The 54,253-nt window shown below is 70.8% G+C and carries 59 protein-coding genes and 2 pseudogenes (2 of these 61 only partly in view); 33 read left to right on the top strand and 28 right to left on the bottom strand.

The window, feature by feature from the left end; all coding sequences use genetic code 11:
- The 7 genes in view from leuC to J1M46_RS07120 are tightly spaced (at most 41 nt apart) and all read left to right on the top strand, a layout consistent with a single transcriptional unit that may run on beyond the window.
- A protein-coding gene (gene leuC / locus J1M46_RS07150; protein ID WP_206447185.1) for a 3-isopropylmalate dehydratase large subunit crosses the window boundary here: on the top strand, positions 1-562 show its final stretch. 863 nt of this gene lie to the left of the window's left edge; only the last 562 of its 1,425 coding nucleotides appear in the window; the start codon falls outside the window, past its left edge; the stop codon is at positions 560-562.
- A 1-nt stretch (position 563) separates the two neighbouring features.
- On the top strand, positions 564-1,172 hold the full coding sequence (gene leuD / locus J1M46_RS07145; protein WP_206447184.1) for a 3-isopropylmalate dehydratase small subunit: 609 nt from the start codon (positions 564-566) through the stop codon (positions 1,170-1,172).
- A 41-nt stretch (positions 1,173-1,213) separates the two neighbouring features.
- On the top strand, positions 1,214-2,530 hold the full coding sequence (gene murA / locus J1M46_RS07140; RefSeq protein ID WP_206448626.1) for a UDP-N-acetylglucosamine 1-carboxyvinyltransferase: 1,317 nt from the start codon (positions 1,214-1,216) through the stop codon (positions 2,528-2,530).
- Positions 2,530-3,285 carry a lysophospholipid acyltransferase family protein gene (locus J1M46_RS07135; protein ID WP_206447183.1) on the top strand — a complete coding sequence of 252 codons (756 nt, stop codon included), beginning with the start codon at positions 2,530-2,532 and terminating at the stop codon, positions 3,283-3,285. Before murA ends, J1M46_RS07135 begins: the two co-directional genes overlap by 1 nt.
- Entirely contained in the window at positions 3,278-4,276 is a 999-nt protein-coding gene (locus J1M46_RS07130) for an NAD(P)H-dependent glycerol-3-phosphate dehydrogenase (protein WP_241249048.1), read from the top strand. The genes J1M46_RS07135 and J1M46_RS07130 overlap by 8 nt, the downstream gene beginning before the upstream one ends.
- A gap of 2 nt (positions 4,277-4,278) precedes the next feature.
- Positions 4,279-5,400 carry a D-alanine--D-alanine ligase family protein gene (locus J1M46_RS07125; RefSeq protein WP_342384308.1) on the top strand — a complete coding sequence of 374 codons (1,122 nt, stop codon included), beginning with the start codon at positions 4,279-4,281 and terminating at the stop codon, positions 5,398-5,400.
- Positions 5,382-5,945 (top strand): DUF488 domain-containing protein, encoded by a 564-nt coding sequence (locus tag J1M46_RS07120; protein WP_342384411.1) that lies wholly within the window; start codon positions 5,382-5,384, stop codon positions 5,943-5,945. The genes J1M46_RS07125 and J1M46_RS07120 overlap by 19 nt, the downstream gene beginning before the upstream one ends.
- A gap of 19 nt (positions 5,946-5,964) precedes the next feature.
- Here the strand turns inward: J1M46_RS07120 and J1M46_RS07115 are convergent, their stop codons facing one another.
- The 8 genes from J1M46_RS07115 to J1M46_RS07080 form a co-directional block, all read right to left on the bottom strand.
- Complete coding sequence (locus J1M46_RS07115; RefSeq protein ID WP_206447181.1) at positions 5,965-6,741, bottom strand: alpha/beta fold hydrolase; 777 nt, start codon at positions 6,739-6,741, stop codon at positions 5,965-5,967.
- Positions 6,738-7,259, bottom strand: coding sequence for a PadR family transcriptional regulator (locus J1M46_RS07110; RefSeq protein WP_206447180.1), 522 nt, complete (start codon positions 7,257-7,259; stop codon positions 6,738-6,740). The genes J1M46_RS07115 and J1M46_RS07110 overlap by 4 nt, the downstream gene beginning before the upstream one ends.
- A 147-nt stretch (positions 7,260-7,406) precedes the next feature.
- Entirely contained in the window at positions 7,407-7,628 is a 222-nt protein-coding gene (locus J1M46_RS07105; RefSeq protein WP_206447179.1) for a hypothetical protein, read from the bottom strand.
- Positions 7,629-7,759: 131 nt separating this feature from the next.
- Positions 7,760-8,824 (bottom strand): Glu/Leu/Phe/Val dehydrogenase dimerization domain-containing protein, encoded by a 1,065-nt coding sequence (locus tag J1M46_RS07100; RefSeq protein ID WP_206447178.1) that lies wholly within the window; start codon positions 8,822-8,824, stop codon positions 7,760-7,762.
- A gap of 189 nt (positions 8,825-9,013) precedes the next feature.
- Entirely contained in the window at positions 9,014-9,601 is a 588-nt protein-coding gene (locus J1M46_RS07095; RefSeq protein WP_206447177.1) for a DUF2382 domain-containing protein, read from the bottom strand.
- A 42-nt stretch (positions 9,602-9,643) separates the two neighbouring features.
- Entirely contained in the window at positions 9,644-9,922 is a 279-nt protein-coding gene (locus J1M46_RS07090; RefSeq protein ID WP_206447176.1) for an acylphosphatase, read from the bottom strand.
- Positions 9,923-9,929: 7 nt separating this feature from the next.
- Entirely contained in the window at positions 9,930-10,280 is a 351-nt protein-coding gene (locus J1M46_RS07085; protein ID WP_206447175.1) for a hypothetical protein, read from the bottom strand.
- Between the two features lie 112 nt (positions 10,281-10,392).
- Positions 10,393-10,779: a hypothetical protein gene (locus J1M46_RS07080; protein WP_206447174.1), complete on the bottom strand. Its 387-nt coding sequence runs from the start codon at positions 10,777-10,779 to the stop codon at positions 10,393-10,395.
- Positions 10,780-10,907: 128 nt separating this feature from the next.
- On the opposite strand from J1M46_RS07080, the gene ychF reads away from it, so the two are divergent.
- From ychF to J1M46_RS07045, 7 genes are all read left to right on the top strand, one after another.
- Positions 10,908-11,981 (top strand): redox-regulated ATPase YchF, encoded by a 1,074-nt coding sequence (gene ychF, locus J1M46_RS07075; protein ID WP_206447173.1) that lies wholly within the window; start codon positions 10,908-10,910, stop codon positions 11,979-11,981.
- 33 nt (positions 11,982-12,014) lie between these two features.
- Complete coding sequence (locus J1M46_RS07070) at positions 12,015-12,296, top strand: type II toxin-antitoxin system RelE/ParE family toxin (protein ID WP_044496366.1); 282 nt, start codon at positions 12,015-12,017, stop codon at positions 12,294-12,296.
- On the top strand, positions 12,283-12,585 hold the full coding sequence (locus tag J1M46_RS07065) for a HigA family addiction module antitoxin (protein WP_095796343.1): 303 nt from the start codon (positions 12,283-12,285) through the stop codon (positions 12,583-12,585). Before J1M46_RS07070 ends, J1M46_RS07065 begins: the two co-directional genes overlap by 14 nt.
- On the top strand, positions 12,582-13,406 hold the full coding sequence (locus J1M46_RS07060) for an alpha/beta fold hydrolase (RefSeq protein ID WP_206447172.1): 825 nt from the start codon (positions 12,582-12,584) through the stop codon (positions 13,404-13,406). Before J1M46_RS07065 ends, J1M46_RS07060 begins: the two co-directional genes overlap by 4 nt.
- A gap of 178 nt (positions 13,407-13,584) precedes the next feature.
- Positions 13,585-14,931 (top strand): IS256 family transposase, encoded by a 1,347-nt coding sequence (locus J1M46_RS07055; RefSeq protein ID WP_206447171.1) that lies wholly within the window; start codon positions 13,585-13,587, stop codon positions 14,929-14,931.
- 33 nt (positions 14,932-14,964) lie between these two features.
- Positions 14,965-15,249 carry a hypothetical protein gene (locus J1M46_RS07050; RefSeq protein ID WP_206447170.1) on the top strand — a complete coding sequence of 95 codons (285 nt, stop codon included), beginning with the start codon at positions 14,965-14,967 and terminating at the stop codon, positions 15,247-15,249.
- A 42-nt stretch (positions 15,250-15,291) separates the two neighbouring features.
- Entirely contained in the window at positions 15,292-17,880 is a 2,589-nt protein-coding gene (locus J1M46_RS07045) for an excinuclease ABC subunit UvrA (RefSeq protein ID WP_206447169.1), read from the top strand.
- Here J1M46_RS07045 and J1M46_RS07040 read toward each other — a convergent pair.
- Positions 17,877-19,073: a N(5)-(carboxyethyl)ornithine synthase gene (locus J1M46_RS07040; protein ID WP_206447168.1), complete on the bottom strand. Its 1,197-nt coding sequence runs from the start codon at positions 19,071-19,073 to the stop codon at positions 17,877-17,879. The two genes, J1M46_RS07045 and J1M46_RS07040, sit on opposite strands and share 4 nt — an antisense overlap.
- A 341-nt stretch (positions 19,074-19,414) precedes the next feature.
- Between J1M46_RS07040 and J1M46_RS07035 the strand changes: the two genes are divergently transcribed.
- On the top strand, positions 19,415-19,795 hold the full coding sequence (locus J1M46_RS07035; RefSeq protein ID WP_342384307.1) for a DUF1801 domain-containing protein: 381 nt from the start codon (positions 19,415-19,417) through the stop codon (positions 19,793-19,795).
- Positions 19,796-19,821: 26 nt separating this feature from the next.
- Here J1M46_RS07035 and arfB read toward each other — a convergent pair whose 3' ends face one another.
- Positions 19,822-20,262, bottom strand: coding sequence for an alternative ribosome rescue aminoacyl-tRNA hydrolase ArfB (gene arfB / locus J1M46_RS07030; protein ID WP_206447166.1), 441 nt, complete (start codon positions 20,260-20,262; stop codon positions 19,822-19,824).
- 140 nt (positions 20,263-20,402) lie between these two features.
- Between arfB and J1M46_RS07025 the strand changes: the two are divergent.
- A pseudogene (locus tag J1M46_RS07025) lies at positions 20,403-21,133 on the top strand (AraC family transcriptional regulator).
- A gap of 19 nt (positions 21,134-21,152) precedes the next feature.
- Here the strand turns inward: J1M46_RS07025 and J1M46_RS07020 are convergent.
- From J1M46_RS07020 to J1M46_RS07010, 3 genes are all read right to left on the bottom strand, one after another.
- Positions 21,153-21,500, bottom strand: a complete 348-nt coding sequence (locus tag J1M46_RS07020) for a TraR/DksA family transcriptional regulator (protein WP_206447165.1) — start codon at positions 21,498-21,500, stop codon at positions 21,153-21,155.
- A gap of 591 nt (positions 21,501-22,091) precedes the next feature.
- Entirely contained in the window at positions 22,092-22,481 is a 390-nt protein-coding gene (locus J1M46_RS07015; protein WP_206447164.1) for a hypothetical protein, read from the bottom strand.
- Positions 22,478-23,086, bottom strand: coding sequence for a hypothetical protein (locus tag J1M46_RS07010; RefSeq protein ID WP_206447163.1), 609 nt, complete (start codon positions 23,084-23,086; stop codon positions 22,478-22,480). The genes J1M46_RS07015 and J1M46_RS07010 overlap by 4 nt, the downstream gene beginning before the upstream one ends.
- A gap of 59 nt (positions 23,087-23,145) precedes the next feature.
- Between J1M46_RS07010 and J1M46_RS07005 the strand changes: the two genes are divergently transcribed.
- Positions 23,146-23,415 carry a hypothetical protein gene (locus tag J1M46_RS07005; RefSeq protein WP_206447162.1) on the top strand — a complete coding sequence of 90 codons (270 nt, stop codon included), beginning with the start codon at positions 23,146-23,148 and terminating at the stop codon, positions 23,413-23,415.
- 11 nt (positions 23,416-23,426) lie between these two features.
- On the opposite strand, the gene J1M46_RS07000 is transcribed toward J1M46_RS07005, so the two are convergent.
- The 3 genes from J1M46_RS07000 to J1M46_RS06990 all read right to left on the bottom strand — a co-directional run bounded on the left by J1M46_RS07000 (position 23,427) and on the right by J1M46_RS06990 (position 26,730).
- Positions 23,427-23,990, bottom strand: coding sequence for an SMI1/KNR4 family protein (locus J1M46_RS07000; protein WP_206447161.1), 564 nt, complete (start codon positions 23,988-23,990; stop codon positions 23,427-23,429).
- Positions 23,991-24,191: 201 nt separating this feature from the next.
- Positions 24,192-25,748, bottom strand: coding sequence for an IS1182 family transposase (locus J1M46_RS06995; RefSeq protein ID WP_206447160.1), 1,557 nt, complete (start codon positions 25,746-25,748; stop codon positions 24,192-24,194).
- A gap of 166 nt (positions 25,749-25,914) precedes the next feature.
- Positions 25,915-26,730: a suppressor of fused domain protein gene (locus J1M46_RS06990; protein ID WP_206447159.1), complete on the bottom strand. Its 816-nt coding sequence runs from the start codon at positions 26,728-26,730 to the stop codon at positions 25,915-25,917.
- Positions 26,731-26,813: 83 nt separating this feature from the next.
- On the opposite strand from J1M46_RS06990, the gene J1M46_RS06985 reads away from it, so the two are divergent.
- From J1M46_RS06985 to J1M46_RS06975, 3 genes are all read left to right on the top strand, one after another.
- On the top strand, positions 26,814-30,305 hold the full coding sequence (locus J1M46_RS06985; protein WP_206447158.1) for a DUF6357 family protein: 3,492 nt from the start codon (positions 26,814-26,816) through the stop codon (positions 30,303-30,305).
- 82 nt (positions 30,306-30,387) lie between these two features.
- Entirely contained in the window at positions 30,388-31,113 is a 726-nt protein-coding gene (locus tag J1M46_RS06980; protein ID WP_206447157.1) for a competence/damage-inducible protein A, read from the top strand.
- A gap of 450 nt (positions 31,114-31,563) precedes the next feature.
- Entirely contained in the window at positions 31,564-32,733 is a 1,170-nt protein-coding gene (locus tag J1M46_RS06975; RefSeq protein ID WP_206447156.1) for a hypothetical protein, read from the top strand.
- Positions 32,734-32,767: 34 nt separating this feature from the next.
- Here J1M46_RS06975 and J1M46_RS06970 read toward each other — a convergent pair whose 3' ends face one another.
- Entirely contained in the window at positions 32,768-33,964 is a 1,197-nt protein-coding gene (locus tag J1M46_RS06970; RefSeq protein ID WP_206447155.1) for a N(5)-(carboxyethyl)ornithine synthase, read from the bottom strand.
- A gap of 165 nt (positions 33,965-34,129) precedes the next feature.
- On the opposite strand from J1M46_RS06970, the gene J1M46_RS06965 reads away from it, so the two are divergent.
- From J1M46_RS06965 to J1M46_RS06950, 4 genes are all read left to right on the top strand, one after another.
- Positions 34,130-35,782 (top strand): ABC-F family ATP-binding cassette domain-containing protein, encoded by a 1,653-nt coding sequence (locus J1M46_RS06965; RefSeq protein ID WP_206447154.1) that lies wholly within the window; start codon positions 34,130-34,132, stop codon positions 35,780-35,782.
- A 146-nt stretch (positions 35,783-35,928) separates the two neighbouring features.
- Complete coding sequence (locus J1M46_RS06960) at positions 35,929-36,708, top strand: helix-turn-helix domain-containing protein (protein WP_206447153.1); 780 nt, start codon at positions 35,929-35,931, stop codon at positions 36,706-36,708.
- Positions 36,709-36,842: 134 nt separating this feature from the next.
- Positions 36,843-37,079: a heavy-metal-associated domain-containing protein gene (locus J1M46_RS06955; protein WP_206447152.1), complete on the top strand. Its 237-nt coding sequence runs from the start codon at positions 36,843-36,845 to the stop codon at positions 37,077-37,079.
- A 115-nt stretch (positions 37,080-37,194) separates the two neighbouring features.
- Positions 37,195-39,123 carry a heavy metal translocating P-type ATPase gene (locus J1M46_RS06950; protein WP_206447151.1) on the top strand — a complete coding sequence of 643 codons (1,929 nt, stop codon included), beginning with the start codon at positions 37,195-37,197 and terminating at the stop codon, positions 39,121-39,123.
- 141 nt (positions 39,124-39,264) lie between these two features.
- Here the strand turns inward: J1M46_RS06950 and J1M46_RS06945 are convergent, their stop codons facing one another.
- Together J1M46_RS06945 and thpR are read right to left on the bottom strand one after the other, a co-directional pair.
- Entirely contained in the window at positions 39,265-40,047 is a 783-nt protein-coding gene (locus tag J1M46_RS06945; protein ID WP_241249047.1) for a YwaF family protein, read from the bottom strand.
- 49 nt (positions 40,048-40,096) lie between these two features.
- Positions 40,097-40,648 carry an RNA 2',3'-cyclic phosphodiesterase gene (gene thpR / locus J1M46_RS06940; RefSeq protein ID WP_206447150.1) on the bottom strand — a complete coding sequence of 184 codons (552 nt, stop codon included), beginning with the start codon at positions 40,646-40,648 and terminating at the stop codon, positions 40,097-40,099.
- Positions 40,649-40,732: 84 nt separating this feature from the next.
- On the opposite strand from thpR, the gene J1M46_RS06935 reads away from it, so the two are divergent.
- Entirely contained in the window at positions 40,733-41,188 is a 456-nt protein-coding gene (locus tag J1M46_RS06935; protein ID WP_206447149.1) for a YdeI/OmpD-associated family protein, read from the top strand.
- 5 nt (positions 41,189-41,193) lie between these two features.
- Positions 41,194-41,541 (top strand): DUF488 domain-containing protein, encoded by a 348-nt coding sequence (locus J1M46_RS06930; protein ID WP_206447148.1) that lies wholly within the window; start codon positions 41,194-41,196, stop codon positions 41,539-41,541.
- A gap of 9 nt (positions 41,542-41,550) precedes the next feature.
- On the opposite strand, the gene J1M46_RS06925 is transcribed toward J1M46_RS06930, so the two are convergent.
- Positions 41,551-41,973 (bottom strand): Hsp20/alpha crystallin family protein, encoded by a 423-nt coding sequence (locus J1M46_RS06925; protein ID WP_206447147.1) that lies wholly within the window; start codon positions 41,971-41,973, stop codon positions 41,551-41,553.
- 133 nt (positions 41,974-42,106) lie between these two features.
- Here J1M46_RS06925 and J1M46_RS06920 point away from each other — a divergent pair, with 133 nt between their 5' ends.
- The 4 genes and pseudogenes from J1M46_RS06920 (at position 42,107) to J1M46_RS15750 (ending at position 45,566) form a co-directional block, all read left to right on the top strand.
- Complete coding sequence (locus J1M46_RS06920; protein WP_206447146.1) at positions 42,107-42,556, top strand: SRPBCC family protein; 450 nt, start codon at positions 42,107-42,109, stop codon at positions 42,554-42,556.
- Positions 42,557-42,785: 229 nt separating this feature from the next.
- Positions 42,786-44,918, top strand: a complete 2,133-nt coding sequence (locus J1M46_RS06915; protein ID WP_446698568.1) for a DEAD/DEAH box helicase — start codon at positions 42,786-42,788, stop codon at positions 44,916-44,918.
- Positions 44,919-45,097: 179 nt separating this feature from the next.
- A pseudogene (locus tag J1M46_RS15755) lies at positions 45,098-45,232 on the top strand (hypothetical protein); the annotation flags it as partial.
- A 103-nt stretch (positions 45,233-45,335) separates the two neighbouring features.
- The gene (locus J1M46_RS15750) at positions 45,336-45,566 is read left to right on the top strand and encodes a hypothetical protein (protein WP_342384417.1); all 231 of its coding nucleotides are present in this window, start codon (positions 45,336-45,338) and stop codon (positions 45,564-45,566) included.
- A gap of 89 nt (positions 45,567-45,655) precedes the next feature.
- Here J1M46_RS15750 and J1M46_RS06905 read toward each other — a convergent pair whose 3' ends face one another.
- The 5 genes from J1M46_RS06905 to J1M46_RS06885 all read right to left on the bottom strand — a co-directional run bounded on the left by J1M46_RS06905 (position 45,656) and on the right by J1M46_RS06885 (position 49,216).
- A complete protein-coding gene (locus tag J1M46_RS06905; protein WP_206447145.1) occupies positions 45,656-46,318 on the bottom strand; it encodes a DsbA family oxidoreductase in 663 nt (220 codons plus the stop codon).
- 76 nt (positions 46,319-46,394) lie between these two features.
- The gene (locus J1M46_RS06900; protein WP_206447144.1) at positions 46,395-46,856 is read right to left on the bottom strand and encodes a hypothetical protein; all 462 of its coding nucleotides are present in this window, start codon (positions 46,854-46,856) and stop codon (positions 46,395-46,397) included.
- Positions 46,853-47,473: a CDP-alcohol phosphatidyltransferase family protein gene (locus J1M46_RS06895; protein WP_206447143.1), complete on the bottom strand. Its 621-nt coding sequence runs from the start codon at positions 47,471-47,473 to the stop codon at positions 46,853-46,855. The genes J1M46_RS06900 and J1M46_RS06895 overlap by 4 nt, the downstream gene beginning before the upstream one ends.
- A gap of 40 nt (positions 47,474-47,513) precedes the next feature.
- A complete protein-coding gene (locus tag J1M46_RS06890) occupies positions 47,514-48,578 on the bottom strand; it encodes an FUSC family protein (RefSeq protein ID WP_206448762.1) in 1,065 nt (354 codons plus the stop codon).
- Positions 48,575-49,216, bottom strand: a complete 642-nt coding sequence (locus J1M46_RS06885) for a TetR/AcrR family transcriptional regulator (protein WP_206447142.1) — start codon at positions 49,214-49,216, stop codon at positions 48,575-48,577. The genes J1M46_RS06890 and J1M46_RS06885 overlap by 4 nt, the downstream gene beginning before the upstream one ends.
- A 104-nt stretch (positions 49,217-49,320) precedes the next feature.
- On the opposite strand from J1M46_RS06885, the gene J1M46_RS06880 reads away from it, so the two are divergent.
- Both J1M46_RS06880 and J1M46_RS06875 read left to right on the top strand, forming a co-directional pair.
- Positions 49,321-49,728, top strand: coding sequence for a VOC family protein (locus J1M46_RS06880; RefSeq protein WP_206447141.1), 408 nt, complete (start codon positions 49,321-49,323; stop codon positions 49,726-49,728).
- 83 nt (positions 49,729-49,811) lie between these two features.
- Complete coding sequence (locus J1M46_RS06875) at positions 49,812-51,362, top strand: MDR family MFS transporter (RefSeq protein ID WP_206447140.1); 1,551 nt, start codon at positions 49,812-49,814, stop codon at positions 51,360-51,362.
- A 61-nt stretch (positions 51,363-51,423) separates the two neighbouring features.
- On the opposite strand, the gene J1M46_RS06870 is transcribed toward J1M46_RS06875, so the two are convergent.
- Entirely contained in the window at positions 51,424-51,909 is a 486-nt protein-coding gene (locus tag J1M46_RS06870) for a general stress protein (RefSeq protein ID WP_241249046.1), read from the bottom strand.
- 66 nt (positions 51,910-51,975) lie between these two features.
- Here J1M46_RS06870 and J1M46_RS06865 point away from each other — a divergent pair, with 66 nt between their 5' ends.
- Entirely contained in the window at positions 51,976-52,680 is a 705-nt protein-coding gene (locus J1M46_RS06865; RefSeq protein ID WP_342384306.1) for a hypothetical protein, read from the top strand.
- Here J1M46_RS06865 and J1M46_RS06860 read toward each other — a convergent pair.
- Both J1M46_RS06860 and J1M46_RS06855 read right to left on the bottom strand, forming a co-directional pair.
- The gene (locus J1M46_RS06860) at positions 52,677-53,843 is read right to left on the bottom strand and encodes an LOG family protein (RefSeq protein WP_206447139.1); all 1,167 of its coding nucleotides are present in this window, start codon (positions 53,841-53,843) and stop codon (positions 52,677-52,679) included. The two genes, J1M46_RS06865 and J1M46_RS06860, sit on opposite strands and share 4 nt — an antisense overlap.
- Positions 53,844-53,976: 133 nt before the next feature.
- On the bottom strand, positions 53,977-54,253 hold the 3' end of the coding sequence (locus tag J1M46_RS06855; RefSeq protein WP_206447138.1) for an AAA family ATPase. 2,726 nt of this gene lie beyond the right edge of the window; only the last 277 of its 3,003 coding nucleotides appear in the window; its start codon lies beyond the right edge, outside the window — the gene reads right to left on this strand; the stop codon is at positions 53,977-53,979.

Here is a 54,253-nt window from a genome sequence, read left to right as displayed (position 1 = left end):
CGTCACCTGGGGCACGAACCCCGGTCAGGGCGTCTCGCTCTCGGGCGAGGTGCCGGCGCCCGACTCGTTCACCGACCCGACCGACCGCGCCGCCGCCGAACGCGCGCTCGAGTACATGGATCTGCAGCCGGGCACGAAGCTCAAGGACATCCCGGTCGACACGGTGTTCATCGGCTCCTGCACCAACTCGCGCGTCGAGGACCTCACGGCCGCCGCCGAGATCATCCGCGGCAAGCAGAAAGCGGATGGGGTGAAGGTCATGGTCGTGCCGGGCTCGGCACGGGTGCGGCTCGAGGCGGAGGCGCTGGGGCTCGACAAGGTCTTCAAGGACTTCGGCGCCGAGTGGCGCTTCGCGGGCTGCTCGATGTGCCTGGGCATGAACCCCGACCAGCTCGCCCCCGGCGAGCGCTGCGCATCGACCTCGAACCGCAACTTCGAGGGCCGGCAGGGCAAGGGCGGCCGCACCCACCTGGTCTCGCCGCTGGTCGCGGCCGCGACCGCGATCCGCGGCACGCTCTCGAGCCCCTGGGATCTCGAGCAGACGATCGGCGAGGAGGCCTGAGATGGAGAAGATCAGCACGCTGACCGGCACGATCGTGCCGCTGGAGCGCTCGAACGTCGACACCGACCAGATCATCCCCGCGGTGTTCCTCAAGCGCGTCACCAAGACCGGCTACGACGACGCGCTCTTCCACTCGTGGCGGCAGGACCCCGACTTCGTGCTCAACCAGGAGCCGTACAAGCGCGGCGGCGTGCTCGTCGTCGGCCACGACTTCGGCACCGGCTCGAGCCGCGAGCACGCCGTCTGGGCGCTGCGCGACTTCGGCTTCACCGCCGTCCTCGGCCCACGCTTCGGCGAGATCTTCCGCGGCAACGCCGGCAAGCAGGGCCTGCTCGTCGGCCAGATCTCGGAGGAGACGATGGAGGCGCTGTGGGCGGTCGCGAAGGCGAGCCCGGGCGCGGAGATCACCGTCGACCTGGAGGCGCGCACCGCGACCGCCGACGGCGTCAGCCACGACTTCCAGATCGACGACTACACTCGCTGGCGCCTGCTCGAAGGCCTCGATGACATCGCACTGACCCTCCGCGACGAGGCCTCGATCACAGCATTCGAGGCGAAGCGTCCCTCCTGGATGCCGACCACGCAGCCCGTCAGAGAAGGAACGCAGTGAACCTCACCGAGTTCAGCAAGAGCGCGGGTGCCGCCGTCGGCATGAACGTCGACCGCATCACCGTGCGCGGCGGCAAGCCGCTCAAGGGTCGCATCCAGATGAAGGGCGCCAAGAACCTCGTCACCAAGGCGATGGTCGCGGCGCTCCTGGGCGAGGGCCCCTCCGAGCTGCGCAGCGTGCCCGAGATCAGCGACGTGCGCGTCGTGCAGGGCCTGCTCGAGCTGCATGGCGTGACGGTCGAGCGCGACGGCGACACGCTGCGGCTCGACCCCGCGAACGTGCGCACCGCGCACGAGACCTCGATCAACGCGCACGCCGGCTCCAGCCGCATCCCGATCCTGTTCTGCGGGCCGCTGCTGCACCAGCTCGGTGAGGCGTTCATCCCCGACCTGGGCGGCTGCCACATCGGCGACCGGCCGATCGACTTCCACCTCGACGTGCTGCGCAACTTCGGCGCCGTGGTCGAGAAGCTGCCCAGCGGCATCCGCATGACGGCACCGAACGGGCTGCACGGCGCGAAGATCGAGCTGCCCTACCCCTCGGTGGGCGCGACCGAGCAGGTGCTGCTGGGCGCGGTGCGCGCGAAGGGCCGCACCGAGCTCACCAACGCCGCCGTCGAGCCCGAGATCATGGATCTCATCGCGATCCTGCAGAAGATGGGCGCCGAGATCCAGGTCGACACCGACCGCACGATCCGCATCGAGGGCGTCGACAAGCTGGTCGGCTACAGCCACACCGCCCTGTTCGACCGCAACGAGGCCGCCTCCTGGGCGTGCGCGGCGCTCGCGACCGACGGCGACATCTTCCTCGAGGGCGCCCGGCAGCCCGAGATGACGACGTTCCTCAACGTCTTCCGCAAGGCCGGCGGCGCCTTCCAGATCCAGGACGACGGGATCCGCTTCTGGCACCCGGGCGGCGCGCTCAAGCCGGTGGTGGTGGAGACGGATGTGCACCCCGGCTTCATGACCGACTGGCAGCAGCCGCTCGTGGTCGCGCTCGCGAAGGCCGAGGGCATCTCGATCGTGCACGAGACCGTCTACGAGCAGCGCTTCGGGTTCACCGAGGCGCTGGTGGAGATGGGCGCGCGCATCCAGATCCACACCGACTGCCTCGGCAGCCACGCGTGCCGCTTCGGGCAGCGCAACTACGAGCACTCGGCAGTGATCGCCGGCCCGGTCGAGCTGCACGGCGCCGACATCATCGTGCCCGACCTGCGCGGCGGCTTCAGCCATCTGGTGGCGGCGCTCACGGCGACGGGCACCAGCCACATCTCGAACGTCGGCATCATCGCGCGCGGCTACGAGCGCTTCATCGAGAAGCTGGAGACGCTGGGCGCAGACTTCGACGTGGAGGGCTGATGGCGCTGCCCGGGAAGCCGCCGAAGCGCGAGCGCAAGCCGGTCTACGTGGGGCTCGCGGCCGCGATCATCCCTTCGCTGAGCGCGATGGCGAAGCTGCACATCCGCGGGCACGAGCACATCCCGGCGACGGGCGCCTTCGTGCTCTCGCCGAACCATTACAGCGAGATCGACCCGATCGTGATGGCGATCGCGATCTGGAAGTCGGGCAGGGTGCCGCGCTTCATGGCGAAGGCCAGCCTGTTCAAGGTGCCGGTGGTCGGCCGCATCCTGACCGCCGCCGGCCAGATCCCCGTCGAGCGCGCCGGCCGTGCGACCGTCGGCGGCGCACCCATGGAGGCCGCGCGCACGCTGGTGCGCGAGGAGCTGGGCGTGATCATCTACCCGGAGGGCTCGCTCACCCGCGACGCCGATCTGTGGCCGATGCGCGGCAAGACCGGCGCCGTGCGCATGGCGCTCGAGGCGGGCGTGCCGCTCATCCCCGCCGCGCACTGGGGCACCCAGCACCTCATGCCGCGCTACGGGAAGGGCATCCGCCCGTTCCCGCGCAAGCACATCCAGATCCTCTTCGGCCCGCCCCTCGACCTGTCGGAGTTCGAGGGCAGGACCAATCAGCGGTCGATGACCGCCGCCACCGAGCGGCTGATGGCAGCGATCGCCGAGCTGCTCGGCGAGCTGCGCGGCGAGACGCCGCCCGCGCAGCGGCATGACCCCGGCCAGCATGGGCAGACCGAGACGGGACGGTTCGATGGCTGACGCCGTCGTCCTGGGCGCCGGCAGCTGGGGCACGACGTTCGCGAAGGTGCTCGCCGACGGCGGCGCCGACACGGTGCTGTGGGCGCGCCGCCCCGAAGCGGCGAGGGAGATCGACGAGTCCCGCCGCAACACCCGCTACCTGCCCGGCATCACGCTGCCCGCCGGGCTGCACGCGACGAGCGACATCCGCGCGGCCCTGGCCGACGCATCCGCCGTCTTCCTCGCCGTGCCCAGCCAGCAGCTGCGGCAGCTGCTGCGCGACCACGGCGACGCGATCGAGCCCGGCGTGCCGATCGTGACGCTCATGAAGGGCGTCGAGTCGGGCACCCGCCTGCGCATGACCGAGGTGATCGCGCAGGAGCTGCGGGTCGACGCCGCCCGCATCGCCGCGGTCTCCGGCCCGAACCTCGCGCTCGAGATCGCGCAGCAGCAGCCCACCGCCGCCGTGATCTCCTCGAGCAGCGGCGACACCGCGCGCGCGATCGCGAAGCTCGCGCGCAACGACTACTTCCACTCGTTCATCAACGCCGACGTGGTCGGCACCGAGTTCGGCGGCGTGCTCAAGAACCTGGTCGCGCTCGCGATCGGCATCGTCGACGGCGTCGGCTACGGCGAGAACACCAAGGCCTCGATCATCACCCGCGGGCTCGCCGAGATGACCGACTTCGCCGTCGCGCACGGGGCCGAGCGCAAGACGATGCGCGGGCTCGCGGGGCTCGGCGACCTGATCGCCACGTGCGGCTCGCCGCTCTCGCGCAACTTCACCGCCGGTCGGCTGCTCGGCATGGGCTACTCGCGCACCGACGTCATCGCCCGCATGGAGCAGGTCGCCGAGGGGTTGGCGTCGGTCGACCCGGTGGCAGAGCTCGCAGCGGCGAAGGGCGTGCGGATGCCTATCCTCGAGCAGGTGCGGCTCGTGCTCGACGGCGCCATGGACCCGCGCGACATCGCGCCGCACCTGACGACCGACGACGAGCCGATCGAGGAGTGACCGTGCCACAGCACGACGACCGGGTGCCCGGCCCGCCTGACCGCAAGACCCGCGTCGCGCTGCTGTTCGGCGGCCGCTCGAGCGAGCACACCATCTCGTGCGCGACCGCCGGCAGCGTGCTCGAGCACATCGACCGCGAGCGCTACGAGGTGGTGCCGATCGGCATCACCCGCGACGGCCGGCTGGTGCTGCAGGCCGACGACCCCGCACCGCTCGCGCTCGAGCGCATGCCGGAGGTGACCGGCGGGGACGCGGTGCGGCTGCCCGACTCCAGCACCTCGCGCATGCTCACGGCGACGGATGCGTCCGGTCGCGTCCGCGAGCTGGGCGAGATCGACATCGTCTTCCCCATCCTGCACGGCCGCTTCGGCGAGGACGGCACGGTGCAGGGCCAGCTCGACCTCATCGACATGCCCTACGTCGGCAACGGCGTGCTGGCGAGCGCGGTCGCGATGGACAAGCACTTCGCGAAGGCCGTGCTCGAGCACGTCGGCATCCGGGTCGCACCGTGGATGACGGTCTCGCGCGCCGACTGGGCCGCCGACCGTGACGCGGTGCGCGCGCGGCTGGGCGACTTCCCCATGCCGGTGTTCGTGAAGCCCGCCCGCGCCGGCTCCTCGGTCGGCGTCAGCCGGGTCGCGAGCGTGCTCGACTTCGATGCGGCGATGGACCTCGCGCTGGCGGAGGACACCCGGGCGCTGGTCGAGGCGGGCGTGACCGGCCGCGAGATCGAGGTCGGCGTGCTCGGCGGGCACGGCGGTGCTCGAGCGCGCGCCTCGCTGCCGGGCGAGATCGTGCTCGACGAGGGCACCTTCTACGACTTCGACGCCAAGTACCGCGGCCTGCCCACGGCTCGCACCGAATGCCCCGCCGACCTCGACGAGGCGACCATCGAGGCGCTGCAGACCACCGCCATCCACGCCTTCGAGGCGATCGACGGCTCAGGCCTCGCCCGCGTCGACTTCTTCGTCTCGCCCGAGCACGGCATCGTGCTCAACGAGGTGAACACCATGCCCGGCTTCACGTCGATCTCGATGTTCCCGGTGGTGTGGCAGGCGAGCGGCATCGGGTACGGCGAGCTCATCAGCGAGCTCATCGACCTGGGATTGCAGGCGGCGCGATAGCCACCACCCTGCTCACCTTCGGCCACGGGCGCCTCGACGGGGAGGGCCTGCGGACGCTGCTGGCGGGCGCCGGCGTCGAGCTGGTGGTCGACATCCGCCGGTTCCCGGGCAGCCGCGCGAACCCGGCGGCGTCGCGCGACGCGATCGAGCAGGAGCTCGGCACTGGCGGCATCGACTGGCGCTGGGAGGAGCGGCTCGGCGGCCGCCGGCGGCTGACGAAGGAGCAGGACGCGGCCTCGCCCGATGGCTGGTGGCGGGTCGCGGCCTTCCGCGCCTACGCCGAGTGGACCCGCACGCCGGAGTTCGCAGCCGGCCTCGCCGCAGTGCTGGCGGACGCGGGCGAGCGGCGCACGGCGGTCATGTGCTCGGAGGCGGTGTGGTGGCGCTGCCACCGCCGCGTGGTGGCCGATGTCGCGAGCGTGCTGCACGGCGCCGAGGTGCTGCACCTGATGCACGACGGGAGCCTGCGCCCGCACCCGGTCAGCGAGACGGCACGGGTGGTCGGCTCCGGCGTGCAGTGGCCGCCGGATCCGGCATCCGCGTGAGCGCCACCGGTCGCCGCGCTCAGGCGGGCACGAGCCACTCGTGGAGCTCACCGGCGAGCCATGCGCGCAGCATCGCGTTCCAGTGCTCGGTGTCCTCGACGCTCCAGACGTGATGCATGCCGGGGGCGATGCGGGTGTGCGCGCGCGGCTGGACTCGCTGCAGGGTCTCGAGCGAGCGGCGCATGACCGCCGGCTCCTTCTCACCCGCGACCAGCAGCATCCGCCCCCTGTAGTCGGCAAGGTGCTCGGGCACGCCGCCGGCGTACACCTCGGCGAGCATCGCCCGCGCGGTCTCGCGCCGCACCGACAGCCCGTGCTCGACGTAGAGCTCGTGGGAGTCGGCTGGCAGCCCGAAGGCGACGGCCTGGCCCTTCCAGAACCAGCGCTTGTCCCACAGGGCGAGCTGGATGCCCGAGGTGGCCCTGGCGACTCCGCCGACCCGCTCGACCGCGGCGCCGCTCGTGAGCACCGAGGCGGCGAGCTCAGGGTGGCGGGCGGCAAGGTGGAGCGCGACCACGCCGCCGAGCGAGAGCCCGACGACGTCGACCGGGCCGTCGCCGGCAAGGGAGCGGATGCGTGCGGCCGCGTCGTCGGCAGCTGCGGCGAGGCCGGGCCACGGCTCCGCCGTGCGTGCGCCGAAGCCGGGCAGGTGCGGTGTGAGCACGAGACGATCGGTGAGGGCGGGCAGCTGCGGCTCCCACATCCAGTTGGCGACGTTGCCGCCGTGGAGCAGCACGATGGGGCGGTGGCCGATCGGGGAGGATGCGTCGTGCGCTTCGGGGAAGTGCTGGGTCACGGCAGCTGCTCCTCGACGGTGTCGAGCCACTCCAGCTCGGTGCGCACATGGCGCAGGCCGTGGTCGAGCGTGGCGAGCCGCAGGTGCTCGCCGCGGGTGCGTGCCGGGGCGGCCGACGCCTCGATCGTCTCGAGCGCTGCCAGCTGTTCGAGGGCGGCCGCGCGGCGGCGCTCGATCAGGCGACCGACGGCATCGTCGCTCAGGCTCTCGGCGAGGAAGATGCGGGCGATGAACGCATCGCGCTCCGGCTGCCGGTCGAGCTCGGAGTCGAGCCAGGCGACGAGCGCGACGCGACCGGCATCGGTGATGCGGTGCTCCTGACTGTCGGGCGCGGTCGTGCCGGGTACGACGGTGACGCTCGCGAGTCGCTCGTCGACGAGCGCGGCGAGGGTGCGGTAGATCTGGGCCTTGTCGGCGGACCAGAAGTGGTTGACGGTGGTGTCGAACTGCCGCTTGAGGTCGGCGCCCGACATCGGGGCGATGGCCAGCAGGCCGAGGATGATGCGGGAGAGGATCATGCGCTCAGTCGAGCACGGGACTAGGAGACTTGTCAACTAGTCTCGGTCGGCTACCTCGGCGACTGCGTCGGCAGGCCGTTCGGCGAGCTGACGCCCTGGCTGGCCGACGACGCCGAGGCGAACGCGCCTGAGGCCGGCGCGGGCGCGTCAGCGAGCCGAGAAGCGCTCCGTCTGCGAGTCGTCCTGCTCGGGGTCTGCCTGCTCGGGGGCACCCGGGTCCCAGCCCTCCGCCGGGTTCTCCTTCGCATCCTCGCCGACCGTGGGCTGCTCGACGTGCGCGCCGCCGTGCGCGCCGCCGTCGACCACGGAGGCGTCCTGCGCCGCACTGTGGTGCCGGTGCGTCGACTGGGGCTTGTGATCCTTGCTCATCGCCGTCCTCCTCCGGCGCGGCGTCGTCGCCGTGCCACCGCCGACGCTACGCCGACCCTCGCCCCCGCGCCATGGGGCGATCGGTGCGTGCCGCAACTGGCGCGGCACGCCGACGACGAGGGGCGGATGCGTCAGACGCCGACGCTCTGGCGCGCGCGTGCCGCGTCGATGCGCGCGTAGGCGAGCGCCTCGGCGGCTTCGAGCGTCGTGGTGCCGTGGTCGCGGGCGGCCGCGAGCACGCTGCGCACGGTGTCGCCGATGCCGGTCAGGCGCTCGGCGATGGCGGGCCACTCGAGGCCGTGGCCGATGCCCTCGAGGTGGATGACGCCGCCGGCGTTGACGACGAAGTCGGGCGCGTACACGATGCCGCGCTCCTGCAGGCGGGCAGCGCCGGAACGGTCGGCGAGCGGATTGTTCGCCGGGCCGACGACGGCGCGCACCGGCAGGGCGTCGATGGCCTCGTCGGTGAGGATGCCGCCCAGGCCTGCCAGCACGAGCACGTCGGCCTCGGTCGTCAGGGCGCGGTCGGGGGAGATCCACTTGGCGTCGAGCTCGCTGGCGAGCTGCCGCTTGCGGTCGTCGATGTCGGTGATGATCAGTCGGGCGCCCTGGCCGGCGAGCATGCGCGCGAGGCGGCCGCCGACCTGGCCGAGGCCGGAGATGACGAACGAGCGGCCCTCGATCTGCTCGGAGCCGAACGCGGCCTCCAGGGTCGGGGCGATGGCCGAGAAGACGCCCAGCGCCGTGGCACCGGCGGGCTCGCCCGCTCCGCCCTTGTCGGCGGGCAGGCCCACGACGTGCGCGGTGCGCTCGCGCACGACCACCATGTCGTGCTCGGTCGTGCCGACATCCTCGGCGGTGCGGTAGCGGCCGTCCATCAGTTCGACCAGGTCGCCGAGGTCGAGCAGCGCCGCGCGCCTGCGGTCGCTGTCGACGTGCTCGCCCATGGGCAGCGCGATGACTGACTTGCCGCCGCCCGCGTCGAGGCCGGCCGCGGCGTTCTTGAGCGTCATGGCAGCCGAGAGCCGCAGCGCATCCGCCTGTCCGTCCGCCCACGTCGGGTACGTCCACATGCGGCAGCCGCCGAGCGCTGGCCCGAGTGCGCTCGAGTGCAGCGCGACGGTGATGACGAGCCCGCTGCGGGCGCCCTGTGCTGTCAGGACGCGCTCGTGCGTGAACTCCGGGACTGCGCTCATGGTGCTCTCCTCATTGAGTGCATGCGCCGCGTCGTGTGCGGTGCAGCCGATTTCGGGCCGCGGGTCGCGCGGTCACATCGATCTTGGAGCGGATGCGCGACGCGCGCAAGCGGGCGAGCGCGAGTTGCGCGAGGTGCGCAGTGGGGGACGGATCCGCTGCGCGCGAATGCGCAGCTCGACCGCTGCCGCTCAGCGCCGCTCGGCGTCGTCGTCGGAGGCGATGCCCTCGCCCTCGACGACGATCTCCTCGCGCTGCACCGGCACCTGCACGGTCTGCATCTCGGTCACGATGCGCCGGCGCAGGCGCGGGCCGCCCTCGCCCGAGCGCGGACCGGCTGCTGCCGCCGCTCGCTCGTGGTCGCCCGACCGCTGCTCGTGGGCATCGCGCGCCCCGCGCTCGTCCTGCGGCTGGTCATCGATGCGATGCGTCTCGCGGGCGAGATCGTCCGTCGCATCCGGCGAGCGTCGGGGCGGCTCCACCCCGTAGTAGCGGTAGAGCTCGGCCTCCTGCTCGGCGGTCAGGTCGTCGGAGTCCGAGATGCGCGGCGCATCCTTCACGAAGGCCTTGTCGTAGGCGACGACGAACTCGTCGCCGCGCATGCTCGCTCCTGCGACCGGTACGAACGACTCCTGCATGCCGAACAGACCCGTCTGCACGGCGATCCAGGTCGGTTCGTCCGTGCCCTGGAGCACGAACACCTGGCCGACCCTGCCGAGCTTGTGTCCGTCGCTGCCGAAGACCTCTGCGCCGTCCTCGATGGTGCCCTGGAATGTCATTGCTGTCCTCCTTCATCGATGCCCGCTGCTGCGAGCGGTCGGTCATGCGATGCGGAATCCCGCGTCGCCGCGCGGATCGATCTCGTCGGCCTCGACGTGATCGACTCGCGCCGATGGCGGCCCGTGAGCGAGCCATGCGGCCATCTCGTCCACCGCATCCGCGTGCCCCTCGACCTCTGCCTCGACGGTGCCGTCGAAGCGGTTGCGGGCGCTGCCGGTGACGCCCCGGCGTCGTGCCTCGGCGGCCGCAGCCACGCGGAAGCCCACGCCCTGCACGCTGCCGTGCACGACGAAGCGCCGGCGGATGCGGTCGGTCGGCATCGGATTCTCAGCGCTCGGGCTCCTCGGGGTGCGCCTCGCGCGCCTGCCCCTCGCCGGCCGGTCGCCGGTCGCGACCCAGCGCATCCGCTTGCGTCTCGGTCGCAGCCGGATCTGTGCCGGACGACTCGCCGCGCTGCCAGTGCGCCGGCGGGTCCTCCATGGGCGTGCCGTCGCCGTGCACGGGCGCACCCGTCTGCCGGTCGTGCGCGGCCGCGTCGTGGCCCTCGCCGGGCGGGCCCTCGTTGTGCCGGTTGGCGAACGAGCTCGCCGTGCCGCTGTCAGCCGGCGGCCGCTCGTGGTAGACCGGGTCGCCCTGGCGACGGTCGTAGTCCGGGTCGGTCGTGTGCTCTGCAGCCATGATGTTCGCCCCTTTCGCGTCGCGAGGGCCAGCAGCCCCCGTCGCTGTGGAGGTGACGGTACGCGGGCAACCTGAATGCCGCCGGTCGGCTGCCGCGGGTGGGTGCCGTGGGTCAGCGGGTGGCCTCCCGCTGCTCCTCGTCGTCCTCGAGCTCTCGAGTCGAGCGCCTCTCGGGCGCCGCTCGCGACCCCTCGTCGTAGCGGTCGTCGTCGTCGCGGTGCTCGGCGACGTCGGCTGCGGCCGGGTCCTGCCCGCTCGCCGCTCCCTGCTGCCAGTCGGATGGCTCCGTCTCGCTGGCTGTGCCGTCGCCGTGCACGGGCTCGCCGGTCTTCGGGTCGTGCGCGGCGCCCTGGTGACCATGCCCGGGCGGGAACTCGTTGTGGCGTGCCGAGAACGAGCTCGGCGTGCCGCTGCCCGGCGGCACCTCGTAGTGCTCGATGTACTCCTCGCCGCGGCCTTCCCGATCCACCGGATCCGGCGCGTGCTGGTGCCAGCTCATCGTCCCTCCCACCGTCGGGGGTTCTCGCGGCCCACCCTAGGCCCATCGACGTCGCGCCTCCAGCCCTCGTTTCGGGACCCGACCCATCCGTCTGCCGGCCTGCTCCGTCGCCGGTAGGCTGGTCTGTCGTGGCACTCACCATCGGCATCGTCGGTCTCCCCAACGTGGGCAAGTCGACCCTCTTCAACGCTCTCACCAAGAACACCGTGCTCGCGGCGAACTACCCGTTCGCAACGATCGAGCCGAACATCGGGGTGGTCGAGCTGCCGGATGTGCGCCTGACGCGCCTCGCAGAGATCCACGGCTCGCAGCGCATCCTGCCCGCTGCCGTCTCGTTCGTCGACATCGCCGGCATCGTCAAGGGCGCGAGCGAGGGCGAGGGGCTCGGCAACAAGTTCCTCGCGAACATCCGCGAGGCCGACGCGATCGCGCAGGTCGTGCGCGGCTTCGGCGACAGCGACGTGGTGCACGTCGAGGGCACGGTCGACCCGTCCTCCGACATGGAGACCATCAACACCGAGCTGATGCTCGCCGACATGCAGACGCTCGAGAAGGCGATCCCGCGGCTCGAGAAGGAGCTCAAGGGCAAGAAGATCGACGCCTCGGTGCTCGCCGCCGCCGTCGAGGCGAACGAGATCCTGAACTCGGGCCGCACCCTCTCGCAGGCGGGCTTCGACACCGCGCCGATCCGCGAGCTGGGCCTGCTCACCGCGAAGCCCGTGCTGTTCGTGTTCAACGTCGATGAGGATGTGCTGGCGGACGACGCGAAGAAGGCCGAGCTGGCAGCGCTGGTCGCGCCCGCGAAGGCCGTCTTCCTCGACGCGAAGGTCGAGTCGGAGCTCGTCGACCTCGAGCCCGAGGAGGCGCTCGAGCTGCTGCAGTCGCTGGGCCAGGACGAGTCGGGCCTCGACCAGCTCGCCCGCATCGGCTTCGAGACGCTCGGCCTGCAGACCTACCTGACGGCTGGCCCGAAGGAGGCGCGCGCCTGGACGATCCGCAAGGGAGACACGGCCCCGCAGGCGGCGGGCGTCATCCACACCGACTTCGAGCGCGGCTTCATCAAGGCAGAGGTCGTCTCCTTCGCCGACCTCGACGAGCACGGCTCGATGGCCGATGCGAAGGCCGCCGGCCGCGTGCGCATCGAGGGCAAGGACTACGTGATGGCCGACGGCGACGTGGTGGAGTTCCGGTTTAACGTATAGCGTTAATGACGCTCGCCGTTATATACTGGTTCCGTGATCAGATCGTTCGGCGACAAGGAGACCGAACGGCTGTGGCGTCGTGAACGCGTGAGGTCGATTGATCCGAGGATCCATCGAGTCGCATTGCGCAAGCTTCGTCAGGTGGGGTCCGCGGAGTCCATCGAGGACCTCCGTGTCCCACCCGGCAACCGCCTCGAAGCTCTCAAGGGCGACCGTGCCGGGCAGCACAGCATCAGGATCAACGACCAGTGGCGGATCTGCTTCGTGTGGACCGCCGCCGGACCAGAGGAGGTGCAGATCGTTGACTACCACTGACAAGATCGAGCCGATCCACCCGGGCGAGGTGCTCATGGAGGACTTCATCGAGGGCTTCGGCATCACGCAGAACAAGCTCGCCGTATCCATCGGCGTTCCGCCGCGACGGATCAACGAGATCGTGCACGGCAAGCGAGGGATCACCGCAGACACGGCGCTGCGGCTCGCGAAGTACTTCGGCACCTCGGCCGAGTTCTGGATCAACCTGCAGAGCCATTACGAGCTTGACCGCGCCGAGGACGCAGCAGGTGAGCAGATCGCGGCGATCGCGCCGCTGCAGGTCGCGTGACCAGCTGCGTCGTGCAGCGCCCCGGAGGCGTCTGTATCGCCGTCACCGACCTCGGCGGCGACGGCCCTGTCGTCGTGCTGCTGCACGGGCTTGCCGGGAGTTCGCGGGAGTTGCTGCGCACGGCGCGAGCGTTGCAGGATCATCGGGTCCTGATCGTGGACCAGCGAGGGCACGGTGCGAGCACGCGGCTTCCCGATGATCTATCCCGCGACGCGTTCGTCGGCGACGTCGTGGCGGCGATCGAGGAGCTCGCCCCAGGGCGTCGAGCGACGCTCGTCGGGCAGTCGATGGGAGCCCACACTGCTTTTCTCGCAGCAGCAGCGCATCCAGACCTGGTCGAGGGGCTCGTGATGCTCGAAGGTCATGTGTCGGGGAGCGACGATCCGCGCGAGGCTGCTGGTCTCGGCGCGTACTTCGCGTCCTGGCCGGTTCCGTTCCGGGGAGAGGCCGCTGCCCGCGAGTTCCTCGGTGATGACGCGATCGTTGATGCCTGGGTAGCGGATCTCCAGTCGACGGATGATGGGCTCGTCCCGCGTTTCGACTCCGCGGTCATGCAACGCACGATCGAGGCTGTGCATGAACCGCGCTGGGACGAGTGGGAAGCTCTGCAGGTTCCGACGCTCGCGATTTTCGCCAAGCACGGGATGTTCAGCGATGCCGACAAGGACGAGCTGATCCGGCGCAGGCCCGAGACGGTCAGAGTCGATCTCTCCGGCGGCAGCCATGATGCGCACCTCGACGCCTTCGACGAGTGGATCGACGTGCTTCGCCGCTGGTTATCCCGCGATCAGGCCAGCGACTCGCGGACCAGTGTCCGCTGAGGTTGGTAGCTGCGGCGACGTGGTGGAGTTCCGCTTCAACGTGTAGGCGCCCGTGGTCGCGGCGAAGTCGGAGTCTTCGTTCGCCCGCTGCAACGAGCGTTCGACATCGAGATCGGAGGGTGTCAGATGGTCTGTGTAAGCGATGGGGTCACCGTTCGAAGGAGAACAGACTGTGACTATGACGAAGCAGAGCCCGGAGCGCGAGGAGCGTCGCCGGCAGCAGCAGGAGCTCGCTGACCATTTGAAGGCGTCGGGAGCGATGGATGACATCTTCGCGAAGATCGACGCGGGCGAGCCGCTCACCGGCGAGGGCGGCCTGATCGGCACCATGCTGAAGGCCGCGCTGGAGCGGGGCCTGGAGGCGGAGCTGACCGAGCACGTCGGCTACGAGCGCGGCGATGCAGAGGCGTCGCTGCACCAGAACTCCCGCAACGGCACGTCGTCGAAGACGGTCGCGACCGAGATCGGCGATCTCGAGCTCGCGATCCCGCGCGACCGGAACGGCACGTTCACGCCGATGCTGGTCCCGAAGGGGCAGCGGCGGCTGGACGGGCTCGATGGCATGATCATCTCGCTCTACGCCGGCGGCATGACGATCCGCGACATCCAGCACCACCTCGCCTCCACGCTCGGCACGGACCTCTCGCACGAGACGATCTCGAAGATCACCGAGCAGGTCGCCGAGGAGATCCTCGCCTGGCAGACCAGGCCGCTGGAGGCGCTCTATCCGGTGATCTTCCTGGACGCGATCATCGTGGAGGTCCGCGACGGCGGGCACGTGCGCAACAAGGCGGCGCATATCGCCGTGGGCGTCGACGTGGACGGCGCCAAGCACGTGCTGGGCATCTGGGTGCAGGCGACCGAGGGCGCGAAGTTCTGGGCGGCCGTCTGCGCCGAGCTCGCCAACCGGGGCGTGCGGGACGTGCTGATCGTCTGCTGCGACGGCCTCACCGGCTTCCCCGAGGCGGTCGAGGCGACCTGGCCGAAAGCGACCGTGCAGACGTGCGTGGTGCACCTGATCCGCGCCGCGATGCGGTTCGTGAACTACAAGGACCGCAAGGCCGTCGCCGCGCTCAAGCCCATCTATCAGGCCGCGAACGAGGACGCCGCGCTCGAGGCGCTGGAGGCGTTCGAGGCGTCCGAACTCGGCCGCCGCTACCCGTCGGCGGTGAAATCGTTCCACGACGCGTGGGACCGGTTCACGCCCTTCCTCGCCTTCCCGCCCGAGCTGCGGCGCGTGATCTACACGACCAACTCCATCGAGTCGCTCAACTACCAGCTGCGGAAGGTGACCAAGAACCGCGGCCACTTCCCGAACGACCAGGCGGTCGTGAAGCTGCTCTGGCTGGCGATCTGCAACATCGAGGACAAGCGAGCACGCGACCGAGCGAAGGAGCGAGGCCTGCGATCAGACCAGCGCAAAGCCTCCGGCCGGCTCGTCGAGGGCCAGGTCACCACGAACTGGAAGCAGGCCCTTGAACAGCTCTCACTCGTCTACCCCGAGCGCATCAATCGATACCTCTGACCATCCATGGACCAGACCGCTTACACAAAAGACTTGACAGGCTCCGAGATCGATGTGCGCGACGACGCTCGCTCGCTGCCGGTTCTGCAGTCGGGTCAGCTCATCCTCTCCGACGAGCTGCGCTTCGAGGTGGGCGAGGGTCTCATCGCCGCATCGCTACGCGATCTCGCGGCCGAGCTGTGCGATCTCACCTCCGACTCGTATCGGTTCCATGACCGCCCCGTCTACGGCACCAGCATCGTGGTCCGCGGCACCGACCAGGCGCGCCTCCACCAGGCGGTAGAGCGGCTCGAGGGCATCCGGCGCTCACTCGGCTGAGCGCGATCGCCGCTCTCAGCCACTTCGCGGAAGACTGGTCGGATGGATGCACCCTCACGCCCGCCGCACGCTCCCGACCTCGGGGGCATCCGCGTGCGCGGCGCCCGCGAGCACAACCTCAAGAGCGTCGATCTCGACATCCCGCGCGATGCACTGGTGGCGTTCACCGGCATCTCCGGCTCCGGCAAGAGCTCGCTCGCCTTCGGCACGATCTACGCCGAGTCGCAGCGCCGCTACTTCGAGTCGGTCGCTCCCTACGCCCGCCGGCTGATCAGCCAGGTCGGCGCCCCCGACGTCGACACCATCGATGGGCTGCCACCGGCGGTCGCCCTGCCGCAGCAACGCTCGGGCGGCTCTGCCCGGTCGACGGTCGGCAGCGCCACCACCATCGCCAATGTCCTCCGCATGCTCTACTCGCGGGTTGGCACGTACCCGCCGGGCGCGCCGATGCTGCTGGCCGAGGACTTCTCGATGAATACCGTGCAGGGTGCGTGCCCCACCTGCCACGGGCTTGGGCAGGTGCATGACGTGCCGGAATCCCTGATGGTGCCGGATGATTCGCTCACGATCCGCGAGGGCGCGCTTGCTGCGTGGCCCACGGCATGGCATGGCAAGCAGCTGCGCGACAGCCTCATCTCGCTCGGCTACGACGTCGACGTGCCATGGCGCGACCTGCCTCGGGAGCAGCGCGACTGGGCACTGTTCACCGCGGAGTCGCCACAGGTGCCGGTGTTCACCGATCGGGAGCCCGCGGAGGTGCGGAAGGCCGTCGCTGCCGGCGTCGAGCCGAGCTACATGAGCACCTTCCAGGGCGTACGCAGCTTCGTGCTGAACACCTTCGCCAACTCGAAGAGCGCGCGCATGCGTGAGCGCGCGGCATCCTTCATGGTCAGCGTCCGATGCCCCAACTGCGGCGGTCGGCGCTTGAAGCCGGAAGCGCTGGCGGTCACCTTCGAGGGATATGGCATCACAGAGCTCGCCGCGATGCCGCTCGACGACGTAGCTGCCGTGCTTCACGCCGTGCTCGAGCCGGACTGGACGCCTCGAGCCGAGCCAGCCGCCACCGGGCGCGACGCGATCGCTCCCGAGCAGCTGCTGGCCGCGCGACGCCTCGTCTCCGACCTGCTCGCGCGCCTGTCGCCGATCGTCGAGCTCGGGCTCGGCTCGCTCTCCCTCGATCGCACCACCTCGTCGCTCTCGTCGGGTGAACTGCAGCGCATGCGCCTGGCGACGCAGGTGCTCTCACAGCTGTTCGGTGTCGTCTTCGTGCTGGACGAGCCGTCGGCGGGTCTGCATCCCGCCGACACCGAGTCGCTGCTGCGGATCCTGGCGACGCTGCGGGACACCGGCAACACCGTCTACTTCGTCGAGCACTCGCTCGACGTCATCCGCCAGGCCGACTGGATCGTCGACATCGGGCCCGGTGCAGGATCAGAGGGCGGGACGGTCGTCTACTCCGGCGCCCTCGAAGGGCTGCGCCACGCCAGCGGCTCCGTCACCCGCGACTACCTCTTCCCCGAGCCGGGCAGTCAACGCGCCGTGCGCACCCGCCGCAGCGGTGACGAGCGCCTCGAGCTGTCCCGCGTCAGCCGGCACAACGTGCGTGACCTCACGGTCGCCTTCCCGCTCGGCGCGCTCACGGCCGTCACGGGCGTCTCGGGATCGGGCAAGTCATCGCTGGTCGTGCAGGCGCTGCCCGACCTGCTGCAGGCGAGTCTCGCCAGCGAGGTCGACGAGCACGCGTCGGGGGCGGATGAGCCTGCTGACGTCGAGGATCCGCTGTCGCAGGGCGCTGAGGCCACCACGAGCGGTCGGGCGCGAGGGCCGCGTGGCCGGTTGCGCCGCATCGTGCAGGTGAGCCAGAAGCCGATCGGCCGTACATCGCGATCGAATGTGGCCACCTACACGGGTCTGTTCGATCGCGTGCGGGCGCTCTTCGCAGCGACTCCGGAGGCGCGTCGGCGCCGCTACAGCGCGAGCCGGTTCTCCTTCAACCTGCCCGCCGGCCGCTGCCCGACCTGCAAAGGCGAGGGCACCATGGAGGTGGAGCTGCTCTTCCTTCCGACGGTCCACGCACCGTGCGCGACCTGCGGCGGCAGCCGTTACAACCCGGAGACGCTCGAGATCGAGCTCGACGGGCGGACCGTGGCCGACGTGCTGGCGATGAGCGTGAGCGAAGCCCGGGCGTCCTTCACCGACGACGTTGAGGTGAACCGCCACCTCGACGCCCTGTGCGATGTGGGGCTCGGCTACGTCGCCCTGGGCCAGCCTGCGACCGAGCTCTCCGGCGGCGAGGCGCAGCGCGTGAAGCTCGCCTCGGAGCTGCAGCGAGGACAGCGTGGTGACACCCTGTACCTCCTCGACGAGCCGACATCCGGTCTGCACGCGGCAGACGCCGACCGGCTCGTCTCCCATCTGCACCACCTCGTCGACGGCGGCAGCACGGTCATCATGGTCGAGCACGACATGCGGATCGTCGCTGAGGCCGACTGGGTCGTCGACCTCGGCCCGGGTTCCGGGGATGCCGGCGGCCGGATCGTCGCGGAGGGCACTCCGGAGCAGGTCGCGGCGAGCGACTCCGGCCGGACGGCTCCGTACCTCGCGGCGGCGCTGACGAGACGGAACGACTAGGCAGTTCGGGCATGCGGATAGACCGGATCGCGACCCTGGAAGGCCAGGATGCTCGGGTTCTCGATCACGCCGTCGTGGATCTCGATCGCACGCGCGATGGTGAAGCTCTTCGCCCAAGCGGTTGGTCCCTCCATGACCGTGCGCAGGAACGGCAGGAGCGCCTCGCTGATCTCCCACGTGGCTGAGTTCCACAGGTACGAGGGACTGTGGTCGACGGCGTAGTAGTGCACGCCCTGGCCGACCGTGAACATCGGGTCGTCGAACGTGGTGGGCCTCGCCCACTCGAAGCCCATGCCCTCGTCGCACGAGACGTCGATGATGATGCTTCCCGTGGCGAAGGCATCCAGATCCTCGGTGCGCAGGTAGGTCATCGGCGCTGCGACGTCCTGGAGCGTGCAGTTGACGACGATGTCATGCGACGCCAGGAACGCCGGGAGGAGCACGGAGCCGTTCGCTGTCAGGACCTCGCCGAGATGGGTCGGACGGTCGTCGGTGTTGAGCTGGGTGATGTGTGCGGCGTGTATCGGCGAGCCGACCGCCGCAGCGCCGCGCTGCGTGAGCACTTGGATGTCGTGGATCCCCTGCGCCTTGAGCGCGGTCACGGCTCCCCGCGCCGTCGCGCCGAAGCCGATGACGACCGCGCTGCGACGCGGCCCGTAGTCGCCCGTCGAGCCGATCAGGTGGAGCGCGTGCAGCACCGAGCAGTAGCCGGCGAGCTCGTTGTTCTTGTGGAAGACGTGCAGGCTGAAGTCGCCCCCGTGGGTCCAGTGGTTCATCGCCTCGAAGGCGATCAGGGTGAGTCGCCGATCGATCGCTGTCTGCGTCATGCGTGCGTCCTGCACGCAGTGCGGCCAACCCCACAGCACGCGGCCAACGGGGATCGCCGCCACGTCCGCGTCCTGCGGCTTGGGCAGCAGCAGCACATCCGCAGACTCGATCACCTCTGCGCGATCCGCGACCCTGCCGACGCGCGACTCGACGTAGCCGCGCTCCAGTTGGAAGTCGACGCCGTAGCCGCGCTCGACGATCATCCGCGCGCGCACGTCCGGGTCGATGCGATCCAGGTGATGAGGATGGATGGGCAGTCGCTGCTCGTTCTCCATCGAGGAGCCGGCGAGCAGTCCGAGGGTGCGCAGATCATCGCGGGGTGCCGCGGTCGGGACAGAGGGCGAAGGTTCCGTGGCGCCGGACATCCGGGCTCCCATCATTGCGGAACCGAGGTCAGCTCCTGGCTTCAGGGTACGCCGCAGGGCTGACCGGAGCCGACCACGCCCCTCGCTGGCGAACCCGACCCCCGATCGAGCGCGCCTGAAGTTCCGGCGCGAGAGCTCCGACCGGTCGGGGTGCAGCGCCGGGGGCTACGGTGGGCGCCACGGCGACAGCGATGCGGCAGGTCCAGGTGACGTTCGACTGCGCAGAGCCGGAGCGGGTCGCGCGCTACGACGAGTTCCGCCTCGACTGACGCTTCGACGCAGCGGACGAACGGAGAGCGATGGCCCCGAGCGAACCGGCGATGTCGCCGTCGGACCAGCCCGTGCCTGAGGTGCTCGATCGTGTCACCGGACCGCGACGGGAGGAGGCGCAGACGCTGCTGGCGATGATGGGCGAGCTGAGCGGCGAGCCTCCTGTCGTCTGGGCCGGCAGGATCATCGGCTTCGGCGACTACGAGTACCGCTACGAGAGCGGGCACAGCGGTCGTGCGCCGCTGCTCGCGTTCGCGACCGGCGCGAAGCAGCACACCGTCTACCTCGTGGAGGACTTCGCCGAGCGCTGGCCCGATCTGCTCGCCCGGCTCGGCAAGCACCGATCGAGCAAGGTCTGCCTGTACCTCACGCGATTGCGGGATGTGGATCTCGACGCGCTGCGCGCGTTGGTCGCCGAGTCCCTCGCGGAGCTCGAGGAGTCACTGCGCTGAGACGCAGGGCACGGCCGCCACAGCAGTCACTCCGCGCGCGGCGGCTTGCGCTGCTGCTTCGTGTCTGAGCGCCTGATCTTCGCCTGCAGCCGCCGCCGCTGCGAGCCCTTCGTCGGCCGGGTCGCGCGCCGGGTGGAGGCGGGCGCCACGGCGTCGCGCAGCAGCACGATGATGCGGCGCCGCGCGGCGTTCCGATTGTCGAGCTGCGATCGGTGCTCGGACGCGCTGACGGTCAGCACCGTGCCGGAGAGTCTCGATGCGAGGCGTGCGAGCGCACGCCGGCGCTGCCCGTCGTCGAGCGCGCTGGTCGTCGCGAGGTCGAGGCTGAGCTGCACCCGCGAGTCCGTGGTGTTGACGCCCTGACCGCCCGGGCCGGACGACCGGGAGAACTGCTCGACGAGCTCCGCCGCCGGCACCCGCAGGCCGCGCGGCGCTCCCGGCCCAGGCGGCACATGCAGGTCGTCCACGAGTCGAGTGTGCCGCACCTGCCTTCGCCATGAGTTGCTCGTCGGCCACTGCGACCGCAGCTCACCCGATGGGATCGGGCCGCAGGGATCGGGTGCGGCGCGGCCACGGCGCGCAGGATGGTCACGATAGGAAGGACCGCATGATCGGCACGCTCAACGCATTGGTCGAGCTCGTCGAGCACGGCCTCGACGCAACGATCGACGTCGCAGGCTTGGCACGCGAGCACGGCACGACCGAGTACCACCTGCGCAGGATGTTCTCGGCGCTCTCGGGGATGCCGCTGTCGGAGTACGCGCGGCGGCGGCGGATGACGCTCGCCGGCGCCGATCTGGCAGCCGGAGCACCCAGCCTGCTCGACGTGGCCGTGCGCTACGGGTACGGCTCCACCGAGGCGTTCGGGCGGGCGTTCCGCGCGGTGCACGGCGCCGGGCCGGCCGAGGTGCGCCGCGACGGCGGTCCGCTCAGCACACAACCCACGCTCCGGTTCCGCCCGCATCGATCCCGCCGGCGGAGCACGCACGGCTCAAGGCCCTCAACGACACCGATCCGGCCGGCATCCTGGCCATCACGCACGGACTGGAGCCGGATGCCCCGTAGGGCTCGACGCTCACCTACCTGCACGGCGTCGCACTGACGACGGATGCGTCGGTGCCCGACGACCTGGACCTCATCCGCGTCGAGGCGGGTCAGTGGGCGGTCTTCGCCGCGAAGGGTGCGTTCCCGGACGAGCTGCAGCGCGTCTGGGCGGCGACGGCGACCGACTGGTTCCCGTCGAACCCGTGGCGGCTGCGCCCGGGACCGACGATCCTGCGCTACCTCGAGCTCACCGAGAGCCACGCGAACTGCGAGCTGTGGATGCCGATCGAGTGAGCGTGATCAGCGGGCATCGTCAGCGGGCGTGGTCGATGCATTCGGTCGCTCCGGGACGCGCGTCGAGTCGTGCGGCCGCGATGGGCTTGCCGCAGACGCTGCAGATGCCGTACTCGCCGCGATCGAGGCGTGCGGCGGCGGCGTCGATCTCTGCGACCGCCTCGAGTCGAGACTGGCGCAGGCCCTCGAGTCGCGACCACTCGGACGAGAGCGAGACGCCGTCAGGGTCGTGCTCGTCGTCGTCGTGCAACGACTCTCTCAGGTGGCGCAGCTCGGCAAGCTGACGGTCGGCGTCTTCGAGCAGGGCGACGAGCTCTTTGCGGCGCTCGGTGAGCTTCTTGGCGCTGGCCGCAGACGTGCGAGGCATCCAGACAGGCTAGCCCGATGAACCTGGAGTCCAACGATCGACTGCGACTCGAGCACCGGTTTCTTTGCGGGGCGCGTGTTCATGCTCGTGTCCCTCCTTGTGGCCCTCGTCTGCACGCTCGTGGCTGTACTCGGGATCTCTGCCCAGTGTGGGAGCGGACTGGTTGGGCTTGCACTCGCATTCGCGACGGTCGGAGCAGTCGCCCTGCTCGCGGGGCTCATCGTCTTCCCGTCCTACGTCGAGACCCACGTCGATCGCCGTCGGATCGAGCTGAGATCCGTCGCCGCGCCGCGCCGGGTCGTGCCGGCCGAGGACATCGACGAGATCGTCCTGCTCCAGGGGCTCCAGATCCCTGGCAGGTGGTCCTCAGTCACGACCCCGCGTGTCCTGCTCCGTGGCGGGGACCGCATGCTGGCGGCCTACACGCCTCCACGGTTCTCTGACGATCGAGAGAGCTCTCACCCGATCAGTCGTTCCGGGTCGCCATCGATCTGCAGAGCGTCATCGGACACGAGACCTATACGTCGCTCCGCCGCAGCTTCGCGAGGTTCGGCAGCGGGCACCAGGAGCTGAGCCGGGGGTAGTCGATGGTCACCCCTGTGACGCCTTGCTCGCCGAACGACATCGCCCAGTCCAGGGCCTCGGGCAACTGCACGATGAACAGCGCGACCGGCTCGCCGGGGCGATGAGGCCGTTGGCCTGCGCGGCCTCCTTCGCGCGGGTCGCGCTGCTGAAGACGCAGAGCATCGGACCGGGCTCGGCCGCCAGCATGTACGGACGAAGGACCTCGGGAGTGCCCCTGTTGATGCCGAACCAAAAATCCAGGTTCGCCACGGCTCGCCAGAGCTCGATCTGCGGTTCGATCTCGCCAGGGCGAGCCTGGGCGACCTGGTTGAGGCGGTCGATCTCAGCCACCGACTCCGGGCTCGGCTCCAGCGCGCCGCGACTCGAATCTGAGTGGCCGGAGGGCGTGGTGCTCATGGCCGAACCGTATCGGGCGGCTCTGGCAGCGCGTCGCGCTTCGCTCGATGGTCGGCGACGAGCGTCATCAGCACCGCCCAGACGGATGCGAGGGTCGCGGTGATCACGGGCAGCGCGTACAGCCAGATCGACGGCTCCAGCGCTGCTTCGTTGCTCCTCACGAGCATGCCGACGAGCGCCGCAGCCCCAAATCCAGCGCTCGACAGCCCCACCGTGAATTTCGACCCGATGCCCTCCCGGGTGGGCGCGTCGCGGAGCGCGAAGCTCGCCATGCACAGCGCGCAGATCGTCGCCAGGGCGAAGATCAGCGCGGATGCCGGGTACGCCTGGTGCGCGGGCCAGACAGGGTCGCCCCATAGTCTGCCTGCCGCCCAGCCACCGACGTCGTCGAGCGTGTAGATGGCCCAGATGACGATCGCCCCCGCGGCAGAGACCAGTCCTGCGACGCCCCCGATCGTGCCGAGCACGCCAGCACGTCGCCACTGCCGCAGGCCCGCGGCGACGTCGCTCGCCCATTTCTTCGCGCCGCCGGAGCGCTTGAGGCCGACGACCGCGCCGAAGACGACCGCGGCGCAGATCACCAGCATGACGAGCGTCGTGTCCACGGGTCGACCCTAGGCGCTCAGCACTGCCTCGCGGGAGCGGCGCCCGCAAGAATGGTGCGATGGACATCAGCGAAGCGATCTTGCTGAAGCTCAAGCACTATCCGGGCCCGAACGAAGCCGACTTCCAGTCCAAGCATCCGTCTGAGGCCGCGCAAGCTGCGGTGAGAGCGATCCTGGATGAGGCAATGCGGATCCAGATCGAGTCGGGCTCGAAGACGCTCATAGAGATCGGCGACGAAGTGAGCGGCGTCATGGGCGAACGCCACCAGGGGCTTTTGGCTGATGCACTGGACGAGCTCGCGAACTACTTCACGTACCTCGTGAAGTGACGGCACGGGCCTCACACGTCGAGCCAGAGGCCGAGAGTGTCGTCGATCGTGAACGCCCCCGCGTCGAGCTTCTCTGCCAGCGATGACAGCCACGCCCCGTAGGAGGGGAAGTCCGGGGCAGGGGTGGGTCCGTCCACCGGCAAGGAGATGACTTGGCCGCGCTGACCTGCTGGCAGCGGATCGAGGTCGAGGGCGTGGCCGTAGGCCTCCGCCGCGGTGAACTGCAGCCATCCCCGGCAGTTCATGATCGGCCTGACCCGCTCCGGCGCCATCCAGTCGATGATGTCGTCGACGTCGTCGCCGAGTGCGCTGACGCGCATGTCGGAGGTCGCGATCATCGCCTGGGCGCTGAGTAGCGTGAAGTGGTCGAAGAGGTCGAGCAGGGCGGTCGGATTGTCCTGGCCGTCGTGGCGGCGCAGGCTCGCCACGAAGTCCGCAGGCAGCTGCTGCCCCACGGTGCCAGCGAGACGCTCGAGGTCATCGTCACTGACGGGCCCGCGGAGGGTGCCCGCGACGTGAGGCAGTCGGTCATGCAGCACGCGCTCGATGATGTCCCATGCAGTGTCGATCTCCACGGCTCGAGCCTAGGAGACTGCTGAACAACCCGTCTGGTGCGTGGCGGTGTGCCGCCGCAGCAGAGAGGTGAGTCGTGGCGGCAGCCGAGGCGGTGAGGGATCCTGCTTCGAAATGCGATTCGTGTGGCCGCTCTGGCCGAGGACGGGCGCTGTTGGGGTGCTCCAGGGCTGTGTCCGGGGCCGGGACGGCCCCGGAGGCCTCTATGCGAGGGCCCAGGCCCTGTCCCGCTGGTTGAGTCCGAGTTTCAGGAGCCGCTGGAGGTTGATCGCGGCCGCGCGTGTGACCCACCAGGCGTGGTTGCTGGCCACGCCCCGGTAGGGGACGCGGCGTGCGCCGCGGGTCATCCACGCGATCGAGCGTTCGACCATCGGCCGGTGCTGCCGATAGACGGCCTGGAAGGCGGGCTCTTTCGCTCTGGCTCGGTGCTCGCGCTTGATGCGGTCGTGTTCGGTGAGCGTCATCTTCCGGCCGCGCGCGGCGGTCGTGCATCGCTGCCGGAGCGGGCAGCCCGCGCAGGCGGCGCCGAAGGTGACCTTGCCCTTGGGCGAGATCGGTCGGGTGGTGCCGGCTGGGCAGGTGGCGGTGCCGGCGGCGTGGTCGACGGTGAAGTCGTCGATGGTGAACCCGTCGGGCACGGCCCGCCGCAACGGCATGGGCTTGATCACGGCGACGTGTCCGGCCCGCTGCACGCGCTCGAGCAGCGCGCCCGAGCCGTAAGCGGAATCGGCCAGCACCTCCACCGGCTCGTCGCCGATGCTCGCATCCGCCTCGAGCAGCTCGGCGCCGCGCGCCGCGTCGCTGTTGGCGGGCCCGGACGCGCCGGTGAGCGCGGCCGCGGTGACCAGGCCTGTGTCGGGTTCGATGACGACGTGCGCCTTGTAGCCGTCTTGGCGCTTCTCGCGCGACTTGTGGGCGTGGCGGGTCTCGGGGTCGACGGTGGAGATCACCCGGTCCGGGGCGACCTTCCGGGCGATGCGCCAGCGGCCGTCGGTGCCGTCCGAGCCCTCCGCCGGCTCCACGTCCTGGCCGGCGACCAGCGCCAGCAGCGCCAGCGCCTCCCGCTGCCGATCAGTCAGTTCCAGCGGCTGCGTGTGCTCGAGGACGGTGAGCGCGTCGGACACCAGCGCCGAGACCAGCGCGTCCCTGGCCGTCGCGTCGTCCCATGCGATCTCTGGCTTCCCCGGCTGCGAGTAGTCGTGACCGGGCAGGCCAGCGATCAGTTCGGCGGTGGCGGGGATCTCTCGCGCGACGCGGCGGATCTGCGCGATCAGTTGCGTGACCGTGTCCTGCCGCGCGACCGCGTCGTCCAGGATCGTCGAATCGACCGCGCGACGCCGCCGGCCCGCCAGCGCGCCCGACTGCGCGATCACCTCCGCGACCGCGTCGAAGATCCGGTGCGGCCGCTCGCTGCCGGCCAGCCGGCGCCGCCAGTAGGTCAACGCCGAGGGGTGGAAGCTGCTCTCGGTCATCCCGAACCCGCACGCCGCCTTCCAGCGCAGATCGAACGTGACCGCATCGGCCGTCTCCCGATCCGAGAGGTTGTGGAGCGTCTGCAGCACCAGCACCGACGCGATCACCTCCGCCGGAATCGACCGCCGGCCAAGATTCGACGGGAACAGGTCCGAAAAAGCCTCATCCGGGAACAGCTCATGCCGATGCTGCGCGAGGAACTCGAACACCGACCCCGCCGGCAGCAGATGCCCCGCCCACGTCTCCACATCCAGAAGCTGACGCTGCCCATCATCGCGACCCTGCATGACCCAATTTTCCGGCATCGCCGCCACACCGGCCGAAGGCACGCCTCAACCCGCCGGATTGTTCAGCAGTCTCCTAGGGGCTGATCCCTGCGGCGTCGCGAGCAGGGCGAGATCGACGGGACGCCACGCTGGCTCGCCCGATGACCAGCACGACGGCAGGCTCGCGTCAGTCGTCCTCGAGCGTGTAGGCGCCCGAGCCGTCGGTGAAGAGCGCGGTCTGCCCCGGTCTGGCTTCGCTGACGAACCCCTCCACCCACGGGTAGCGCGCATGGAACGACGAGTACGACCAGATCTCGCGATTGGCCGCGTCTTCCATGTACTCGTCGGTCTCCAGTCCCGTGAACGACTCGAGGTCGTTGCCGGTGAACGTGACCCAGCGCGGCGGGTGATCGGCGTGCATCTTCGAGAGGAAGACCGGTGCATCGCCGGGCAATCCGGCTCCGGCGACCGTATCGGCGCGCGTGACATCGAGCAGCGCGTCGACCGAACCCGCCGCAGCCACCAGCGCCTCCCAGCCGTTGGCCCGCGCGAACGACGCCTCCGAGTCCGTGAGCAGTCGCAGCATCCGCACGTGTCCGATGGTCGCGCCATCTGCCGACCGCACCTCGTCGAACGCGTCGCCCCAGCGCGACGGCGTGACCATGATCGCTGACAAGCGGGTGCCGTTGAGGAAGGGCTCGCTGTTGCGCCACGGCGAACCGACAGGCGGCACACGACGGTTCGTCGCCATGTCGTCGCAGACGATCTTCATGGCGATGATCGCCGCGCCCTGCTGGCCCTCGATCGTCTCGACCGCGAGCTCGACGCGCTCGCCGGAATCGGTCGGCAGCAGCGATGCGCCCGACGTCATCATGACGATCGGGCCGCCTGGCGGCCGCTTCTCCACCACGCGCACCGTGCCGCCGATCGGGTCGGGGTGCATGAGCGGGTCGACCCCCAGCGCGTCGAAGACATGGGAGGGGAACGCTTGGGCATCGGCCATGTCGCGAGTCAACCAGCGCGGGAACGCGTGAACATGGGCGGATGCCGTGAGGCGGCCGCGCGGCGCCGCATACAGTCAAGTGCGTGCGCATCATCGAGAGCCCGCAGGCCGTGCAGTTGAGCAGAGACGGTGTCGTGCATGCCGCCTCCGTCGCGTGGCAGCTGACCGCCGACTACCGCTGGACGGTATCGCTCGAGTGCGCCGAGTTCGACACCGTCGAGGCGCTCGCCGATGACGCGTTCGAAGCGCTCTGCCTCGTGCGCGAGCAGCTCGAGCCTGAAGGGTGGCGCGTCGGCGTCGCCGGTGCGCAGCTCGGCGTCTGGCCGAGCGGCCAGGCGCGTGACCAGGGTGGCGGGCAGCGGGCCTACCGGCAGATGGGGGGACAGGTCGAAGACCTCGTCGACACGTTCGAGCCCGTCGACCCCGCGACGGCGATCACCGTTGCCGAGCAACAGGCCGACGTGGAGCGGCAACACTGGGCGCGCATGCGCGCCAAGGGTGCTGCGATGACGCACGGCACCCACATCGACCAGCGGAACGGCTCGAGCAATCGTGCGCTCCCGCTCGACGCGCCACCGACGCTCGAGGACCTGCGAGCGATACTGCGCAGCATGGACGGCTCATCGCGCTGGTCGTATGCGATCTGGCGAGCACCGACCGAGCTGGATCTCGAGCAGGAGATCCCCGAGGCCGATGCGTACATGCAATGCGCCGGCGCTGCCGCCGCGATGACGGTCGAGGTGCGCTTCGTCGATGCCGACGGCACTGCGCACCAGCACGTGCTCGGCAGAGCGGGCGGTGAGGGCGAAGCGCTGACCGAGGCTGTCAGCTGGGACGGCGGTCGTCACGAGACGATGCTGCGACCCAGCGAGGTGCTGACTGCCGACGAGGCGGCCGAGATCTTCGCCGCCTACGCCGCGACCGACGGCGTCGCCGAGCCCTATGTGCTGCGCGAGCTCGACCTTCGGTGGCCGCCGCCCGGCGATGAGGAGTCCGACGCCAGTGAGCAGCATGAACTGATCACCGTCGAGCTGTGGCGCGAGGATGCGCATCCGGGTGACCAGGGAGAGCGCACCGCGACCTTCGAGGTTCCTGCGCGGCTCCCGCTCTCGGCCGTGCTCGCGAGAGTCATCGAGCCGTTCCTGGCGGATGCGCCGAGGACCGGGTGGGTATGTCGCGGCAAGTCGCGAGGCGAGTGGCGCGACTTCGCTGAGGTGGTGACATTCGGTGCGCCGAATCGGCTGGGCTCTTGCCTGCTCGTGCGGAACCACAGCATCCGCTCATTCGTCGGTGCTGCTGAGGGCACGTTCCGCGTCGTCTGCAACGCCACCGTGCGGTCGCGCGACGGCGAGGGTTCCGGTCGGGCGAGGCTGGCCTCGCAGCGTCCGCTGCTGTTCAGCGACGGCGAAGACGACGAGCAGCGCTGGGCACCGGGCGATGCGCTTTCGGCGCAAGCAGCGTTCTGGGCCTTCGTGCGCGAGCGCCAGCCCGACGGCACGCTGACGTTCGGCATCGAGGACGAGGAGCATGGCGAGGGGATCATGCTCTTGCTCGGCGCCGACGCGATCGGGCGAGCAACGACCGATCCTGTGAGCGTGGATCTTCGCGCCGTCCCCGAGTTCGGCGACTACTTCGCGTTGGTCAGCACGTTCGTCAGCGGCGGGATCACCGCGCTCGAGCGGCACGGCCCGTGGCTTCCAGACCAGCAGGCGCTCGTCGGTGCGCAGCTGCGGATGGCGATGGACGAGTCGAGGCTGCGACGCACGCACCCGCGGGAGCTGCGCCATCGGCTGGCCGTCCTGACGCGGATCGGCGGCCGCGAGCCCGTGATCGTCGACGGTGTCACGCACTACGGCTACGCGCACGACGACGGCTCGACCGTCGACGCGTGGTTCACCGCCGACGGCCGAGGCCTGCTCGTGACGAACGACCGCACGAGCCCGCTCAGCGCATCCGCCGTGGATGCCGCGGGCGTGCAACCGGAGGTGCCTGCGGCGGTGCTCGCGCTGGCTGGGAGCGCGCCCGCCACCGGCGTCTTCACGTTTGCCGGCCCGTGCGCACTGGCCGATGGGCTGGTGCCAGTGCTGCGGGAAGCCGAGCTCGGTCTCGCCGCGACCGGCGTCGAGCGACTCGTCGACCCCTTCCTCGAGATCGAGTCGTTCACGCAGGAGGCCGTCGTTGCGGCGGCTCTGTGGTGGAGCGCCGACGACGTGGGGCGCGGATTCGCCGCAGCCGCCGCGAGTGAGGCAGTGCTGGACGACGCGGCATCCCTCGATGGTGCTGCCGTCGGCGTCCTGAGACGGGCATGGGCCGTGACCGGCTTCTTCGACCGCTGGGACGTGCATTGGGTGCTGTTCGACAGCTGCACCCTCGGACAGGCGGGGGAGGCGCGCGGTGCGCTGCTGCAGGCGGTCGAGGCGCTCGGCCTCGAGCTGGTCGACAGCCCGCCGGGATCCGCTGACGGAGAGGTCTGGGTGCGCACCGACCCGCGCATCGGCCTGGGTGCCGCCGGCGCGCACCCAGACGTCGCGCCGCCGCTCGACCCGGTGAGCGAGCCGCAGTCGTGCGCGACGTGCGACTCGGCATTGGTGCGATCCGACGGCAAGCCGCCGTACGACATCGACATCGATGCCACCACGCAGGCGCTGCAGGATCGCGTCGCCGCCGGCCGCATGCGAGCGATCGTCGGCGACGTGCCGCTCGCAGACATGATCGACCTGTTCGCCTCTGACATGAAGTACACGATCGTCAGCTTCCTCGAGTGCCTCGACTGCACGCGTCTGCTCGAGTGGGGGCTGGCGATCCGCGGCGCCGCGATCTTCAAGCACGTCGATCCGGCCGTGCTCGACAGGATGCGATGGAGCGAGGTGCCGCCTCGCCTCGCCTGGGCGGGGGCGGCGTCGTTCGCATCCATGGATGCCGACGGCAAGGCGCGCGAGCGCAGGGCAGGGATCGCGCGCCACCTCGAATTGATGCGTGGCATGCACGAGGATGCGCCGGCCGAGGTCGTCGAGGTTCAGCCCGGCGAATGGGTGCTGCTGCACAGCGGCCACGACCTGCTGCTCGCCACCAAGCGCAGCGGCAGCGAGCAGGAGAACTCCCTGCTGCTCCGACTCGATGCGACGGAGACCGCGGGCTTTCGGCGCGATGGCACGGGGTACCTCGACCAACTCGCCTCGCGCATCCAACACGACCCCTCTGCGTCGGGTGGGGCATTCGACTCGCGCGACCTGTATCGGGGGCGCGGCGGGCCGCGATACCGAGCACTGGCGGCCGAGGCGACGCGTGCTTGGCGCGTCACCCAGCCGAGGCTGGGTGCGTGCGAGATCTGCAGCTCGTACTGGGTCACGCACGTCGGGGGACCGGTGACGATCGGCGAGAGCGAGCGGCTCATGGGGGAGGTGCGGCGCTGCCGCAGCTGTGGCGCCTACTGGGAGGTCGGCGCGTTCAGCTTCCCGCAGGTGATCAGCCGCGAGGAGGCACAGCAGGGCCTGCCTGACCTGGCGCGCCTCGAGGCGCAGCTCGGCGGCGACTTCCCAGAGCCGCCTCCACTGCCGCCAGGCGCCGTGCGTTGAACCGCCCGCGCACCGGTCCCGCCTCGCCGTGCGCCGCATCCGTGGGTCGCACGCGTCGCCGCAATTCCGGCATCCTTGGTGCATGACGAACCCGACCGCCGCCATCCTCGTCATCGGCGACGAGATCCTCTCCGGCCGCACCCGTGAGGCGAACGCCTACCATCTGGCCGGCCAACTCGTGCGGGTCGGCATCGATCTGGTCGAGATGCGGGTGGTGCCCGACGATCATCGCGCGATCGTGGAGGGGCTGCACGCGCTGAGCGCGGCCGTCGATCATGTCTTCACCTCCGGGGGCATCGGTCCCACCCACGACGACATCACCGCTGACGCCGTCGCGGCGGCCTTCGAGGTGAGCATCGACGTGCGAGAGGATGCGCGCGCGATGGTCGCTGCTGCGGTTGGCGATCCGCGTCGACTGACCGACGACCACCTGCGCATGGCGCGCATCCCCGAGGGGGCGACGCTCATCGCCAACGGCATCAGCGGCGTGCCCGGGTTCAGCATCGGCAACGTGCATGTCATGGCTGGCGTGCCGAGCATCTTCGTCTCGATGCTCGACGCACTGCTGCCCAGCCTCAGCAGGGGCGAGGCGGTCGTCTCGCGCGAGGTGCGGTTCGAGGTCGGTGAGGGGCGCATCGCCTCGCCGCTGCGCGAGCTCGCCGCGCAGCATCCCGAGCTCAGCCTCGGCTCCTATCCGTTCGCGGATGGTCACATCTATGGCACGAACATCGTCGTCCGCAGCACCGATCCGGCGGCGCTCGATATGGCAGTCGCGCAGCTCGAGGGGCTGCGCGATTCCCTCGGCTGAACGGGGCCACACAACGAGACGATCGCGTTCCGGGCAGATGCAGCTGAAGTCGAGCGCGGAGTTGGCTGATAAGGAGCAGGTGTGCACAAGGACAGCGACAGGGACGGCTTCGAACCGAGATGCTTCGTGCAGGTCATGCAGAGGCCGAGCGTCGGGGTCGAGGTGTCGTCGGGTCGCGCTTGGGTCGGCGTCGACCAGCAGGTCGGTCATGGCTCAGCAGATTCGCTCTTCGCGCTCACCGAAGAGCAGTACACGGCAGCAATCGCAGACGCCTCGATCTCCGCTGACCTCGTGCACGAGTACTGGCGGGGTGAGCACGATGAGTTGCGCCTGTTTGATCCTCGTCGAGGCGGATTCCGGCCCACGCACTGGTTTCCGCACCGCGGTCGGATGCTCCCACCGAAGTTTGCTGGGGAGCTCTGGTGGCACATCGACGCTATTGGCGCACCGATGGACGACGAGCGGGTCGGGATCTCCCGTCGACTTGCCGCAGGCACGGGGCTGGTCTTGGGCGACGCCGAAGGCGTCCGTGGCATGGCGTTCCGGCTTGCTGGTGATGGCGCATACCCTCGGCCGGCCGCGCTGATCGGGGGTCTCCGCGCTGGAAGTGATCGCGAGCGGGCGCGAGCCGTGCTGGGACCGCCCGTGGACGCATCCGGAACCGTCTTCGCCATCGAAGGAATGCGAGCGCGACTGGGGTTCGTGAACGGCGGCCTGACCGAGATCGCGCTGGAGGAAGCCGCGCGACAGCCTCTGCCCGGCGGGCAGATTGGGATCTTCCTCTCGGCACTGGGTGAGCCCGAAGAAGCGCCGCGCTTCCGGGCCGCGGCGCAGCTGAGCGGTGCGCGCAATCAGCGGTGGATGGGGTCCTCAGGCGCTGGCCGCCGCTTGCTTGTCTTTGCGAACGGGGTTGAGATGCAGGTGGAGGACGACCGGGTGCTGAGCGTGCGCATCGGGTTGAGCCCGGGCACGACCGAGCCCATCTACCGACATGCCGGCGAACTCGTGCCTGGAGCCACGTGGCCGCTGAGCAGAGCGGCGCTGCACCAGGCGCTCGGCGCTCCCGCGGACTCGAACGGGGGCACTGACCTGTATCGCTTTGGCCAGCGCGATCTGCTGATCTCCTACGAACTGAGGAGCGGCGATGAGAGGCCGATCGAGATCACGGCGGTCCTCGCCGGCTTCACCGTCTCGCATGCGCTCAACCGCTGGCGATCCGGCACCGTCACGCTGTTCCTCGACCTCTTGGGTCGCGACGCCTCGAACCCACTCGTCGTGCACGCACAGGGCCTGCGCGGCGTACAGCTGCGGATGCGCGCCAACGTCGTCGTCGCTGTCGAGATGAACGACAGAAGCATTGGCTTCGAGGCCTTCGTCGACGGACTGCCGGCCAACCCGAGGCGCAATGAGATCCCGTTCGGGGCACCCACCGAGTACGGCATGCATGACGATCTGTGGGCCTTCGAGCAGGGCTGGGTGCACGTGCGCTCGAGTTGGAATGGCAAGATCGCAAAGATCAGCGTCAGTCTCGAGGAGGAGCTCCCCAAGGGCCTCCGCGTGCGCCCCTGGCGCTTCGAGCGAGACACCATGGAGAAGTGGCGCCAGCTCTCGTCGCCGTGAGGAGCTCTATGTCAAGCGACGTCTCGGTCGATCCCTACGCAGTCCTGGCGTGCGGATAGGCCGCTTCGCGGGCCTGGAAGCTGAGGATGCTCGGGTTCGCGATCACGCCGTCGTGGATCTCGATCGCCCGGGAGACCGTCAGGCTCTCTGCCCACGCGGCGGGCCCCTCCATGACCGTGCGCAAGAACGGCAGCAGCGCCTGGCTGATCTCCCAGGTTGCCGAGTTCCACAGGTACGACGGGCTGTGGTCGACTGCGTAGTAGTTGACGCCTTCGCCGACCATGAACATCGGCTCGTCGAAGGTGGTGGGCCTCGCCCACTCGAAGCCCATGCCTTCGTCGCACGACACGTCGATGATCAGGCTGCCCGTGGCGAATCCCGCCAGATCCTCGGTGCGCAGATAGGTCAATGGCGCCGTGACGTCCTGGAGTGTGCAGTTGACGACGATGTCGTGCGAAGCCAGGAACTTCGGCAGCAGGACGTCGCCGTCCTTCGTGAGCACCTCGCTCAGGTGGATCTCGCCCTCGTCGGTGTTCAGCTGAGAGATGTGCACCCCGTGGATGGGGGATCCGACGGCGGCGATGCCGCGCTGCGTGAGCACCTGGATGTCGTGGATGCCCTGCGCGTTGAGCGCGGTCACGGCACCCCGTGCCGTCGCGCCGAAGCCGATGACGACCGCGCTGCGGCGCGGCCCGTACATGCCGGTCGACCCGACGAGCTGCAGGGCGTGGAGCACGGAGCAGTAGCCGGCGAGCTCGTTGTTCATGTGGAAGACGTGCAGGCTGAAGTCACCGCGTCGGCCCCAGTGGTTCATCGCCTCGAACGCGATGAGCGTGAGGCGACGATCGATCGCCGTCTGCGTCATTCCGGTGTCCTGCACGCAATGCGGCCAGCCCCACAGGACCCGGCCCTCGGGGATCTGCGCCACGTCGGCCGCCTGCGGCTTCGGCAGCAGCAGCACGTCAGCCGACTCGATCACCTCGGAGCGATCCGCGAGCCTGCCGACACGAGACTCGACGTAGCCGGGCTCCAGCTGGAAGTCAGCACCGTAGCCGCGCTCGACGATCATCCGCGAACGCAGGTCCGGGTCGACCCTGTCGAGGTGATGGGGGTGGATCGGCAGCCGCTGCTCGTTCTCCATCGAGGAGTCTGCGAGCAGCCCCAGCGTGAGCAGCTCGCTGCCCGACGACGGGGTGGATATGCCGGAGGGGGGTTGCGCGGCGCCGGACATCGGTACTCCCATCATCGGGGAACCAGGTTCAGCTCCTGGCCCGATCGTACGCGTACGCCGTCGGCCGATAGTCGGCCGCGAGGTGGCGCGCGCCGCTGCGCACGCCGGCGCCAAGCTGATCGTGCCCGCTCGCAGCGCGCTGCGTTGCACTGAGAGAATTGCGAGATGACCGCAACGCTCGTCGCCCAGTCGCTCGCGGGCGGCCACGGCCACCGCACGCTCTTCGACTCGCTCGACCTCACCGTCGCGCCCGGCGACGTCGTCGGCGTGGTCGGGGTGAACGGCGCGGGCAAGTCCACGCTGCTGCGGATCCTCGCGGGCATCGACGAGCCGCAGGCCGGCTCTGTCTCGCTCGCGCCCGCGGACGCCTTCGTCGGCTGGCTGCCGCAGGAGCACGAGCGGATGGTGGGCGAGAGCGTGCTCGACTACATCGGCCGCCGCACCGGATGCGCGGAGGCCACCCGCGAGATGGATGCCGCCGCGGCGGCCCTCGGTGACCCCTCGCTCGCGGCGACCGGGACAGACCCGGCCGATGTCTACGCATCCGCTCTCGACCGATGGCTCGCGAGCGGCGCCGCCGACCTCGACGAGCGGCTGCCGATCGTGCTGGCCGAGCTCGGGCTCGAGGTGGACGGCGATGCGCTGATGACCTCGCTCTCGGGTGGGCAGGCGGCGCGCGTGGGGCTCGCCGCGCTGCTGCTGAGCCGCTTCGACATCGTGCTGCTCGACGAGCCGACCAACGACCTCGATCTCGACGGGCTCGAGCGGCTCGAGGCGTTCGTGCAGGGCCTGCGCGGCGGCGTCGTGCTCGTCAGCCATGATCGCGAGTTCCTCGCGCGCTGCGTGACGCGCGTGCTCGAGCTCGATCTGGCGCAGTCCTCGAACCACCTCTACGGCGGCGGCTACGACTCCTACCTGGAGGAGCGGGCGACGGTGCGCCGGCACGCGCGCGAGCAGTACGACGAGTTCGCCGAGAAGAAGGCCGATCTGGTCGCGCGTGCCCGCACGCAGCGGGAGTGGTCGAGCCAGGGCGTGCGCAACTCCATGAAGAAGGCGCCCGACAACGACAAGAACCGCCGCCGGGCGATGACGGAGTCGAGCGAGAAGCAGGCGCAGAAGGTGCGGCAGATGGAGAGTCGCATCGCGCGGCTCGACGAGGTCGAGGAGCCCCGCAAGGAGTGGCAGCTCGAGTTCAGCATCGCGGCGGCGCCTCGGTCGAGCTCGGTCGTCTCGACGCTCAGCGGGGCCGTGCTGCGGCAGGGCGACTTCACGCTCGGCCCGGTGTCGCTGCAGGTGAGCGCGGGGGAGCGCATCGGCATCACCGGCCCCAACGGTGCCGGCAAGTCGACGCTGCTGCGCGCGCTGCTGGGCAAGCAGGCGCCGGATGCGGGCTCGGCGAGCCTGGGTGCGAGCGTGCAGATCGGCGAGATCGACCAGGCGCGCTCGCTGCTTTCGGGCACGCGGCCGCTCGCGATCGCCTTCGAGTCGCTCGTGCCGGAGATGGCGGCGGGCGAGGTGCGCACGCTGCTGGCGAAGTTCGGGCTGCGCGCCGATCACGTCGGCCGCCCGATGGACGAGCTCTCACCCGGCGAGCGCACGCGGGCGGCGATGGCGCTGCTGCAGGCGCGCGGGGTGAACGTGCTGGTGCTCGACGAGCCGACGAACCACCTCGACCTGGCCGCGATCGAGCAGCTCGAGCAGGCGCTCGAGGGCTACGACGGCACGCTGCTGCTGGTGACGCATGACCGGCGGATGCTCGAGACGGTGCGGTTGGATCGGCACTGGGTCGTCGATGCCGGGATGGTCTCGGAGCGGTGAGCGCCACCGGTCCCGGGCGACGGATCCGGCCGGCAACATCATCGGGTTCATGCAGTCGAGGCAGAGCAGGCGCTGCCCTAGCGCGGGAGGGCTCCGAGTCGCACGGGAACAGTCGCGGCTCGTCCGCGCGTGCCAGAGTGAGCCGTGTGAGCACACAGACGAACCCGGCGATCGATCCGCCGGGCGGGCGCCGGGCGATCCCCGTCAGGACGAGCTACGCGCCCTCCCACACCTGCTCGCCCGCGCTGCGCATGCGCGTGCTCCGGCAGACGCCGCTGTTCGCCGAGCTCTCCGACGCCGAGCTGCGATCGATCGACGAGCGGATGACGAACTTCCACGCGGACCCCACCGACGTCATCCACCGGCAGGGCGAGCGCGCGCAGCACTTCTACGTGCTCGCCGCCGGGCGCATGAAGGCCTACCGCACGAGCCCCGAGGGCCAGCAGGTGGTGGTCGACCTGCTCGGCTCCGGCGACGCCTTCGGCGGGGTGGACTCCGTCGGCCGCGCCGCGCACGCCGAGACGGTCGAGGCGCTCACGACCGCCTGCGTGCTGCGCATCGACGCCGACGGCTTCCACCGCATCCTGCGCGAGTTCCCACCCGTCGCGCTGCGCCTGATCGACGACCTGGCCGACCAGCTGCTGGAATCCCGCGAGGCCGTCACGCAGCGCTCGACCACGGTCACGCAGCGGGTCGCGGCGACGCTGCTGCGGCTGGCGGCCAAGTTCGGCGAGCGCGATGACGACGGCGCCGGCATCCTCATCCAGCTGCCGCTGACCCGGGCAGACCTCGCCGGCATCACCGGCTCGACCCCCGAGTCGGTCTCCCGGGCGATGAGTCGGATGCGCACGGCCGGCCTGGTCGAGTCGGGTCGCCGATGGACGCGGCTCGTGGACCTCGCAGGGCTCCGCGACCTCGCCGACTGAGCTCCCGCATCCGCTCGACCGGGGCATCGCCGAGCGATCTGCAGCAGCATGACGCGCGTCATGGTCGCGACGCGCGCGCCTTCCTAGATTGAGATCGAGCCTCCAGACGGGGGCCGCCAAGGAGGAGGACGGTCATGACCACCACGACGAACACCACGCACACGAAGCTCCGCGCGGAAGGCTTCTCCTGCCCCTCGTGCGTGACGAAGATCGAGAAGCAGGTCGGGCGCCTGGACGGCGTCGACGAGGTGAAGGTGCACTTCGCATCCTCGCGCATCGAGGTCGAGCACGACGCCGCCCAGGTCAGCGTCGACGAGATCGTCGACGCGGTCGCGAAGGCCGGCTACGCCTCGACGCCCTCCGCGTTCTGATCTCCGTCGCCGCCGTAGAGCATCGGTCTCTGCGGCGGCGGCCCCATTCGCAGGCGAGCACCCGCTCGTAGGCGAGCACTGAGCAGAGCAGCATCGAGCAGAGAAGAGCAGGACCGTGAACAGGTTGCGGAAGGTTGCGGCAGGGCGATGGTTCGTCCCCGCAGTGTCGGGCACGCTGATCGTGCTGTCGTTCGTCGCCGATCGCGCGCTGGGGATGACCCTCGCGGGCGACCTCCTGATGGTCGCGGCGGCCGTCGTCGCCGGCTGGCACATCGCGGTCGGCGCGGTGCGATCGCTGCTCGCCAAGCACATCGGCATCGACCTGCTGGTGTCGGTCGCCGCCATCGGCGCGATCATCATCGCCAACTACTGGGAGGCGGCCGCCGTCACCTTCCTGTTCGCGGTCGGGCACGCGCTCGAGGCCGCGACCCTCAACCGCACGCGCGCTGCCCTCGCCGCGCTCGTCGCGGTCGCCCCCGATGTCGCCGTCGTGCTTCGCGACGGCCGACAGGTCGAGGTGCAGGCCGGCGCGGTCGCGCCCGACGAGACCGTGCTGGTGAAGAACGGTGCGAAGGTGCCGGTCGACGGCATCGTGATCGACGGCTCCGCAGGCATCGACGAGGCCTCGATCACGGGTGAGTCGATTCCGGTCGAGAAGTCGGCCGGCGACCTGGTGTTCGCCGGCACCGTCTCGCGCAGCGGCTTCCTGCAGGTGCGCGCGACCGGCATCGGCGCCGACACCACGCTTGCGCGCATCATCCACCGGGTGGAGGAGGCGCAGGACGCGAAGGCGAAGACGCAGTCGTTCATCGACCGCTTCTCGCGCTGGTACACCCCCGGGGTCATGGTGCTGGCGCTGGCCGCCGGGCTGATCAGCGGCGACGTCGTGCTGGCGCTGACGCTGCTGGTCATCGGTTGCCCGGGCGCGCTCGTGATCTCGATCCCGGTCGCCATCGTGGCGGGCATCGGCCGGGCCGCCAAGGACGGCATCCTCATCAAGGGCGGCGAGTACCTCGAGACCTCGGCGAAGATCGACATCGTCGCGGTCGACAAGACGGGCACCCTCACCGAGGGCCGTCCAGAGCTGACGGATGTCGTCGTGCTCGACCCGGCACTCGAGCGCTCTGACGTGCTGCGGTGGGCGGCGCGGGCGGAAGCGGGCTCGGAGCACCCGCTCGCGAAGCCCATCCTCGATGCCGCCGATGCCGAGGCGATCGCCTATGCCCTGCCGGAGCGGGTCGAGCCCGTCGCCGGCAAGGGGATCGTCGTGACCACCGAGGGGCGACGCGTCCTGATCGGCAACGCCGCGCTGCTCGAGCAGTACGGCATCAGCGATGACGGCGGCGCTGCGCGGGCGGCCGACGAGCTCGCCCGTCAGGGGCGCACGCCGATGATCGTGGCGCTCGACGACCAGGCGATCGGCGTCGTGGCCGTCGCCGACACGGTGCGCCCCGATGCCGCAGCGATGGTGGCGAGGCTGCACGAGGCGGGCGTGCAGCAGGTCATCATGCTCACCGGCGACGTGCGGCTGGTGGCCGATGCGATCGCCACGGCGACCGGCATCGACGACGTGCGCGCGGGACTGCTGCCCGAGGACAAGCTCGCCGCTGTCCGCGAGCTGCAGCAGGCCGGTCACACCGTCGCGATGGTGGGCGACGGCGTCAACGACGCCCCGGCGCTCGCGACCGCCGACATCGGCGTCGCGATGGGTGCCGCGGGTTCGGCCGTGGCCGTGGAGACTGCCGACATCGCGCTGATGGGCGACGACCTGCTGAAGCTGCCAGAGGCGATCTCGCTTGCGAAGCGCACGGTGTCGGTCATGCGGCAGAACATCGCGATCGCGCTCATCACGGTGGTGGCGCTGCTCGCAGGCGTCTTCATGGGTGGCGTGACGATGGCCATCGGCATGCTCGTGCACGAAGCATCTGTGCTCGTGGTGATCGCCAACGCGATGCGGCTGCTGCGCCGGCGCTCGGCGGCTGCCCCCGCTCGCAGTGTGGAGCGAGCGGCCGAGCTCGACCGGCTGCCCACGGGCACGCGCTGACCGGGCCAGGCGACTCAGCCGATGCGTCGGCCGCGACGGCGATGTCGCAGGTTACGAGTCCTACGCGCGTCACTCCCAAGGGGCTCGGTCAGCGGTGTGCAGCCCTCGACGGCTCGCCGCACGCGACCGTCGTCGGCGCAGTCAGGCCCGCCGCGCCAGCTGGGCGCGCGTCGTGCGCCGGCGCACCAGACCGAGCCGGTCGTCGATGCGGGCGTGCGCGGTGAACATGCGCGTCGTCCAGGGCACGGTCATGAGTGCCCACACGCCGGCGACCAGCACCGCCTCCCACCCGATGTAGATCGGCCATGGCCCGAGTGCATCAAGGATCGACGGGCCCTCGGGCGCACGGCTGAGATACCCGTAGTTCGCGCCTGTCACCGAGTTCGCGACCAGGGCGACGGCAGCCCAGCTCACGGTCAGCACGAGCGCGGTGCCGTAGCCGAACCACGTGGGCTGGAAGCCGAGGCCCCAGACCAGCACGACCGGGGCGAGCAGCGCCGCGATGTGCAGCAGCCAGTACATCGCGAACTCGAGCGCCGGCACCTGGAAGTAGTTGAGGTCGGGGGTGATGAACGACTGCAGGTTCAGGGTCAGGCCCCAGAAGTGCGACACCGCGATCGCCCAGCCCGATCGGGTGATGAGCGCGATGGCCGTGACCAGCCGCAGCGCGTCCGAGAAATGGAACGGGAGCGACTCGTTGATGTCCCAGTTCGCGGGCAGCATGCCCCACGCCATCCACAGCAGCGTCAGCACGAGCAGCATCCAGCCGGAGCGCGTGATCCAGAGCTCCGCGCGCCGAACATCCTTCGCCCTGCGGATCGCGAGGGGCAGCGCGACGATCAGCACGACGGTCACGGCGAGCACGAGCATATGTTCCACGCCATATGGCTGCATGCGGTCGATCGGCACGACGCGGAGGATCATTCTTGCAGTCTAGGCAAAAGATTGGACCGCGCGGTGCAGCGCGGCACGATCAGCTGCCGAGCGGCAGCGTGGACACCACCTCGTGCAGCGGGCGCCGCCCCCGGCCGAGCAGGTGGGAGTCGATCAGCTCGAGCTCCTCCACCTGCCATTCCCTCGAGCGGTAGGTGTCGAGCACGCGCACCCACCGCAGCGCGCTTCGCCCGCGAAGCGGCCGGGCAAGTGTCAGGTGCGGCACGAAGCGCCGGCCCTCGGGCGCCGCGCCGGCGTCGTTCGCAGCGCCGCGCACACGACGCGCCATGCCGTCGAGCTCAGCGTGGCCGCGCTCGACGCCCAGCCACAGCACGGCCGGGCGGTCGGGGTGCGGGAACGCGCCCGCCCCGCCCAGCCGGCACCCGAACGGCGCCAGGTCCGCGACCGCGAAGCGCAGCCGCTCCTCGAGCGGCTCGAGGATGCGCTCTGGCACGTCCGGCAGGAAGGCGAGCGTCAGGTGCATGCGGTCGGCGGGCGTCCAGTGCAGCCCCTCGCGCACGTCGAGGAACTCGGCGAGGTCCGCTCGCACGTCCTCGGGCGGCACGACCGCCACGAACATCCGCCGTCCCATGCAGCAACGCTAGACGCTGCCGCGACTCCGCGCAGAGAGGCTGCATCCCTCGACGCGACCGAAGCGCCGACGTATGCTCACGGGATGGCCGAGCTGCGCATCCGCACCACGATTCTGCAGGAGGGGCCCGCTGCCTCGATCCGACTGACGGACGAGCAGGTGAGCGCACTCGGCGGGGCGCGGAACGCCCCCGTCACGGTCACGATCGGTCAGCGCACCGCACGACTGCGCATCGGACAGATGGGCGGCGAGAGCATGGTCGGGCTCAGCAGGGCGTCGCGGGCCGAGCTCGGCGTCGAGTACGGCGACGACGTCGAAGCGGTCATCGCGCTCGACACCGCCGAGCGCGCCGTCGAGCTGCCGCCGGAGCTGGAGTCGGCCCTCGCCGAGGATCCGGCGGCGCGAGCCGCCTTCGACGCGCTCGCCCCGTCACGGCGCAAGGAGATGACGCGCACGATCGCCGACGCCAAGGCGGCGGAGACGAAGCAGCGGCGGCTCGAGAAGGTGCTGCAGCAGCTGCGCGAGATCACGGCGGGGTGAGGCACATGGCGATCGCGATCAAGCGGGTGTACGACGAGCCCGCGGACGACGACGGGCTGCGAGTGCTGGTCGATCGGCTGTGGCCGCGCGGCGTCAGCAAGGAGCGCGCGGCGATCGCGGCGTGGCCCAAGGAGGTGGCGCCGACGACCGAGCTGCGGCAGTGGTTCCACAGCGGCGGGCACGGCTTCGAGCAGTTCGCCGCGCGCTACCGCGACGAGCTCGACGCGGGGGAGGCCGGCGCCGAGCTCGCGTCCTCGCTCGCGGGGCACGACCGCATCACCTTCGTGACGACGGCGCCCGAGACCGAGCGCAGCAACGCATCCGTCCTGCGGGATTGGCTCGAGGCGCGCTGAGCCCGCCGGTCAGCGGCGCTCGATCGGGATGTGGCGCAGCTTGGCGGTCACCGGGCCCAGACCGATCCGCACCGTCAGCACGCCATCTTCGTAGGCGGCGGTGATGTCGTCGTCATCCGCGCCCTGCGGCAGCCGGATGTCGCGGGCGAGCGCGCCGTAGCGGAACTCGGTGCGCTGCGGCTCGCGCTTGTCGCGGTGCCGCTCGGCGTGGATGCGCAGCACGCCGCGCTCGACCGTCACGTCGATGTCGCGCTCGGGCTCGAGCCCGGGCAGCTCGGCGTGCACGATGAAGGCGTCGTCCTCCAGGATCTCCTCGACGCGGATGCCCGGCAGCGGGCTCTTGCCGTCCCAGCCGCCCATCAGCGCGAACGCGTCGACCCACTCCGTGAAGGGCGGGAAGATCGGGTACTTGCGCGAAGTCTCAGCAGTCATGGTGAGATCCCTCCCTCGGCCTCGGTGCCTGCCCCATGTCTACTCCGCTTCCGCAGACGGCTCAATGACCACGGGCGGATGCCGGGGGCGGGCACGTTGGCGCGCCCGGCATCCGTCGTGGTTCGATGGCGGCATGAGCGACACCACCGAGACCCGCATCGTCGAAGCCAGCCGCGTGATCGCGGCGCCGGCCGACGTCATCTTCGAGCAGATCGCCGACCCGGCGAAGCAGCCTGCCTGGGACGGGAACGACAACCTGGGCGCGGCGCCCGAGGGGCAGCGGGTGCGCGCGACGGGCGAGGTGTTCTCGATGACGCTGACCAAGGGTGCGGTGCGCGAGAATCACGTGGTCGAGTTCGAGGAAGGACGCCGCATCGCCTGGAAGCCGGCGGAGGAGGGCAAGCCGCCGATCGGCCAGCTGTGGCGCTGGGAGCTCGAGCCCGAGGGCGCCGGCACGCGCGTGACCCACACCTACGACTGGAGCGAGCTGCAGGACGAGAGCCGGCTCGAGCGGGCGCGCAACACGAAACCGGCGAACCTGCTGGCCTCGATCGACCGGCTCGCGGGGCTGCTCGAGGCCTGACCCGCACCTCCCGCAGAGGGCTCAGCGCGGCCGCTGAGCGAAATCCTGCTGCGAGCGGGTAGCATGGGGGCAGGCGTCAGCTTGCCGGTCACCGTCGGTGCCGCATCACGGCATCCCGTGCACCGCAGCCGCCGTCGCCCGCTCACCGGGTCGCCGTCATCTGCACGGCGCCCTCCGCAGCAGAACACCGGGGCCCCAGCAACGCGGCCCCGCCTCGAATGGAGGACATGTGGCAGACGCCGCAACCATCGATGCGCCGCAGACGGACGAGAACCCGTCGGACGCATCCACCGGGCCGTCGCGCGACCGCGACGCCCTCATCCCGCAGCTCGCCCGCGCCGTCCGGCAGGTCGAGGCGGGCGTCAAGCGCGGGGCCGCCTCGCGCTCGACGCGCGTGAAGCTGCAGGTCGTCGCGCAGCTCGCCCGTGAAGAGCGGGCTCGCGTCAAGAGCGATGCCGCGCTGACGCCTGCCGAGCGCACCGAAGACCTCAAGCGGCTCGACGGCATCGCCGTCATCCTGGCGAAGGCCGCGAGCCGCGAGCCCACGCTGCTGCCGCTGCTGGGCGAAGGCGCCCCGGTCACCGACGCCGTGCGGGAGCGCAAGCGCGAGATGCTGCTCGCCGCCGGCCTCGAGCCGGAGCCCGAGCCCGAGCCCGCCGCCGAGCCCGAGTCGAAGGAGCCGCAAGCGCCGCAGGTCGTGCCGCCATCGGTGCGCCGCGTCGCGCTCGCGAACCCCTTCCTCGAGCCCGATCTCACGCACCTGCGCCGCAAGCCCGAGCGCGACCGGCTGGCGGGCTTCGACCTGCTCTCGCCGCTGTACCTCTCGTTCGAGGTGGCGGCCGACGGCAAGCCGGCCTGCATGCCGATGCCCGAGCCCAAGCAGCGCGTCGCCCCCGGCGGCGAGGAGCTCATGCACCACCAGGCGCAGCTCGTGCAGGCCGCTCGCGACGGGCACCGCTCGTTCCTGCTCGCCGACGAGCCCGGCCTCGGCAAGACCGCGCAGGCGCTGCTCGCGGCACAGGCGGCGGATGCGTTCCCCCTGCTGGTCGTCGCACCGAGCGTCGTGAAGATCAACTGGGCCCGCGAGACCGAGCGCTGGGTGCCCGGCCGTCGCGCCGCGGTCGTGCAGGGCGACGGCAACGAGCTCGACGCGTTCGCCGACGTCGTGATCGTCAACTACGAGGTGCTCGACCGCCACCTGGGCTGGCTGGAGACCTTCGGCTTCCGCGGCATGGTGGTCGACGAGGCGCACTTCATCAAGAACACCCGCTCGAAGCGGTCGCGCCACGTGCTGCAGATCGCCGCCGCCATGCGCGAGCGCGTGGGCAACCCGCTGCTGATGGCGCTGACGGGCACGCCGCTCATCAACGACATCGAGGACTTCGGAGCCATCTGGCGCTTCCTCGGCTGGATCGACCACAAGGAGCCGAACGCCGAGCTCACCGACGACCTCGAGGAGATCGGGCTGACGCCCATGGACCGCGGCTTCTACCCCGCGGCCCGCAAGGCGGTCATCGATATGGGCATCGTGCGGCGCCGCAAGATCGACGTCGCCAGCGACATCCCCGCTCGCCGCATCGCCGACATCCCGGTCGAGCTCGACGAATCCGAGGTGCGCTCGATCCGGGCCGCCGAGCGCGAGCTCGTCGACCGCATGCTGCGCCGCTACGACGCGGCCATGCTGCAGCGCTCCGCCGACGAGGACGAGGGCGTCGACGACGACCTCGTGCACCGCATCGCCCGCGGCGAGGTCGAGACGCAGGAGGGCAGCACGGGCGAGAACGTCTTCGCGCTCGCCCGCCGCATCGGCCGCGCGAAGGCCGACCTGGCCGCCGACTACGCGGCGCAGCTCGCCCACTCGGTCGGCAAGGTGGTCTTCTTCGCGAAGCACATCGACGTGCTCGACACGGCGGAGGCGACGCTCGCGAAGGCCGGCATCAAGACGGTCTCGATCCGCGGCGACCAGACGCCCACCCAGCGGCAGAAGGCGATCGACGCCTTCACGAACGACGCCTCGGTGCAGGTCATCGTCTGCTCGCTGATGGCTGCCGGTGTCGGCGTCAACCTGCAGGCGGCCGCCGACATGGTGCTCGCCGAGCTGTCGTGGACGGACGCCGAGCAGACGCAGGCGATCGACCGCATCCACCGCATCGGCCAGCAGATGCCGGTCACCGTGTGGCGCATCCTCGCCGCGCAGACGATCGACACCCGCATCGCCGAGCTGCTCGACACGAAGGCGGGCCTCGTCGGCCGCGCGATCGACGGCGCCGCCGGCGACGAGCCCACGAGCGGCGACCTGCGGCTCGCGGCGGTCGAGGGCATGCTGCACGACGCGATCGTCGCGCGCGGCGCGCAGGCCTAGCGGCAGCCGGGGGAGTGGGCGTGGCCGACGCGATCTTCGCGCATCCGCGGCTCGCGGCGGTCTACGACCCGCTCGACCCCGATCGCAGCGACCTCGAGGTCTATGCGACCATCGCGGTCGACGAGCTCGGCGCGCGCTCGGTGCTCGACATCGGCTGCGGCACCGGTACGTTCGCGCTGATGCTCGCCGACCGCGGCATCGAGGTCGTCGGCGTCGACCCGGCCCGCGCATCCGTCGACGTCGCCCGCAGCAAGCCAGGCGCCGAGCGCGTGCGGTGGCACGTGGGCACCCTGCAGGAGCTGGAGGCGACGGATGCGCTGCTGCCGCTGGGCGCGGACGTCGCGACCATGACGGCGAACGTCGCGCAGGTCTTCATCGACGACGCCGACTGGCACGCCGGTCGAGGACTGGGTGGAGGTGACGGGCGTCGACACCTCGGAGCCCGACGGGCCGCTCGTCACGTTCGTCTCGCCGACGGTCTTCCACCGCGACGGCCTCCGTATCGACTCGGTCTCGACGCTGCGGTTCCGCAGCCGAGAGCGCATCGAGCGCTCGCTCGCCGAGGCCGGCTTCGAGCTGGTCGACGTGCGCGACGCGCCAGACCGGCCGGGCCGCGAGTGGGTCTACCTGGCTCGCCGCCCCGCGTGAGCGGCGGTCTGCACTGACCGGTGGGCCTGCCCGCGAGCGCGGGTGCTGCGAGCCAACCGGTGGCGGGCAGGTCTACCGCTCAAGGCGCGCTACTCGGAGACCGGCGCGGCCTCGTCGAGCGATGCGGCGCGCGCCTGCTCGAGCGCCTGCGTGAAGACCTCCGCCGGCTGCGCGCCCGAGAGGCCCAATCGCATGTCGAACACGAAGAACGGCACGCCGTTCACACCGATCTGCTGCGCCTGCGCGATGTCGGCCCGCACGGCGGGCAGGTAGCGCTCGTCCGCGAGCGCTTCGCGGATCTCGCGCTCGTCCAGACCGGCCTCGAGGCCGATGGCGACGAGCGTGTCGATCTCGCCGATGTCACCGCCCTGCTCGAAGTGCGCTGACAGCAGTGCCTCCTTGACCGCATCCGCGCTGCCGTGCGCCTTCGCCAGGTGCAGCAGCTGGTGCGCGCGCAGGCTGTTGGCGACCACGAGCCGGTCGAAGTCGTACCGTAGGCCCTCGCCGGCCGCCTGCGTCGTCACGTGTTGGAACATCTGCTGCACCTGCTCGACGGGCATGCCCTTGCGGCTCGCCAGATACTCGACCTCGGTGCCCTCGTAGTGCTCGGGGAGCGTCGGGTCGAGCTGGTACGAGTGCCAGGTGACCTCGACCTCGTCCCGGTGCTCCCAGGCGCCGAGCGCCTTCTCGAACCGGCGCTTGCCGATGAAGCACCACGGGCAGGCCACGTCTGACCAGATATCGATCTGCATGCTCGGGGCAACGCGAACGTGCGCTGTCTGATTCCCGGCCGCGGCAGAACCTCATGGGCAAGCGCCCGGGTTCAGCTCAGCGGGGCAGCTCGTCGATCAGCGCGTCGGCCTCCGGGTCGTCCCAGTCGTCGAGATCGAAGTCGTCCTCTGCAGCGGCGTCGCCGGCGGCGGCCTGCTCGGTCGTGACGTCGAGCGAGGTGGTCTCGGCCGCCGTGTCGGCGCCCAGCCACGCGTCGGCAGCGGCTTCGAGGTCCTCATCCTCACTCGCGTCGAGCTCGTCGTCATCGCGCTCGGCGTCCTCCGCCAGCTCGTCGCGCAGCCACTGCGCGAGCGTGCCGTCGGCCTCGGCCTCGACCATCGCATCGACGTTCTCCTCGTCGAGCAGCAGGATCGCGGCCACGGTGTCGCCGTCCCGCGCGACGATCGTGTCGTCGTCGCCGTCCTCGCCGGGCACGCGCTCGACGGTGTCGTGCCACCCCGCCATCACGTCCTCGACGTGCGCCGCGATCCGCTCACGGTCTTCCAGCCAGTCGGTCATCGCGCCTCCTCAGGATCCGATCGGTGACCAGTCTGCACCCGTCGCAGGCGCTGCGCCTGCACGATGTAGTCGATGCCTGCCACGACGTGCAGCCCGATGCCGAGCAGCAGCAGCGTCATGCCCACCGGTGCCACCCACGCGAGCACGGTCTGGCCCAGCAGCAGCACGACGATCGCGGTCAGCAGCAGCGCGGTGCGCACCTTGCCGACCCAGGAGACGTGGATGCTGCCGGCGTGCGCCGCCCTGCCTGCGAACACCACCGTGGCGACGTCGACCGCCGCGATCACGCCGAGCATCCACCAAGCGACGGTGCCGCCGAGCGCGAGCGCCAGCGTCACGCCGATGATGCCGATGCGGTCGGCGATGGGATCGAGCACCTCGCCGATCCGCGACTCCTGGTGCAGCGCGCGGGCGAGCACGCCGTCGATCCAGTCGGTCGCGGCCCACAGGGCCAGCAGGATGACCGGCAGCCACGAGCCCTCCGCGCCGGCGACGATGAGCCAGCACACGGGCACCAGCAGCAGCAGCCGCGCGAGCGTGATCACGTTCGGCACCGTGACGACACGGGTGAAGAAGGGATCGTCCGGATCGCGGTCGCGAGCCGAGATGAGAGGCATGTCCTCTTGATAGCACAGCCGAATCGGGGCTGGCGGCCTGTCACGCCTGGCGCGGCGCCCAGCCCCGGGTCGCGAAGCCGACCACGATGCCGACCAGGGCGCCGACGACCGACTCGACCAGCCGGTCGACAAGCAGCTGCTCGACCGGAGTGGGCGTCGCCAGATGCACCGCCAGCAGCGCCAGCGGCGTGATGCAGATCATCGCGATGCCGTAGTTGCGCCCCACCAGCAGCTCGGCGCCGAAGGTGAACACCACGATCAGCACCACCACCCAGATGGCCGAGGGCTGCAGCGCCAGCACGCCGGCGGCGAGCAGCACGCCGAGCACGGTGCCGGCCATGCGATGGGTGCCGCGCACCACCCCGGCGGCGAAGGTGGGGGTGGAGACCGGCACGAGCGCCGAGACCATCGCCCAGTAGGGGTGCCCGATGCCGAGCAGCACCGCGATGCCGCCCGCCAGCAGCACGCCGATCGCGTAGCGCGCGACGCGGCGCAGCTGCACGCGGCGGCCGGCCCGCAGGGTCCAGTCGCGCGTCAGCTCGCCGCGAGGGGTGGGCAGGCCGCGCGCCCGCCGGATGGCCGTGCCGGTCGAGCCGACCAGCACGGCGAAGGCGGCGGATGCGGCGGCCACCACGGTCGCGGTGCCCGCGTCGGCGAGCGTGCCGCCCGGCAGCGAGGCGGAGCCCGAGAAGGCGAACAGCGCGAACAGCGGGCCGGGCGGGTGCCAGTCCTCGGCGTCGGAGATGATCGAGATGAGCCCGGCCAGCACCGCGCCGGCCGCGATCATCGGCCAGGTCGGCATCGGCAGGGTCGCGACGAGCGAGCCGAGGCCGACCATCGTCACGAGCACGCCCGCGGCGGTCAGCTGCATGGTCAGCCGCGACAGGTGCACGCGGTTGCGGCCGTAGAGCGCGGTGAAGGCGCCGAACGCCGCCCACGGCGCCCACTCGGGCCGGCCGATCAGCAGCAGCGTCGCGAGCGGGACGAGGGTCGAGATGGTCGCGCGGATCGCGACGCGGTGCGCGCCCGCGTGCGGCCCGAAGGCGAGCAGGCTCTCGCGCCAGAAGACGCCGCCGTGCCCGTCCGAGCCTCGCTGCGCGCTCACGCGCGGGTGCCCGCGCACTGCGCGAGGCCGAGCCGCACCATCTCGACGATGCGGACGGCGAAGGCCTCGCGGGTCTGCGCATCGAGCGAGCGCAGCGGTCCCTCCACCGTGAGCACCGCGAAGCCGTGCACGGCCGACCATGCCAGCGCCTCGGCCCCCGCCCGCTCCTGCTCGGTCAGCTCGCCGACCTCGACGAGCGCGTCGAGCGCCAGCTCGAGCTGTTCGTACGGCGTGCGCCCGCAGGCACCCCGACCGCGCTCGTCGTGGGCGGCCTCGAGATCGCCGCGGGTGCGGAACGCGAGCCGGAACAGCCCCGGCTCCTGCCAGGCGAAGCGGATGTAGCCGATGCCGGTCGCGGCGATCGCGCCGTCCGCCCAGGCCCGGCGGTCGCCGGACGGGACGAGCGCGAGCTCGGTCTCCATCGCATCCGCCACCATCGACTGCGCGCGCAGCGCCAGCTCGAACAGGAGCTCGTCGTGGCCCTCGAAGTGGCGGTAGACGGCGGAGGGCGCGACACCGGCGACGCGAGCGAGCTCGCGCACGCTGACACCCTCGGGACCGTCGGAACGCGCCGCCTCGAGACCCGCGTCGAGCAGCGCCCGACGGAGGTCTCCGTGGAAGTAGCCCGATCTCGCCATCGCTCTTGATCCTACGCGCGATCATGCGCTAATGTGAACGCCGTTCACACGCGTGCTCGCCCCCGGCCCGCGCGCGGAGCACGCCGATCGCACGAGGAGCAGTCATGGCAGTGCAGATGGTCTTCCCCAACTACGCGGTCGCCGACATCGGCCGCGCGACGTCGTTCTACGAGGCGCTCGGCTTCGCGAAGAACCCCGTCTTCAGCGACGAGACGAGCAGCTGCGTGGTGATCAACGACCAGGTCGCCATCATGCTGCTGGAGCACGCGAAGTTCGACGAGTTCCTCACCGGCGAGCAGCAGCGCGCGCCGCAGGGCGCGCTGGAGAACCTGCTGGCGATGCTGCTGGGAAGCCGCGACGAGGTCGATGCGTTCGCCTCTGCGGGCACCGGCGCAGGCGGTACGCTCTCCAAGCCGGTCGAGGACAACGAGTGGGGCATGTACGGCGGCCAGCTCACCGATCCGGACGGCCACATCATCGACTTCTTCTTCATGGAGGCCCCGCAGGGCTGACCTGCGCCCCTCCACCTTTCCCGCAGCGACGCGAACCCAGCGGTCGTCATCCGCTGGGTTCGTCGTCGCCCTCTCGGAGCACCATGCAGACCGAAACGCACGACCAGCGGCCCATGCCGCAGCCCACCCCTCCCGCGATCCAGCGCCTGCCGCCCGGTGGCGCCATGACCATCGCGACGCTGCTGGTGTCGGCCTTCGTCGTCATCCTCAACGAGACAGCGATGAACGTCGCCATCTCGACGCTCATCCAAGACCCGGTGCTCGCGATCGACGAGCGCGCCGCGCAGTGGCTCACCACCGCGTTCATGCTCACCATGGCCATCGTCATCCCGACCTCCGGCTGGCTGATGGCGCGCTTCAGCAAGCGCACGCTGTACGTCACGGCGATGGCCGCGTTCATCCTCGGCAGCCTGATCGCCGGCTTCGCGCCCTCGTTCCCGCTGCTGCTGCTCGGCCGCATCGTGCAGGCCTCCGGCACCGCGCTGGTGTTCCCGCTGCTGATGACGACGGTCATGGAGCTCGTCCCGCCCGCCCGTCGCGGAGCCTTCATGGGCACCATCTCGATGGTGATGTCGGTCGCGCCCGCACTCGGCCCGACCGTCTCCGGCGTCATCCTGCAGTTCGCCTCCTGGCGATGGATCTTCCTCGGTATCGCGCCGCTCGCGCTGCTGTTCCTGCTCTTCGGCGCGCGCAAGCTCGGCGGCGAGCCGCAGGCGCACCGCCCCCGGCTCGACACGCTCTCCATCCCGCTCGCTGCCCTCGGCTTCGGCGGCCTCGTCTACGGGCTCTCGCTCATCGGTGCCGAGGGGCTCCCCGCCTGGCAGCTGCCGGTCGCGCTCGGCGTCGGCGCGGTGAGCCTGGCCGCCTTCGTGCTGCGGCAGCTGCGGCTGCAGCGCTCGGACGACGCGCTGCTCGACCTGCGCACCTTCCGGCACCCGCTGTTCACCGCATCCGTCGTGGTCATGACGATCGCGATGGCCGCCATGTTCGGCACCCTGATCATGCTGCCGCTCGTGCTGCAGGACTCGATGGGCCTGGAGCCCCTGCACGTCGGGCTCATCACCATGCCCGGTGCGCTCATGACCGGCCTGCTCGGGCCGGTGGTCGGCAACCTCTACGACCGCTGGGGGCCGAGGCCGCTGGTCATCCCCGGCGCGCTGGTGGTGCTGGCGGCGCTGGTGCTCTACACGACGCTGCACATCTCGACGCCCTGGTGGATGGTGCTCATCATGCAGATGGTGCTGATGTTGGGCTTCGCGTTCACGTTCCCTCCGCTGTTCACGGTCTCGCTCGCGGCGCTGCCGAAGCACCTGTACGGGCACGGCTCGGCGACCATCAGCACCGTGCAGCAGGTCGCGGGCGCCGCCGGCACCGCCGCGTTCGTCACCATCATGGCGACCCGGCAGACGCAGCTGGTCGCCGAGGGCGTCGCGAGCGGCGAGGCGCTGCTCGAGGGCGCGCGCATCGCCTTCATGGGTGCCGCCGCGCTGTGGGTGCTGGGCGTCGCCGCCACCTTCTGGCTGCGGAAGCCCGCCGACGAGGTGCCCGACGAACCGGAGCACGACGAGGCCGCAACGCCCGTCTCGGCGGCGGATGGCCAGGAGCCTGACGGCCTGGTGGTCACCGCGCACTGACGCGGCAGTACGAGAGGCCGGGAGCGGACGATCGCTCCCGGCCTCTCGCGTCGTCTGTGGATCAGTCGGTCGGCGCGGGCTGCCCCATGACGCGCACGGCCTCCGCGGCGTGCTCGTTCGTGACCTGCACGCCGTAGCGCTCGGCCTTGAGCGCCTGGACGCTCGTGAAGTCGCGCTTGCCGCCGGTCATGGCGTGCTGCACGACTGCGGCGATCATGCCGAAGGCGGCGCCCATGAGCAACGCCCAGATCAGCCAGACCCAGCCCCCGGCGCCGATGAGCGCGAACAGCAGCCCCACGAAGAGACCGAACCAGGCGCCGGCCATCGCGCCACCGAGTGCGGCGCGGCCGTAGGTCATGCGGCCGAGCACCTGCTCGACGGTGCGGAGCCCGGTGCCGACGATGCGCACGTGCTCGACGGCGAACTTCGCGTCCGAGAGCCGGTCGACGAGCGCCTGCGCCTGCTCGTAGGTGTCGAACTCGGCGATCGTGGTCGACGGTGGCGTGGGGGCCGTGCGGCCCTGCATCGGATTCTGGGTGTCGGTCATGGTGCCTCCTGGTGCCGTGCGGGCGTCTTCCACGATCATCGCACCCGCCGTCGATAGGTTGGCTGTGTGGACGACATCCTGAGCTTCGCCGGCGACTACTGGTGGCTCATCTTCGTCATCGGGCCGGTGGTGGGCGGATGGGTCGGCGGCGCCGCCAAGTACAACGAGCGCCGTCGCCGCGACCGCATCGAGCTCGAGCGCGTGCGCCGCGCCCCGATCGCGCCCGTCGCGGCCACGGCGGCGCAGCAGCGCCAGGCCGACGCGCAGGCGGATCTGGCCGACCGCGACCGGCAGATCGACCGCATCCTGGTCGATCACGACGAGATCGATCGCCGCTGGCTCGACTTCGAGCTCGACGTGGCGAAGCTCATCGACTACCCGCTCGTGACCGACATGCGCGAGCCGCTGACCCAGACCTTCCACCGCGCCAAGCGGGTCGCCGACGGGCTGCGCCCCGCAGAGCGGGGGGAGCTGCGGGCAGCGGGGGCGCTCGAGCGCTACCGCGAGGCCGTGCGCGACTACGAGGTGGCCTTCGAGGCGGCGGTGCGCGAGGCGAAGCGTCGCGCGCAGTCGGGCTTCAGCGACGCCGAGCGCAGCCGGCTGGAGTCGGCGCAGCGGCTCATGGCGCTGGCCGAGAACGAGGCGTCCACGCCGGCAGAGCGGCAGAGCGCCTACAAGCAGGCGCGCAGGGAGCTCGACGGCCTCATCGCGCTGCCGGATGCGACGACGCAGGACATCGAGCGCCGCATCGCGGGCGAGATCGAGGCCTAGCGGCGATCTTCGGGGGCGGCGGCGTGGAGGTCGGCGCCCGCGCCGTCGACGACCGGGTCGAACGCCGAGATCGCGGCCACCGCATCCGCCACCGTGTCGACCAGGGCGATGCCGGCTTCGCCGGGCCGGTCGCGCATGACCGCCTGCAGCAGCGGCCACGCCGGCAGCGTCTCGGTCCAGTAGCGCTCGCCGAGCAGCACCAGCGGCGCCCACGCGCCCTCCTCGGCGTAGGAGTTCTCGCACGCGTCCTGGAAGATCTCCTGCACGGTGCCGCCGCCGCCGGGCAGCACCACGATGCCGGCGTTCGCGACGCGCAGCAGGATGTCCTCGCGCACCGAGTTCTGGAAGTACTTCGCGATCGAGGTCGCGAACGAGTTGGGCGGCTCGTGGCCGTAGTGCCAGGTGGGGATGCCGAGCGAGACGCCGTCGCCGACGCGCTTGGCGACCGCGCGCGCCGACTCGATCCACGCCGCGATGGAGCCGCGGAACGAGGGCACCGCAGCGAGCTCATCGATCGCGGCGTCGAGCTGGTCGGGCGAGAGCGCGACCGCGCGGGCGCCCAGGTTGGCGGCCTCCATGGCGCCCGGCCCGCCGCCGGTCGCGACGACCCGGCCGGCCCGGGCGAGCCCGTGCGCGAGGTGCGCCGCCTGGCGGTACTCCGCCGAGTCGCGGGTGAGCGCGTGGCCGCCCATGACGCCGACGATCAGCTTGCCCTGCACCCACTCGGCGAGCGCGGCGTCGATCGAGTGGTCGTGGAGCGCGGCCGCCAGGGTGTCGGCGACGTCGTGGTGGCGGGTGCGCGACCACGCGTAGACGCGCGCGTCGAAGCTCGCCGGGTAGCCGCGCTCGATGCCCTCCACGAGGTCGTCGGGGGCGTACAGCGACGAGCGGTAGGCGTTGAACGGCGTGTCGGGCACGTCGTCGAACACCAGCGCGCCCTCGCCGATCAGCCGCTCCTTCTGGTCCTGCGGCAGCTCGGAGCCCATGATGAGCGCGCCGTAGCCGTGCAGCGACGCGAGCGTGTCGCCCCGCTGCCGCAGGTCGAGATCCTGCACGCGCCAGCCGTACATGCTGCTGGTCTTGGCGGCGAACCGGTCGAAGGCGGCGAGCGTCGAGATGTCGAGCCGTCGGCCGTGCTGCGGTCGCTGATCGAAGTCGCCCATGCGGGGGAGCCTACCCACGCCCCGCCGCGCGCTGGCCGAGCCTGTGCGGAATCTCCAATCGCGGCTCCGGCGGTTGGCGCTGGGGTCGCCGATCGGGGCGCCGCCGCAGTGCTCGACGACGCGGTGCCGGCCGTCACACGCTCGGGCTCACGGCGCCCGGCGTCACCGCGATGCGGCTGCCGCCACCCGGCATCGGCACCACGCGGATGCGGGAGGGGATGCGCTCCTGCATCTGCTGCACGTGGCTGATCACGCCCACGCTGCGCCCGCCGGCGCGCAGCTCGTCGAGCGTCGCCATGGCCGCCTCGAGGGTGTCCTGGTCGAGGGAGCCGAAGCCCTCGTCGACGAACAGCGTCTCGAGCGAGACGCCGCCCGCCTCCGCCTGCACGACGTCGGCGAGGCCGAGCGCC

The sequence above is a fragment of the Agrococcus sp. KRD186 genome, from assembly GCF_017168255.1.
Taxonomy (GTDB): domain Bacteria; phylum Actinomycetota; class Actinomycetes; order Actinomycetales; family Microbacteriaceae; genus Agrococcus.
Note: the sequence above shows the minus strand (reverse complement) of the source record. Positions and strands in the feature narration are given on the sequence as shown.

What these genes read in the sequence shown, in the direction of transcription:
- leuD (WP_206447184.1), top strand. Translation starts at nt 564, where the DNA reads ATGGAGAAGATCAGCACGCTGACCGGCACGATCGTGCCGCTGGAGCGC.
- murA (WP_206448626.1), top strand. Translation starts at nt 1,214, where the DNA reads ATGAACGTCGACCGCATCACCGTGCGCGGCGGCAAGCCGCTCAAGGGT.
- J1M46_RS07135 (WP_206447183.1), top strand. Translation starts at nt 2,530, where the DNA reads ATGGCGCTGCCCGGGAAGCCGCCGAAGCGCGAGCGCAAGCCGGTCTAC.
- J1M46_RS07130 (WP_241249048.1), top strand. Translation starts at nt 3,278, where the DNA reads ATGGCTGACGCCGTCGTCCTGGGCGCCGGCAGCTGGGGCACGACGTTC.
- J1M46_RS07110 (WP_206447180.1), bottom strand. Translation starts at nt 7,259, where the DNA reads ATGATCCTCTCCCGCATCATCCTCGGCCTGCTGGCCATCGCCCCGATG.
- J1M46_RS07105 (WP_206447179.1), bottom strand. Translation starts at nt 7,628, where the DNA reads ATGAGCAAGGATCACAAGCCCCAGTCGACGCACCGGCACCACAGTGCG.
- J1M46_RS07100 (WP_206447178.1), bottom strand. Translation starts at nt 8,824, where the DNA reads ATGAGCGCAGTCCCGGAGTTCACGCACGAGCGCGTCCTGACAGCACAG.
- J1M46_RS07095 (WP_206447177.1), bottom strand. Translation starts at nt 9,601, where the DNA reads ATGACATTCCAGGGCACCATCGAGGACGGCGCAGAGGTCTTCGGCAGC.
- J1M46_RS07090 (WP_206447176.1), bottom strand. Translation starts at nt 9,922, where the DNA reads ATGCCGACCGACCGCATCCGCCGGCGCTTCGTCGTGCACGGCAGCGTG.
- J1M46_RS07085 (WP_206447175.1), bottom strand. Translation starts at nt 10,280, where the DNA reads ATGGCTGCAGAGCACACGACCGACCCGGACTACGACCGTCGCCAGGGC.
- J1M46_RS07080 (WP_206447174.1), bottom strand. Translation starts at nt 10,779, where the DNA reads ATGAGCTGGCACCAGCACGCGCCGGATCCGGTGGATCGGGAAGGCCGC.
- J1M46_RS07055 (WP_206447171.1), top strand. Translation starts at nt 13,585, where the DNA reads ATGACGAAGCAGAGCCCGGAGCGCGAGGAGCGTCGCCGGCAGCAGCAG.
- J1M46_RS07045 (WP_206447169.1), top strand. Translation starts at nt 15,292, where the DNA reads ATGGATGCACCCTCACGCCCGCCGCACGCTCCCGACCTCGGGGGCATC.
- J1M46_RS07040 (WP_206447168.1), bottom strand. Translation starts at nt 19,073, where the DNA reads ATGTCCGGCGCCACGGAACCTTCGCCCTCTGTCCCGACCGCGGCACCC.
- J1M46_RS07020 (WP_206447165.1), bottom strand. Translation starts at nt 21,500, where the DNA reads ATGCCTCGCACGTCTGCGGCCAGCGCCAAGAAGCTCACCGAGCGCCGC.
- J1M46_RS07015 (WP_206447164.1), bottom strand. Translation starts at nt 22,481, where the DNA reads ATGAGCACCACGCCCTCCGGCCACTCAGATTCGAGTCGCGGCGCGCTG.
- J1M46_RS07005 (WP_206447162.1), top strand. Translation starts at nt 23,146, where the DNA reads ATGGACATCAGCGAAGCGATCTTGCTGAAGCTCAAGCACTATCCGGGC.
- J1M46_RS06995 (WP_206447160.1), bottom strand. Translation starts at nt 25,748, where the DNA reads ATGCAGGGTCGCGATGATGGGCAGCGTCAGCTTCTGGATGTGGAGACG.
- J1M46_RS06990 (WP_206447159.1), bottom strand. Translation starts at nt 26,730, where the DNA reads ATGGCCGATGCCCAAGCGTTCCCCTCCCATGTCTTCGACGCGCTGGGG.
- J1M46_RS06980 (WP_206447157.1), top strand. Translation starts at nt 30,388, where the DNA reads ATGACGAACCCGACCGCCGCCATCCTCGTCATCGGCGACGAGATCCTC.
- J1M46_RS06975 (WP_206447156.1), top strand. Translation starts at nt 31,564, where the DNA reads ATGGACGACGAGCGGGTCGGGATCTCCCGTCGACTTGCCGCAGGCACG.
- J1M46_RS06970 (WP_206447155.1), bottom strand. Translation starts at nt 33,964, where the DNA reads ATGTCCGGCGCCGCGCAACCCCCCTCCGGCATATCCACCCCGTCGTCG.
- J1M46_RS06965 (WP_206447154.1), top strand. Translation starts at nt 34,130, where the DNA reads ATGACCGCAACGCTCGTCGCCCAGTCGCTCGCGGGCGGCCACGGCCAC.
- J1M46_RS06955 (WP_206447152.1), top strand. Translation starts at nt 36,843, where the DNA reads ATGACCACCACGACGAACACCACGCACACGAAGCTCCGCGCGGAAGGC.
- J1M46_RS06945 (WP_241249047.1), bottom strand. Translation starts at nt 40,047, where the DNA reads ATGATCCTCCGCGTCGTGCCGATCGACCGCATGCAGCCATATGGCGTG.
- thpR (WP_206447150.1), bottom strand. Translation starts at nt 40,648, where the DNA reads ATGGGACGGCGGATGTTCGTGGCGGTCGTGCCGCCCGAGGACGTGCGA.
- J1M46_RS06935 (WP_206447149.1), top strand. Translation starts at nt 40,733, where the DNA reads ATGGCCGAGCTGCGCATCCGCACCACGATTCTGCAGGAGGGGCCCGCT.
- J1M46_RS06930 (WP_206447148.1), top strand. Translation starts at nt 41,194, where the DNA reads ATGGCGATCGCGATCAAGCGGGTGTACGACGAGCCCGCGGACGACGAC.
- J1M46_RS06925 (WP_206447147.1), bottom strand. Translation starts at nt 41,973, where the DNA reads ATGACTGCTGAGACTTCGCGCAAGTACCCGATCTTCCCGCCCTTCACG.
- J1M46_RS06920 (WP_206447146.1), top strand. Translation starts at nt 42,107, where the DNA reads ATGAGCGACACCACCGAGACCCGCATCGTCGAAGCCAGCCGCGTGATC.
- J1M46_RS06905 (WP_206447145.1), bottom strand. Translation starts at nt 46,318, where the DNA reads ATGCAGATCGATATCTGGTCAGACGTGGCCTGCCCGTGGTGCTTCATC.
- J1M46_RS06900 (WP_206447144.1), bottom strand. Translation starts at nt 46,856, where the DNA reads ATGACCGACTGGCTGGAAGACCGTGAGCGGATCGCGGCGCACGTCGAG.
- J1M46_RS06895 (WP_206447143.1), bottom strand. Translation starts at nt 47,473, where the DNA reads ATGCCTCTCATCTCGGCTCGCGACCGCGATCCGGACGATCCCTTCTTC.
- J1M46_RS06885 (WP_206447142.1), bottom strand. Translation starts at nt 49,216, where the DNA reads ATGGCGAGATCGGGCTACTTCCACGGAGACCTCCGTCGGGCGCTGCTC.
- J1M46_RS06880 (WP_206447141.1), top strand. Translation starts at nt 49,321, where the DNA reads ATGGCAGTGCAGATGGTCTTCCCCAACTACGCGGTCGCCGACATCGGC.
- J1M46_RS06875 (WP_206447140.1), top strand. Translation starts at nt 49,812, where the DNA reads ATGCAGACCGAAACGCACGACCAGCGGCCCATGCCGCAGCCCACCCCT.
- J1M46_RS06870 (WP_241249046.1), bottom strand. Translation starts at nt 51,909, where the DNA reads ATGACCGACACCCAGAATCCGATGCAGGGCCGCACGGCCCCCACGCCA.
- J1M46_RS06860 (WP_206447139.1), bottom strand. Translation starts at nt 53,843, where the DNA reads ATGGGCGACTTCGATCAGCGACCGCAGCACGGCCGACGGCTCGACATC.